The following is a 56419-nucleotide window of genomic DNA, read 5'->3' as shown; positions in this document are numbered from 1 at the left end:
CCCGGTGCGGCGCGCCTGCCGGTAAAAGCTCTGGGCTTCGGCGCTGAGGTAGCCCAGGGCATGGGCAGCAGCCGGGGAGGTATAGAGGCGGTGGCGCTGCTGCACCAGTTTCAGCCGGGGCCAGGCGGCGCTGTCCTGGCGCACGCGCGCTACTTCGGCGGTGGTCAGGCGCAGCTGTACCGCCTGCCCGCGCGTGCCGGGATAGGGCAGCGCCTCCCGGATGCGGCGGCGTACGGTGGTGGAATCCCAGCCCAGCAGCAGGCCCAGAGCCAGGGTATCGAGCGGGGGGCGTTGGGGCAGCTGCAGCAGAAACTGCGGGCGGGTGGCTACCAGCACCGAGTCGTGGCGGTCGAGGATGCGGCCCCGCTGCGGCAGCTGGGGCAGTACCACGCGGCGGGCGGTGTAGCGTACGCGCACGTCCTGGGCGGGGGGGAGGCTGGTTTGCTGGTCGGGAGAAGAGCAGGCGGCCAGGCCGGCCAGCAGTGCCAGCAGGCCGGTTTGCCACCGGAAGAGAGCAATGCGCATGGGGTAAAGCTAGCCAATTGCCGGGCTTCGAGGGTACAGTTCTCGGTGAAAGAGGCGGCCGGCCGGTTAAGCAACGGCCCCTCTGCCCCCACCACCATTCTTCCCCAAAAAGCACCGCCACCAAAACGCCACCCGAATTTCTCTCTGCGGCGTGGCATTGGCAGGCCGCAAACCTAAGGCTACTCGTCGGTAGCAGCCGGGGCCTGAGGGCCGCCCCCAAACATGAGGGCCATGGTTTTTACCCCGATCTGCATGGCGTCCTTGGTATAGTCGAGCACGGGTGCGGTGGTGGTTATTTTCAGCTCCTTGTCGGTAACGGGTCGGGCCTGCACCGTGGTAAACTCATAGCGCAACTGCTGCTTCCGCTCCTTATCGAAGTACACTACCAGCCGAGTAATGCCGTGCGCCTGGTTTAGGTAGACCGGATGAGCAAAATTCAGGCTCTGCGGTATCTGGCGGGACGTCCATACGTCCAGGGCTACGGGCTTCTCGGAGAGCTGGCCGGGGGCTGCCGGCTTGGTTTCCTCGGCACCGGGCTTGAGGGTGTACGTCGTTTTCTGACTAGGGTAACCAGCCACCAGCACCGTTTCGGGAGTGGTGCGCAGGGTGTAGTCAGTGTCCGTTACCACAATGCTCTGCCAGGTTTTTTCTACCGAGGCAGCATCGTAGGTGTAATTGATGCTTTGGGGTGCCGACTGTGACACGATACGCAGCAGACCTTTGTTGGTGGCCAGGTTGAAGTAGTTTTCGAGGTGGTAGGTAAGGGCGTCGGTGGTGGCGCGCGCCTCCCGGCCCCGGCAGTAGAGGGTGCCTTTGCGCGGCAGCATCATGGCCCCGATGGTCATGGCGGGGCTAAGGTCGGCGGCAGCGGCCTGAAACTGCTGCTGCTCCGCCGCCGTGAGCCGCCCGGCCAACTGTTGCATCTGCCCCTGGATGTTGCCTTTGGCCGGGTCAATCTGGCTGAGGAACTTGTCGTAGGGGTTGCCGGGCAATGACACGCGGGTGGTAATCACGCCCTGGGTAAAATCGGCCACGGCCACTGATGAGGCTACTGGTGCAGGAGCATAGCCCGCAGCGGCCAGCAGCACGCTAAGGGGCAGAACAGACCAGGCAAACGAACGGGAAAGGCGCATAGAGGGGAAAGTGTTTATTCGCTCAAATCTATATAGATAATTCAACTAGAAAACTCAGGGCCACTCAGGGCACCTCGCAACGACTGGCTCTTGGCTTACTCTGCGTAGCGGTGGCGGTACAGCAGCACCCAGGCGGCCAGAAAACTGCCGGTGGCCAGCAGCAGCGTCAGCCCAAACAAATCGAGCAGCAGCAAGCCGATAAACAGCCCGAACACCACCCGCAGGTACCGTTTCAGGTGGTGCCCCAGGTGGTAGAGCACGGCCCGGAACAGGAGCGTGACGCCCAGCATCAGCAGAAAGCCGGTGAGGGCTTTGGGCGGCGCGGCAACGAAGAACAGCCCCAGCGCCTCGGGTAGCAGCAGCAGGCTATACAGGGCCAGCTGCCGGCCGTATTGCCGCGCTTTGCTGTGCGGAAAGTTGCGGGCGAAGCGCAGGTACGTCAGCTCAAACTCGCTGGCCTGGAACACCAGTACCGCGTGAATGAGGGCCCCGCACAAGCCCACCAGCCCCAGCAGCCGCAAATCGGAACGGGAATCGGGGAATACGCCGAGTACCAGGGCCATGCTGATGAGGGAAGCCGCTTTGGTAACGGCGTAGGGCACGCGTTTGCGGAAAACGACTTCAAACAGGAACAGGCTGAACAGTGGCTTGGGCCAGGTGCGCAGCCACGTCAGCCCAACGGCCCGGGCCGGCTCGGCGGCCGGGTTGTTGGTGAGGTCCACGTACCGCCACGCACTGTACCCGATAAGGGCCAGCAGGTACATCGGAATGAGCAGCGGCACCAGCCAGTACCCATACGCCACGCCCACCAGCACGGCGTACCCGCCCAGCACCACCAGCGGCAAGGCCATGACGAGCTGCACCATCGCCCAGGCCCGCAGCTGCCGGGGGCGGCTCAGGGCGTTGAGGCTGTAAAATAGAAAAGCCGCATCCGGTGCTTTCAAACGCGCGCCAACGTATTGCCAGGTCTTAACGCTGTACACCAACAATACGCTCGCAAATAGCCCGACGCCCAGCGGCTCACTGACAGTGGAGATGACCAGCTTCAGCGCCGTTTCAATAATCTGCTCGGGCGTCAGGTGGGTTTGGTTGAGGACGTTGGTATAGAAAAAATTGGTGAAAATGAGGATGAACAGCGAGAGGAGTAAACCGGTGTGTTCCCGGTAAAATCCTTTCGCCAATAGTTTGGTCAGCACGCGGGTGTGGGCGCTGCTCATGCGAGGTGGTGCAGTGTCGCCTGGGCCACCAGAATTTCCCGCACGTTGGGCAGCAACTCCCCTTCAACTGGCTGGTGCGAGGATAACAGAAACGTGGTGCCTGCCTGCTGGTGCTGCCCCGCAATCCAGGCCGACAGAATGGGTAGGGATTCGGCGTCCAGCGTGGTCAGGGGCTCATCGAGCAGGATGCAGGCCGGCCGCCCCAGGAAGGCCAGCACCAGCGAGAGTTTCTTGAGCATCCCGCTGGAATAGGTGCTGATGCGGTCCGGCAGGTAGCCCGTCATGCCCATGCTTTCCACGTAAGGTTCCTCCTGCCAGGCCGGCGCGTTTTTAGCCGATTTGAACAGCCGGATCAGCTCCGTGCCCGTCAGGAAATCGGGAAACACGGGCTCGGCTTCGGCAAAGTTTACGGCGCTGCGGTAGGCCGTCGGGTGCTTTTTGAGCGATATAGCCGGGGGAATCGTCACATCGCCCTCGAAGGAAAGTATGCCGGCCAGGGCCTTCAGGAAGGTACTTTTGCCGGAGCCGTTGTGGCCGCGCAGCCAGTGAATGCCGGAGTCGATGGTGAACTCATCCAGGCGAAGAACGGTGTGGCCGTGGTAGGCTTTGTGGAAGTTGTGAATAGTGAGCATGAGGCACTAACGAATAGGTGGGTAAGCCGCCGCGCAACCCCAGCGTAGTCAATCAAGAGTAAACGGCTAGCAAACAGAACGTCATGCTGAGCGAAGCCGAAGCATCTCTACTGCTTTGTTGCAATAGTAACCCAACGAAGCGGGAGAGATGCTTCGATTACGCTCCGCTCCGCTCAGCATGACGATACGGTTACTGTTGGCTGACTATCTGAGTCGCCCGCTGCTTGTGGCTGCGTCCGCAACGTCGGCTTTGCTCGCTTGTTGCCGCAGCGCGCCATAAAAAGCCTTCGGGTTGCCTGCACATCCGGCGGGGCCGCTCAGCAAAACGCCACCCGGAGCAATCCGGGTGGCGTTGCCTACACCTGTATCGGTTTGGGAGTTGAGTTACTGGGCCGCCGGATACCAGTTGCGCAGCCGGACGTCGATTTTCTTGTTGGCTTGGTTCACAGTTTTCTTGAAGCTTTCCACATCGCTCAGGCCATTCTGGCCCCGGTAGTGATACGGATACACCATGCCCGGCTTGAAGGCCAATACGCCCTGGGCGGCTTGCTGCACGTCCATGGTGTAGGGTAGGTTCATGCACACGAAGGCCACGTCGATGTCCTTGAGGGCGCGCATTTCGGCAATGTCTTCGGTGTCGCCGGAGAGGTACACGTTTTTGCCGCCCAGGTTCAGCACGTAGCCGTTGCCGCGGCCTTTGGTGTGCGGCGCGTCGGGAGCTTCGGGCAGGTTGTACATCGGAATAGCGGCTACACTCATGCCCAGCGTATCGAGCTTCTGGCCGTTGCCCAGCACGCGGACCTGCGCCTTATACTCAGCGGGCAGCTTGTCGGCCACGGCCTGGGGCACGATCATCAGGGCCTTGCCCACGGAAAGGCCCGCCAGCGTTTTCGGGTCGAGGTGGTCGCCGTGAATGTCGGTGATGAGGATAACATCGGGCGCGGCCAGGCCGGCGTAGGCCGCGGCTCCGCCGTAGGGGTCCACGTAAATATTCTTGCCGCTCCAGGTAAATACCACGCTGCCGTGGGTGATGGGCTGCACCGTGAGCGGGCCTTTCTTGGTGGCAATCTGGTCGGCGGCGGCACGCGGGGCGGGGGCGGTTTGGGCCTGCGCCTGAGCGGTAAACGCCAGGGCTGCCGCGAGGATGAGGGTGGATTTCATGGGGTTGCTTGTTGGGGGGAGAAGGGGAACGGGTTGCTAACCCGGGGCGGGGGCGAAAGTTCTGGGGGCGCAGGAGTTGGCGCATAGAAAACGCCGCCCAGATTGCTCTTGGCGGCGTGGTTTGGGGTTTGACGTTTTGCGACAATGGGGGTGCAGCCTCCACATTATGCCTAGTTATGAGTTACTGCTGCGCCAAAATTCGCGTTAGATGGGAATAGCTATTATTTTATATGGTATCTAACTTCAAAGATAAGTATTCTATTCTCGCCATTTTCAATCATTGCTTGAGTTATATCGGAGTTTATAATAACTGTGTCATTACTAAGATCTATTGTTAGATAATCTTGGTATACTTCTTTTATAAGTGTTTGTGCCAGCTCCATAGTGAATCCGTTTCTTATGAAGCAGATGATGGTTTGATTGTCAGTGCCGTACTTTATTTGATTGTAAAAGTTATTTTCAACAAGACCTAGCTCTTTTATTATTTCAATATATTTAACTAGAGTATTATCTATATAGTCAAATTCTTCTTTGACTCTTACGATGGCAAGGTTGATGATTTGCTTGTAGGTCTTTTGAGTGAGATTTATATATCCTCTTGATCCTTGTTTTTGCTCGTGGTTGATATCACCCCATTTGTTGCCTACGTATATTAAAGCGTTGTCAGATAATATCCAATAATTTGCTAGATATACTACCATCTGGCTAAATGATAGAGCGTCCGCCTTCCACTGCAAAAGTATGGTGTAGTATCGCTGAACGCTAGGGGAAGTCATTCTTTTGAAATTATCATCCAATAAATCAATGTCTTTAGTAAAAAGCAATGTTATTGCTCTTACTAAATAAGAAGAAGTGTTTATATCAAATAATAAATTTTCTGCTAAATTTTTCTTTAGAGATTCTTCGTTTTTCTTTATGTCGAAATCATGTACGTTATTTTTGTAGCATAACTGCGCAATTGTTGATTGGGCATAGAATATAGAGTCACTTTTAACCGTATTAGGTTCGATGTTTTCAAGGTATTCTAACGACTCTGCTGCTTTAGACTTCTCGTCATAATCTTCTATATCGTCAAGTTCTTTTAGAAGTACATTGTCAATTTTGTCTGAGATTATCAGGTCTGATCTTAATGAACGTTCGATAAAACCATTGATGTTTGCCTTGCTGCTAACGTATTGTCCTTTGATAAAATATATTGATGGTTCTAGGCGCTGTAAACTGCCTGTTGAGGTATTGAAGATTTCACTAAATCTACATATCCTTCCTGCGAGATTTTTTAATTCTGATTTTGTGAAGTATCTATTGCCAATCTTAGGTGATAGAATAAATAATTTATCTGCTGGAATATTTACTCCTTCTAGTAAAGTTGAGTTTGTGACAATAAAATCGAAATGTTGTTGCTGAGAGAAAGCGCTTTCTATATACAACCTAATAATGTCGGGGACCGATCCATGGTGATATACTACGCCATTCTTAATGCAATCAATAAGGTAATATTCGGGGTGTACATACTCTGTAATTGATGCTATTAGTTCATTAATGAATTTGTTCAAGACATTATATGGCTCTATTTGTGATGCTTTTATTGAGAAATTTTCTATATCTCGTGGTTTATTTATATATACAATATTTTTAGTTGCTTTGTAAGTATTAACGAATTCTAAATCGCTGGTTTTATTGAATTTCGTTATTGAAATAAATTTATTTGTGAACTGGTCATAGAGTTCTAGATGTCCATTATTTTGAACGTCAATGGAGAAATATTTCTCTATCTTTATGAACTCTTCAGTCTTCTTGTAGGATAGTTGTTTAGATGAGTATGGGGATTCTAAGCTATGATTGTTTGCTATGAATGGGGAGAAAAAATTAATAATAGAATTCGGGTTTCTCTTCCTTGTAATTAATAAAACTTGGGCTAGCAAGATTGCTCTGTCATCTCCTTTTAATAAATTATGCGCTTCGTCTACGAGAAGAAGGTCGAGTGTGAAATCAGGAAATTTTTGTGTTAACCTCAATAACCTCTCCTGAGTAAGAATAGCAATAAAGCTTTCCTGATTATCTAAGTACATATCAGGATGAGTAATTATTTTGTTTATTTCATTGTGTAAATTATTATTGATTATACGTCGTTTGGTTTGCGCTAATAATGATTTTGTCGGAACGATTACGCAGACTTTTTTAGATTTATTCTTCTTTACCTTATCTATGATTATTTCTGATTTCCCGTAAGAGGTGGGTGCAACCAATACAAAGTCGCCTTCGGTTGAATCAACAAAGTCAACTAACTCTTGCTGACCTTCCGACAGGTAAACACCATTGCGAGAATAATTTTCTTTATAGGATGATAGAAGAGTATTGAAGAAGCTATTGTCAGATCTATCGGTTTTAAGAAAATTTAATTCAATATATTTAGCAACTGGTATGTATCCTTTGTTTAGAGCCACGTCATATAACGGTTTGTAATCATTGGATTGATTACAGTATGATAATATAATTCTGTATCCTAGCTTTTCTAAGCTCTCGTCGAGTGTATTAAGAAATATTATTGCGGATTTTAGTAAAAGTTTTTTTTCATTATTAATCAATTGTTCTATTTGATTTGATATTAATTTATTATAAGCTGTTTCAAAAATAGTGTTACTGATATTTCTTCGGATTCTTGCGATGTTAAGGGAATTAGTGTCCATCTGTGATACCTGCTTCTGATTTTAGGAAATCTTCTACTTTCTTCAATGTGCTTTTTTGTATTGAGAATATGATTGCACTGGCAATGCTAGGTCGACTACTTAGGTTTTTCCACAGCTTGTTAAGTGATTCTTGTGTCATTCTTTCCTTGACGTCATGATAAAGTACAGACACTAATATTGCATTTCTAGGCATATCATTTTCATTGTTGCTCATAGGCGAGTTTCCTGTTAAAAGATCTTGTACGCTAATTTGTGATTCTGAATCTATTGTCATATAAGCATCAATGATTGCGCTTTCCCATAAGGATTCTCTTTTGCTATCAAACATATCTGTGATGCCATTGATAGCCCTTGTGAGAAGTTCAAAATTGTAATTGTCAGCGCTAGCACCTGCACTATCTCCTGACTTTACTTCTGAATACCATAATGAATTTTTATTGTCAATATAGACAATGTCGAAACCTTTCTTGATGCTTCTCTCTTCTTTGTTTTTATAAATAGATATAGTTCGAAGGTTTGATAGTGTGTCGCTAATTAGTATATGTGCTAATAGCTCGCCTATCATTCCTTTCTTGGTTTCGTTGCTTTTATCCTTGTATCTATCGAAAAAGCATTTCAATGTATTTGTATACGTATGATAATTTGGTCTGTTTTTTACCGCTTCTGAGCCATGAAATATATTCTGTAGATTGGTCTTTATTTTTTCTTTAATACAGTCGCTGAACTCATCTACATGACATATGATGCGAGGATGATCATTCGTGATATTTATACCGTTTATGGGCATTTTACTTTGTTATTTTTAGGGTTTAACCATAAAAAAGAGGTGCTAGTCACTAACTGATGGCATAGTAACTAGCACCTCATAGGTTCCTAGGTGCAATATATTTGATATACTCTACATATTCCTTCTATACTGCCCCCCAACCTCAAACAGCGCATTCGTAATCTGCCCCAGGGAGCAGAACTTGGCGGTTTCCATGAGGGCCTCGAAGAGGTTGCCGTTGGCCACGGCCACTTGCTGCAGCTGCTTCAGGCGCTGCTCGGTGGTGGCGTGGTTGCGGGCGTGCAGGGCCTGGAGCATCGTAATCTGGTACTGCTTTTCCTCCTCCGTGGCGCGGATTACCTCGGCGGGTACCACCGTGGGGGAGCCGGAGGAAGAGAGGAAGGTGTTCACCCCGATGATGGGATACTCGCCCGTGTGCTTGAGCATCTCGTAGTGCATGCTTTCCTCCTGAATCTTGCCGCGCTGGTACATGGTTTCCATGGCCCCCAGCACGCCGCCGCGCTCCGTAATCCGGTCGAATTCGGTGAGGACGGCTTCTTCCACCAGGTCGGTCAGCTCCTCGATGATGAAGGAGCCTTGCAGCGGGTTTTCGTTTTTGGCCAGACCCAGTTCCCGGTTGATGATAAGCTGGATGGCCATGGCCCGACGCACCGAGGCCTCGGTGGGCGTGGTAATGGCCTCGTCGTAGGCGTTGGTGTGCAGGGAGTTGCAGTTGTCGTAGATGGCGTAGAGGGCCTGCAACGTGGTACGGATATCGTTGAAGTCGATTTCCTGCGCGTGCAGGCTCCGGCCGCTGGTCTGGATGTGGTACTTCAGCATCTGGCTCCGGGCGTCGGCGCCGTACTTGAGCTTCATGGCCTTGGCCCAGATGCGGCGCGCCACGCGGCCGATGACGGCGTACTCGGGGTCGATGCCGTTGGAGAAGAAGAACGAGAGGTTGGGGGCGAAGTCGTTCACGTTCATGCCCCGGCTCACGTAGTACTCCACAAACGTGAAGCCGTTGCTGAGCGTGAGGGCCAGCTGAGTAATGGGGTTGGCCCCGGCCTCGGCAATGTGGTACCCCGAAATGGAGACGGAGTAGAAGTTCCGCACCTTGTTGGTGATGAAGTACTGCTGCACGTCGCCCATCAGGCGCAGGCTGAACTCGGTGCTGAAGATGCAGGTGTTCTGGGCCTGGTCTTCCTTCAGGATATCGGCCTGCACGGTGCCGCGCACCTGGCTCAGGGTGCGGGTTTTGATGGCGAGGTACACGTCCTGGGGCAGCACTTGGTCGCCGGTTACGCCCAATAGCATGAGGCCCAGGCCGTCGTTGCCCTGGGGCAGCTCGCCCTGGTAACGGGGGCGGGGCTGGCCTAGCTCTTGGTAAATGGCCTCAATCTTCTGGCTAACCTCGTCTTCCAGTCCGTTTTCCTTGATGTACAGCTCGCACTGCTGGTCAATGGCCGCGTTCATGAAGAAGGCGGCAATGGTGGCGGCGGGGCCGTTGATGGTCATCGACACCGATGTCATCGGGTCGGCCAGGTTGAAGCCGGAGTAGAGCTTCTTGGCGTCGTCGAGGCTGCACACGCTCACGCCGCTGTTGCCAATTTTGCCGTAGATGTCGGGCCGGTGGTCGGGGTCTTCGCCGTAGAGCGTTACCGAATCGAAGGCCGTGCTCAGGCGCTTGGCGGGCAGGCCCATGCTCACGTAGTGGAAGCGGCGGTTGGTGCGCTCGGGGCCACCTTCGCCGGCAAACATGCGGGTGGGGTCTTCGCCCTCGCGCTTGAAGGGGAACACGCCGGCCGTGTAGGGGAACTCGCCGGGCACGTTTTCCTGGAGCTGCCACTTCAGCAAATCGCCCCAGGCGGTGTAGCGGGGCAGAGAAATCTTAGGAATCTGCTGCTGGGAGAGGCTGGTGGTGTGCGTCTGGATGCGGATTTCCTTGTCGCGCACCTTAAAGATGAACTCGGGGGCTTTGTAGGCGGCTACCTTCTGCGGCCAGGTCTCCAGGAGCTTCCAATTTTGCCCATCCAGACGGAGCTTGATTTCCTGGAAGGTGCTCTCCAGGCCGGCCACGAGGCTTCCTGCTCCGGGTGCGTGGCTGCCGTGCCCGCTGCCAGATCCGCCAGGGGCGGTGTTTCCGAGGCTTTCAACGGCTCCGACGGCTTGTCGGATTCCATAGAGCTGCTGAGCAACGTCAGCTTGTTTTTGAACCCACTGGTCATACTGGCGGTTGGTTTCGGCAATTTCAGACAAATACCGCGTGCGGTGCGGCGGAATGATGTAAATTTTCTCCGAATCCTCCTGGGAGGTTTCGAGGTGGGAGGCGAAGGGCACGCCGGTCCGGGCTTCTACGGTAGAAAGCACGGCGCGGTACAGGCGGTTCATGCCCGGGTCGTTGAACTGCGAGGCAATGGTCCCGAACACGGGCATCGAATCCAGCTGTTTATCCCAGTGGCCGTGGTTGCGCTGGTACTGCTTGCGCACGTCGCGGAGGGCGTCGAGGGCGCCGCGCTTGTCGAACTTGTTGAGGGCAATGACGTCGGCGAAATCGAGCATGTCGATTTTCTCCAGCTGGGTGGCCGCCCCGTACTCGGGCGTCATCACGTAGAGGCTGGCGTCGGAGTGCTCGATGATTTCGGTGTCGGACTGGCCGATGCCGGAGGTTTCGAGGATGATCAGGTCGAAGCCGGCGGCTTTTACCACGTCCACGGCGTCCTGCACGTACTTGCTCAGGGCCAGGTTGCTCTGGCGGGTGGCCAGGCTGCGCATGTACACCCGGGGGGAGTTGATGGCATTCATCCGGATACGGTCGCCGAGCAACGCCCCGCCGGTTTTGCGCTTACTGGGGTCAACGGAGATGATGGCAATGGTTTTCTCGGGGAAGTCCATCAGGAACCGCCGCACCAGCTCATCCACGAGGCTCGACTTACCCGCGCCGCCGGTGCCGGTGATACCGAGGATGGGAGTGGTGGTAGGGTGTGAGGGGGTGAGGGTAGGCGTTTGGGAGTTAGTGGTATCGGCTCCATTTTCGCTCTGCTGAAACTCCGCCACCAGCTGGCCTTTCACGCGCTCAAACTCCTCGGGGAAGTTTTCGGCGGCGGAAATGAGGCGGCCGATGCTGCGGGCGTCTTTGTCTTTCACGTGCTTCACCTCGCCGTTGAGGTGCTGGCCGGTGGGAAAGTCCGACTGCTGGAGCAAATCGTTGATCATGCCCTGGAGGCCGAGGGCGCGGCCGTCGTCGGGGGAGTAGATGCGGGTGATGCCGTAGCCTTGCAGCTCGGCAATTTCGGTGGGCAGAATGACGCCGCCGCCGCCGCCGAAGATTTTGACGTGCCCCGCGCCGCGCTCCTGGAGCAGGTCATACATGTACTTGAAGTACTCGTTGTGGCCGCCCTGGTAGGAGGTAATGGCAATGGCCTGGGCATCTTCCTGAATGGCGCAGTCCACGATTTCCTGCACCGAGCGGTTGTGGCCGAGGTGAATTACTTCGGCGCCGCTGCTCTGGATGATGCGGCGCATGATGTTGATGGCGGCGTCGTGCCCATCAAACAAGGCAGCGGCCGTGACGATGCGGACGTGGTTCTGAGGCTTATAGGGAGCTACGGGAGCTGGGTGCATACGCGCAGGGCAAAGTGGGTGGAATTGGAGGGGTGAAGGTACAAAAAAAGCCCCGGCGGGGTAGCGCGGGGCGGATTGTTGGGGAGTGCTCTATCTTTAATATTTGCTAGGCGCCTGCTGGCAATAAGTCAAGTGCTCTGGCCTGAATAATATTTATATGGACGATATAATTTCAAAAAGCCAACTGTTGGAGGCCTACCGTAACGGCCAACGCCACTTCGAGTTTATAGAACTGAGTACCGAAGAGGATTTTAGTAATGTCGTGCTCAGTGGAGCTGTCTTTAGGCGCTGTTGGATGGAAGTGCTGTTCGTTAGCTCTGACTTATCCAATTGTCAGTTTATTGAGTGTTGCTTGAAAACGGCAGATTTCAGATATGCCAACCTGACGAAGGCTGTCGTAACTGGCTGCACTATCGAAAGCACTCGATTTCAGCACGCAGTTGTTGATGGCTTCGTCTTCAGCCATAATTCAGCTTATGGGCAAGACAGTGGGCAGGAGGATTTCGATAACTGGATTCATTGCACCTAACAGACTTCGCCGGAGGGCCTGTTGCCCGAGTGTCATAAGCTGCTGACGGGTTGGCAAGGGCTGGTGGCCGGGTGGCAATGCGTTCTGACCGAGTGACATTGCGCTCTGACGGGGTGACAATGGGTACTGACCTAGTGGCAATGGGCACTGACGGGGTGGCAAGAGCTTCTGACCTAGTGGCAATGAACACTGGCGAGGTGGCAAAGCCTATTGACGAGGTGGCAATGGCCGCTGCCCGCGTGACAAGAGCCAATGAAGGGGGTGACAATGCCTCGTGACTTACGCGCAATGGCATCTGACCGGCTCACAATGGCTGCTATCGAGTTGAAAGAAGGGCGTTCCGGTCCGGCGGGCATAGCCCGTCGGGCCGGTTGCCGCGTGCTGACGTTGTTCCGTTGTCGGGCGGGTGTCAGCTACCTTCAACCGGCCCGACGGGCTACGCCCGCCGGACCGGAACGCTGAGCGTAAGTTCCTGCATAGGTTATCGTAATTCCGAGAGGCGCAGCCGGAAGCCGGGCAGTACCGGTTCGCCGGCTAGCTCGTTATCAAAGCCCTGCACAGTTTCGGGCTCTGACTGGCCGGGGCGGTAGAGGTAGGCCGTTTCGGTTTCGGGGTTGAGCAGCCAGGCCAGCTGTACGCCGTTGCGGAGGTAGTCCAGCATTTTGGCTTGTAAGGTCTTGAGCGAGTCGGTGGCCGATTTCAGCTCCACCACGAACTCCGGGCACACGGGCGCAAACTTATCCTGCTGCGCGGGCGTCAGGGCGTTCCATTTGGCGGCCGAAACCCAGGACGCATCCGGCGACAACACGGAGCCATCGGGGAGGGTGAAGCCGGTGTTGGAGTCGAACACTTCCCCCAGGTGCTCGTGCTGAGCAAACCAACTGTACAGTTGCCCGGTCAGGCGGGCGTTGCGTTTGCCGGAGCGGCTGCCAGTGGGTGACATAATTAAAATCTCGTGTTGGGCCGTCCGCTCGATGCGCAGGTCGGCGTTCAGCTGGCAGAAGTCGAAGAACTCGTCGTCCGACATATTCGCCAGCACCGGGCTGCGGAGCGTGATGACGTCTTCGGTGATGGTAGGGCGCATAGGACTGAGCGAGTTGTCTTCCGGAAGATACGTAAAACGCTTGCTGCCCGCCTACTCCGTGAGCACCGTGAAGTAGAGGCTGGGCTGCATGGCATGGATGGTCCAAGCGGCCTGGCTGTTCTCGCGCTCCACCATCACCTGCTTCCGCTCCCGGGTGACGGGGATGGAGAAGTACTTGTCCCAGGGGTTGGTTTTCTCGCTTTGCAGCCACTGAATGGTGGCCATCACGGGCTGGGCCTCCAGGGTGAGGGCATAGGGGCGCAGGTCCACCGTGAGCCAGCCCTGCTGCCGGTTGGTGGTCAGCAGCTGAATATCCCGGGACAGCAAAGCGCGGCCGGGGCGGCCGTTTTCCACGGTGTACAGGTTCAGCCGGAAGCGGAGCTGCTCGTAGTTGTTGGCGGCCAGGTACACGTGAAACTCCTCCAGGTAGGTGGGGCGGGTGGGGCGCAGCAGGGTGCCCAACTCCCAGCCCCACTCGTCGTCCACGGTTTCCTTGCCGCTGGAGCCGCCGGTCCAGTGGACGTCGCCCTTCTCCTTGTTGCGGCCCAGCAGCGCCGGATGCACGCGCGGGTGCTCCACTACTACGGTTCCAAGGGCCTGCTCCTGGGGCACTACCTTGAAGATACGCTGCCCGGCGGCCAGTGCCGCCGGGGCCACGGCCGTGCGCGAAAACCCCACGGAGGTAACCACCAGCGTATCGCTCAGGCCGGCGGGCAGGCGCAGCAGGTAGCGGCCCTGCTCGTCGGCCACCGTGCCGATGCCCCGGCCGGGTACGCCCAGGGTGGCAAAGGGCACCGGCTCGTTGGTGCGCTCATTGAGCACCTGACCTTCCAGAATAGCGGTCTGAGCGTACAGCGCCGCTGGCAGGGTACTTATGAACAGGCTAACAAACAGCCGACGAATCATGGGAGGGGGTAGTAACAGCGCGGATAACTACCCGAAGGTAAGCCGGGCCCGGGCAAATTCGATGAGGTATGCGGGCCGGTTCAGGCAGCCGCAAGGCTAACCCGTTGGCCTGATGAAATATGGTGTTTTTCGCTTATTAAACAGGAAGTTGGAAGCCGATGAACTGCCCGGACGGGTAGTGGCCGCAACGCATCTACGACCGCCTATTCGGTCCTGGATTCCGGCGCGAAAATTCGGGGCATTAGTCCGGCCGGTAACCACAACGGCCGGACCACCCCGTGGGGCAGCCCGGCCGTTAGTGCCGAGGGCAGGCCGCGCCGACGTTACGCCGGCTCCTTGTCCTTCTTCTTGGCTTTGGACTTGATGTCCGGAATCATGTTGTGCGGGTTGAGTACGAACTTCTTGGCCACGCCGCTGTCGAATTCCTCGTAGCCGCGCGGGGCATCGTCAAGGCTGATGACTTCCACGTTCACAGCTTTGGCAATCTGCACCTTGTCGTAGAGGATGGCCTGCATGAGCTGGCGGTTGTAGCTGAGCACGGGCGTCTGGCCGGTGTGCAGCGAGTGGCTCTTGGCCCAGCCCAATCCGAAGCGGATGGACAGGCTGCCTTTCTGCGCGGCTTCGTCTTTGGAGCCCGGGTCCTCGGTCACGTACAGGCCGGGAATGCCGATGGAGCCACCCGCCCGCGTGATTTCCATGAGCGAGTTGAGCACTGCCGCCGGTACTTCCGTCTTGGAGTCGGTGCCGTGGCCGCTGGCCTCAAAGCCCACGCAGTCGATGGCGCAGTCGATTTCCGGTACGCCCAGAATCTGGGTAATCTGCTCGGTGAGGGTGGCGTCCAGGGTCAGGTCCACGGTTTCGCAGCCGAAGGAGCGGGCGTGGGCCAAACGGGCCTTATTCATGTCGCCCACAATCACCACGGCCGCGCCCAGCAGCTGCGCCGAGGCGGCGGCGGCCAGCCCCACTGGGCCGGCCCCGGCCACGTACACCGTCGCGCCCGGACCCACACCAGCCTTCACGGCGCCGTGGAAACCGGTCGGGAAAATGTCGCTGAGCATGGTCAGGTCCCGGATTTTCTCCATGGCCTGGTCTTTATCAGGGAAGCGCAGCAGGTTGAAGTCGGCGTAGGGCACCATCACGTACTCGGCCTGCCCGCCAATCCAGCCGCCCATGTCCACGTAGCCGTAGGCGCCACCGGCGCGGCCCTCGTTCACGGTCAGGCAGATGCCGGTTTTCATCTCGCGGCAGGTGCGGCAGCGTCCACACGCCACGTTGAACGGCACCGATACCAGGTCGCCCTTCTTAAGGAACTCCACGTCGGCCCCCATTTCAATGACTTCGCCCGTGATTTCGTGGCCCAGCACCAGGCCCGAGGGGGCCGTGGTCCGGCCGCGCACCATGTGCTGGTCGGAACCACAGATGTTGGTGGACACCACCTTCAGCACCACGCCGTGCGTGATTTTCTTGCCTTTGGGGTTTTTCAGCTCCGGAAAGGCAATGTTCTGCACCTCGACTTTGCCGGGGCCGGTATAAACTACACCTCTGTTATCAGCCATAATAAAGTACGTGAAAGGGTGAGCAAAACAGAAATCCGGGCAGCCTAGCCGCGGGGCCAGCCATTGACAATGGCCTGCATGCCCGCTTCAGCTACGGTGTGGTCGTTTTCCACAGAGTCGCCGGATACGCCAATGGCCCCGATTACGCGGCCGTTGCTGTCTTTAATCGGAATGCCACCAGGGAAGGTGATGAGGCCCAGGTTGGAGTGCTCGATGCCGAAGAGCGAGCCGCCAGGCTGCGAAAGGCCGCCAATGGCCCCGGTGGGCATGTCGAAGAAGCGGGCAGTTTTGGCCTTCTTGATGGAGATGTCCAGCGAGCCGAGCCAGGCATCGTCCATGCGGGCAAAGGCCGTCAGGTTGGCGCCGGCATCCACCACGGCAATGTTCATCTTCACGCCCATTTCCAGGGATTTTTCGTGGGCGGCTTTGATGGCGGCCTGGGCTTGTTCGAGGGTGAGGCTCATAAATTGGTTGGGAAGGATTAAGTGAAAGAACAGTCCTCGCTACAACGCCAACCGGGCCGTGATGTTCGGACGCTACCGACCGGTTGCGACGATCCGTGCGCTTTTTGCGACGATATTGTACCGTTGAGCTGCTCGTGCTACTGTGGTTAGTCGGTTCGGCACGCGCAGGTTGGCCGGTAAGCCGGGGGTAGCGGGTCACCCGGCGCGAGGAATGAGGCCCATTTTAGCTTTTCCCGGGCCTTTGCCGTATCTTCGCCCTCGGAAAAAACCGCCTCTAGTGAAGAACATCCGCAATTTCTGCATCATCGCCCACATCGACCACGGTAAGAGCACGCTGGCCGACCGCCTGCTGGAATTCACCAGCACTGTCTCCAAGCGCGACATGCAAGCGCAGCTGCTCGACAACATGGACCTGGAGCGGGAGCGGGGCATTACCATCAAGAGCCACGCCATTCAGATGCAGTACCCCTACAAAGGGGAAATCTACACGCTCAACCTGATTGACACCCCCGGCCACGTCGATTTCAGCTACGAAGTGTCGCGCTCCATTGCGGCCTGCGAGGGTGCTTTGCTGATCGTGGATTCGTCGCAGGGCATCGAGGCCCAGACGATTTCCAACCTCTACCTGGCCATCGGTTCTGATCTGACCATCATCCCGGTCCTCAACAAAATCGACCTGCCCCACTCCATGCCGGAGGAGGTCAGCGACGAAATCGTGGACCTCATCGGCTGCGACCGGGACGAAATTATTCCCGCCTCGGGCAAGTCGGGCATCGGCATCGAAGCCATCCTGAACGCCATTTGCGAGCGGGTGCCCGCCCCCAAAGGCGACCCGGACGCGCCGCTGCAGGCTCTGATCTTCGACTCCGTTTTCAACTCCTACCGCGGTATCGAGGTTCTGTTCCGCATCAAGAACGGCACCATGAAAAAGGGCGACAAGCTCCGCTTTATGGCTACCGGCAAGGAATATGGCGCCGATGAAATCGGTATTCTGGGGCTGAACCAGGAGCCGCGCCTCGAAATCGGGGCTGGCAACGTGGGCTACCTCATTTCAGGCATCAAGGAAGCCCGCGAAGTGAAGGTGGGTGACACCATCACGCACGTCGCCCGGCCTACTTCCGAAGCCATTCAGGGTTTTGCGGATGTGAAGCCGATGGTATTCGCCGGTATCTACCCGGTAGAAACCACCGAGTACGAGGAGCTGCGCTCGTGCATGGAAAAGCTCCAGCTCAACGACGCCTCGCTGGTATGGGAACCCGAAACGTCGGTGGCCCTGGGCTTCGGCTTCCGCTGCGGATTCCTGGGCATGCTGCACATGGAAATCGTGCAGGAGCGCTTGGAGCGCGAGTTCAACATGACGGTGATTACCACCGTGCCCTCGGTACAGTTCCACGCCACCGGCACCAAGGATCAGCGCTTGGTTATCAACGCCCCGAGCGAGATGCCTGAGCCGAACATGATCAAGCTGATCGAGGAGCCTTACATCAAGGCCCAGATCATCACGGCCGCCGATTACGTGGGGCCTATCATCACGCTGTGCATGGAAAAGCGCGGTATCATCAAGGGACAGTCGTACCTGACTTCCGAGCGGGTGGAGCTGTCGTTTGAGCTGCCGCTGTCGGAAATCGTGTTCGACTTCTTCGACAAGCTTAAGACCATTTCGCGCGGTTACGCCTCGCTCGACTACGAGCTGATCGGCTTCCGCGAGTCGGACATGGTGAAGCTCGACATCATGCTGAACGGGGAGAAGGTCGATGCGCTGTCGGCCATCGTGCACCGCTCCAAGAGCTACGAGTGGGGCCGCCGCCTCTGCGAAAAGCTCCGCGAGCTACTCCCGCGCCAACAGTTCGAAATTGCCATCCAGGCCAGCATCGGGCAGAAAATCATTTCGCGGGAAACCGTGAAGGCCCTGCGCAAAAACGTAATTGCCAAGTGCTACGGCGGCGACATCAGCCGCAAGCGCAAGCTGCTCGAAAAGCAGAAGGAAGGCAAGAAGCGGATGCGTCAGGTCGGCTCCGTAGAAATTCCGCAGGAGGCCTTTTTGGCCGTCCTCAAAATCGACTAACCAAGTGGAACGCGCCCCATCGGGGCGCGTTTTTTTTGTGCGCACAAAACGTATTTCCCACCTCATACACTTCTTGACAGGGCGTGTTATGATTTACTCATCTTAAGACATGTCCTCAACCCTTCTCAAGAACTGTACGAGCCAGGAACAGCTGGAAAAGATCATCAAAGGCCAGGAACGCAAGTTCCGGTGGCGCGACGACTGGCCCGCGATGGAAGCCGCCCTGCAGGCTGCCGGCACCGCCGCCATCGCCGCTCACGAAAGCAAGAAAACCTCCGACCAACCCCAGGACCCTGCTTAACGACTAACCCCATGACCACTGCCCCCGACGCCACTACCTACCGCCTCATCGACGGCAAGCAAACCGCCGAGGCCATCAAGGAAGAAATTGCCGCCGAAGTAGCCCAGCGCAAGGCTGCCGGCCAGAAAAGCCCGCACCTGGCCGCCATCCTAGTGGGCCACGACGGCGGCTCGGAAACCTACGTGCGTAACAAGGTGCTGGCCTGCGAGCGGGTGGGCTTCGAGAGTACACTGCTGCGCTACGAAGACACCATCACGGAAGCCGAGCTGCTGGCCAAGGTGCAGGAGCTGAACGAAGACGACCGTATCGATGGCTTCATCGTGCAGCTGCCGCTCCCGCGCCACATCGACACCAACAAGGTGATTGAGGCGGTACGGCCGGAAAAGGACGTGGACGGTTTCCACCCGATGAACATCGGGCGGATGGTGGCCGGTCTGCCGGCCCTGCTGCCCGCCACGCCTTCGGGCATCGTGGAGCTGCTGCGTCGCTACGAGCTGCCGACGGATGGCAAGCACTGTGTAGTAATCGGGCGTAGTAATATTGTGGGTACGCCGGTTAGTATATTGCTTGCTAAGAACTTAGAGCCCGGTAACTGCACCGTGACTTTATGCCACTCCCGCACTCAGAACCTGGCCAATATCACCCGCACCGCCGACATCTTGGTGGCCGCCCTGGGCCGCCCGGAGTTCGTGACGGCCGATATGGTGAAGCCCGGTGCGGTAGTCATCGACGTGGGTACCACCCGCGTGGAGGATGCCGACAAGAAGTCGGGTTGGGCGCTGAAGGGCGACGTGAACTTTGCCGAAGTGGCCCCCTTGGCCTCCTATATCACGCCCGTACCGGGCGGGGTTGGGCCGATGACCATTGCCATGCTGTTGCTGAACACGCTGCGGGCCGCGAAGGGCGAGGTGTACCCAAAATAGCGTAAAACCGACAGGAGGGAAGCGCACTTGAACCCAACGTAGAATATACAGGGTTAAACCGGGACTTGGCCTCGTTAAATCCAATTAAAACCGCTCCCGGCTTTTAGAATTCCGGGCAGTGTACTACTTTTAAAGTCGGGCCGTTAGGGCGGAGGCCGGGTGCGCAGGCATTCGGAGCCGCCCAACGGCCCGGCTTGTCGTTTTCAGATTACCCACGTTTTGCTGCACGAACTTCCCGTTACGTCGGCGTCCCCGGCCCCCGGGGCGGCGGCTCCCGAACTGCCCGTCATGGAGCAGTTCTATACCATTCAGGGCGAAGGCTACAACACTGGCCGCGCCGCCTATTTCATCCGCCTGGGCGGCTGTGATGTGGGCTGCGTGTGGTGCGATGTGAAAGAATCATGGCCCATCGACGCGCACCCGCGCCAGTCCATTGCCCACCTCGTGGCGGCGGCTACCGCCGACGCGGGCCGCAACGTGGTCATTACCGGCGGCGAGCCGCTGATGCACGATCTGGCCCCGCTCACGGCCGCGCTGCACGAGGCCGGCTGCCGGAACTGGATTGAAACCAGCGGCGCGTATCCGCTCAGCGGCCAGTGGGACTGGATCTGCGTGTCGCCCAAGAAGTTCAAAGCGCCGCTGCCGTCGGTACTGGCCGCTGCCCACGAGCTGAAGATTATCGTCTTCAACAAGAGCGACTTCGCCTGGGCCGAGCAGCACGCCGCGCTGGTCGGCCCCGACTGCCGGTTGTACCTGCAGCCGGAGTGGAGCAAGGCCTCCGAAATGATGCCGCTCATCGTGGACTACGTGAAAGCGCAGCCTCGGTGGCAGGTGTCGCTGCAAACCCATAAGTTTCTCGACATTCCGTAGCGCCCTACTTTCTCCCCCTATGCGCCGTTCGTTCGTTGTGCCTATTGTCCTGCTGCTCGCAATGGGCAGCCTGTCACCCCTGCATGTTGCTGCTCAGGCCAAGCTGAGTACCACCAACACCAAAGCCCGCAACCTATGGGAAAAAGCGCAGGAGCAGGCCAAGGCCCGGGACTTCAATAAGGCCATTGAAACCCTGACGCAGCTGAACCAGAAATTCCCTTCGCTGGGCGAACCGTACGTGCTGAGAGGGTCGCTGCTGAAGGCTATGGGGGAAAACCAGCAGGCGTTTGAGGCGTATCGTGACGGGCTGGCCAAGCTGCCGGTCGAGGCCTCGCACTCCAACGATTATTTCACGCTGGGGGAGCTGGCCATGACATTCGGCGAATACGAGACGGCAGCCGAGAGCTATAAGAAATATCTTAAAACCGCCGCCAAAAGCCAGCGAAACGGCCCGCGCGCCCAGCGCCAGCTTCTGAACTGTGAGTTTGCCCGGAAGGCTATGGCCGCGCCGACCGGCATTCAGCCCGAGCGGCTGGCAGAGCCGCTGAATACGTTCCGGTTTCAGTATTTCCCAGCCCTTACCGCCGATAGCCGTTTCCTGTTATTCACGGGCCGGCCCACAGCGGAAAGCGGCGAGGATTTGTTTGTAAGCCGCCAGAACAAGGACGGTAGTATGGGCGACCCGGCCTCCATTTCGGCGGCCATCAACACGTCCTACAACGAAGGTGCCGGCTCTATTTCTGGTGATGGTAAAACATTGGTGTTTGCTTCCTGTGACCGGCCGAGTTCAGTAGGCAATTGTGACTTGTACATTTCCCGCCGGACCGGTAACGTGTGGAGCAAACCCCAGAACCTGGGCCGCAATGTAAACTCGCCGGAATGGGACTCGCAGCCGACTCTGTCGGCCGACGGCCGCACGCTGTACTTCACTAGTACCCGGCGCGGCGGTAAGGGCCAGGAGGACATTTACGTGACCACTCTGAACGCCGACGGCAACTGGGCTCCTGCCCGTAACCTGGGCGCGCCGGTGAACACCTCTGGGAAGGATATGGCCCCGTTCATTCACGCCAGCGGAACCACGCTATATTACGTGACTGATGGGCTGGTAGGCATGGGGGGGCTGGATGTGTACCGTTGCGAGCAGCTAGCCGCCGATAAGTGGAGCAGCCCCCAGAACCTGGGCTATCCGCTCAATACGTTCGAGAACGAAGCCTCCCTGTTCATTAGCTCCGATAACCGCCGGGGCTTCTGCTCCCGCTCCAAGACCACAGTGCCCGGCGTGAAGCAGGAGCGTGACCGGCCGGTGGAGCTGTTCGGCTTCGAGGTGCCCAAAGAAGTGCGGGCCCGCGAAACTAGTACCTACACCCAGGGCCGTGTATTCGATGCCTTCACCAAAAAGCCCATCCGGGCCGATGTGCAGCTCTACGATCTGAACACCGACGAGCTGGTGCAATACGTGGGCTCCGACGCCGAAAACGGCGAGTATACCGTGGTGCTCAACGAAGGCCGTCAGTACGCCATGTATGCTGCCGCCGATAAGTACCTGATGCGCAGCCTGAGCTTCGATTACAGCGACAAACGTAGCTTCGATCCGCTTACGCTCGATATCTACCTAGAGCCGGTGCGCTCGGGCCGTAGCATTGTACTCAATAACCTGTTCTTCGATTCCAAGGAGTTTGCGCTCAAGCCCAAGTCCCGAACTGAGCTGAACCGACTCGTGGCCTTTATGAAACAATATCCTGATATTCAGGTGGAAGTGTCAGGGCATACCGATGATGTAGGCTCCGATGATGATAACCAAGTATTGTCGCAGAACCGGGCCAAATCAGTTTATACCTACCTGCTCAGCCAGGGCGTGAAGGCTCAGCGGCTCCGGTTCAAGGGCTATGGCGAAACCAAACCCCTCAACCCCAATGACTCCGACGAACACCGCCAGCAGAACCGGCGGATTGAACTCCGTATTTTATAGGTTTCTTGTTCAGAATCAGAGAATTGAAAGTCCGGCTGCCTAGCAGCCGGACTTTTTTTGTTTGTATTTAACCTTTGTCATTGCATTCCTAAAAGACTGATAATGAGTGTTAGGATTGAGGGTAAAGAAAGCTTTTGATTAGAATAATTATAAAATTTATTTGTATTATTAAATTATAGTGTTCATATTTGGTCATGCCTACCTCCCCTACCGGGTTGGAGCAGTAAGTCTGAACGTGGGTTACGCACCCGCCCAGGCGCCGGGGCATTCCTCTTAAACACTTCATTTTCACACTTAAATCTTTCACTCTTTACCTCATGAAAAAGACTACTCTTTTCGCTTGCCTGCTGCTGGGAGTTCAGAGCATGGCATTGGCTGGTTCAGAAGGCGACGGCAACACCAGCATCCACGCCCGGGCCACCGCCCTCACGCGTTCCATTTCCGAGAAAGCCCGCCTGGATGAAGGGCAGTACCTGCGTGTAAAGCAGCTTAACGTACGTATGCTGGCCGAAATAGAAGACTTGAAAACCCGCTTCGCCGCCGACCAGAGTATTCTGGATCAGCGCCTGGCAGATGCCCAGGGCCGCTATGAGTCGGACCTTACCGCGCTGCTGCGGCCGGCCCAGCTGGCCCTATTCCAACAAAGCCGCGCCAGCATGACGGCCCTGGGACAGCACTAAAAAAACCACCGACTACCGAATTCTCTCCCTTGTTCTCTTTCCCAATTCATATGAAAAAGCTCACAGTACCCTTGTTGCTGGCTGTGCTGGCCTTTACATCTCACCGCTTGCTGGCGGCCCCCGGCCCCGGCAACCGCGACCTGCAGGCCCGCGCTACCGCCATGGCCCGTTCGTTGTCGCAGCAGGTGCGGCTGAACGAGGGCCAGTACGTGCAGGTACGCGCCCTCAATCTGCGGCTGCTGCAGGAAACCCTCTCAGCCAAAGCCTTATTCGTGCACGATGCGGAACTGCAAAACCGTGCCGTAGCTGATGCACATCTGCAATACGAAATGGAACTGTCATCCCTGCTACAGCCCAACCAGCTGGCCCTGTATCAGCAGAACCGCACCAGTATGACGGCGCTGGGCGCAACGCCTTATTAATAGTGCCGGAAAAGCCTGCCTGCCGTCTTGGGCAGGCTTTTTTCAGGTTTATTATTGTTTTTCATAGAATATATATAAAGTAAATATTGTTTATGTTATAATAATAGGATATATTCATCTTATAGTTAGTGCATTACGCCATCTTGCCCGTTTCACTCTTCCTCCAATCCAACTCACCACCGTTATGAAAAAAGTACTTTCCTTCCTTGTTTTTGCCACCGTAATAGCCGTTAGCCAGCCCGTACAGGCTGCGCCTGCCGATGGCAGCAACAAACTGGCAACCCGCGCCACCGAAATGACGCGCCAGATGTCCGAGCGTACTCGTCTCAGTGAAGGGCAGTACGTGAAAGTTCGGGCGCTGAACATGCGTCTGCTCACCGAAACGACGGAGTTACGCCGGCAATTCGCCACCGACACTGAAGCTACTGATAAGGCCCTGGCTGATGTGCAGATGCGCTACGAATGGGACTTGGCCGCTATCCTCGGCCCCAAGAAAATGGTGGCCTACGAAGAAATGAAAACGAATTTCACTGCTGCCAATATTCGCTGATTACTTGTGAGTTACCTGCTGCTGATTGCAGTAGTAATGGAAACGAAAAAAGCCCGCCGAAGCGGGCTTTTTTGTTGTTACAGGGTAACGAGCAGAGCTTACGAACGAGCGTCGATGCTCACGTAGTCCCGCTCGGTTTCGCCGGTGTAGATCTGACGCGGGCGGCCGATGGGCTCCTTGTTCTCGCGCATTTCTTTCCACTGGGCAATCCAGCCGGGCAGGCGGCCCAAGGCAAACATCACCGTGAACATCTCAGTGGGAATACCGATAGCGCGGTAAATGATGCCGGAGTAGAAGTCTACGTTCGGGTACAGCTTCCGCTCGATGAAGTACTCATCGGTGAGGGCGGCCTGCTCCAGTTCCTGGGCAATTTTCAGCAGCGGGTCATCAATACCGAGGGCTGCCAGCACGTCGTCGGCGGCTTTCTTGATGATTTTGGCGCGCGGGTCGAAGTTCTTGTAGACGCGGTGACCGAAGCCCATCAGACGGAATGAGTCGTTCTTATCCTTGGCCTTGGCAATGAACTTGCTGGTGTCGCCGCCGTCCTTCTGGATGGCCTGCAGCATCTCCAATACCTCTTGGTTGGCACCGCCGTGCAGCGGACCCCACAGGGCGTTGATACCCGCCGAAACAGAACCGTAGAGCGAGGCATTGGCCGAGCCTACGAGGCGTACGGTGGAGGTAGAGCAGTTCTGCTCGTGGTCGGCGTGCAGGATGAGCAGCTTGTTGAGGGCACTCACGATGCGCGGGTCGATGTCGTACTTCTCCGTGGGGAAGCTGAACATCATGTACAGGAAGTTGGAGCAGTAGTCGAGGTCGTTGCGCGGATAGTTCAGCGGGTGACCCATATTGTTCTTGTACGTCCAAGCCGCAATGGTCGAAATCTTGGCCATGAGACGAATCACGTTCAGGTCAGTATCTTCCTTGCTCAGGTCCGGCGATACGCTCTCGGGGTAGAAGGCCGTGAGCGAGCAGATGAGGCTGCTGAGAATGGCCATCGGGTGGGCCGCCGACGGGAAGCCGTCGAAAATCTTGCGCACATCTTCGTGCACCAAGGTATGTTTGGTAATCTGGTTGCTGAAGTTGTCAAGCTCGGCCTGGGTGGGCAGCTTGCCATAGATCAGCAGGTAGGCTACCTCAATAAATGAGGACTGCTCGGCCAGCTGCTCAATTGGATAGCCCCGGTAGCGCAGGATGCCTTCTTCGCCGTCGAGGAAGGTGATGGCGCTTTTGGTGGCGCCGGTGTTTTTGTAGCCCGAGTCGAGGGTTACGTAGCCCGTCTGGTCGCGCAGCTTGCCAATGTCAAAGGCTTTTTCGTGCTCGGTGCCTTCAATGACGGGGAGAGAGATGGATTTCCCGTCGAGGATCAGTTCAGCAGATTCTGCCATAAGGTTGGGTTGATGGGTGGGGTTATAAGGCGAAACTAAAGAATTGCCGGTGAGCCGGAAACCCCGTCAGTATTTGACGCCTATACTACAATCCGACCGCAGTGGTTGTTTGAGATGGGGAAAGCGCAAAGAAACGGCCCCCCGGTTGAAAGTGCGGCATGCAGCGCAAGGTTTTTCCAAAGCAGACCGCATTTTTCATCCCGGCAACGTTGCCGAGCTACGGGTAGCAGCTATTTTCCGATGCAGAACTGGGTAAAGATGCTGGTGAGCAGGTCGTCGTTGCTGATTTCACCGGTAATCTGGCCCAGTGCGGCCAGTGCATGGCGCAGGTCGGCGGCCAGCAACTCGGTGCCGGCCCCGATGCTCAGGCCCGTCAGCACGGCATCCAGGTGCTGATTGGCCTGCTCCAGACTTTGGGCGTGGCGCAGGTTGGTTACGATGGTGCTGGAGCCCGTTCGGTCAAGGCCATCGAGGCGGACACGGGCCAGCAGCTCCTGCCGCAGTTCATCAAGGCCGTCGCCCCGGGAAGCGGCAATAAGCACGGTGCCGATGCGCGTGAGGAAGGCTTCCTGGTCGGTATCCGGAGCCACATCCAGCTTGTTGCCCACGGCCAGTACGCCCACGCCCGCCGGTAGCTTCAGGGCCTCAATCTCCGCTTTAAGTTCAGTAGGTGTAGTAGTCGTTATATCAAATAGATATACCACTAATGCAGCCTGCTGCACCCGCTTCATCGTACGCTCAACACCCATGGCTTCTACCACGTCGGTCGTGTCGCGCAGGCCGGCCGTATCAACAAACCGGAACCGGATGCCTTCAATGCTGACTTCATCCTCAATCAGGTCGCGGGTGGTGCCGGCCACCTCCGAGACGATGGCGCGCTCCTCGTTGAGCAGGGCGTTGAGCAGGGTGCTTTTGCCGGCGTTGGGACGACCGGCAATAACGGTGGTTACCCCGTTCTTGATAACGTTGCCCAACTCAAAGGAGCGGAGCAGGCGGCGCACCAGTTGTTGTACTTCCTGCAAGAGCTGCACCAGACCGGTGCGGTCAGCAAACTCCACATCCTCTTCGCCGAAGTCCAGCTCCAACTCCAGCAGGGCTGCAAACTGTACCAGTCGCCCGCGCAGTTCTTTCAACTCCTGGGAAAAGCCGCCGCGCATCTGGCGCATGGCCACTTGGTGTGAAAGGGCCGAGTCGGCGGCAATCAGGTCGGCTACGGCTTCGGCCTGGGCCAGGTCGAAGGCTCCGTGCAGGAAGGCACGCTTGGTGAACTCGCCGGCTTCCGCCAGCCGGGCGCCATGGCGCAGCAGCAGCGCCAGCACTTCCTGCACAATGTAGTCGGAGCCGTGGGTGCTGATTTCCACCACGTCCTCGCGGGTGTAGGAGTGCGGCCCCCGAAACAACGACACAACTACCTCATCCAGAATCCGGGCCCCGTCGCGGATGGTGCCGACGTGTAGCGTATGGCTGGGCTGGTCGCGCAGACGTTTGCCGGCAAACACGGCGTCGGTGAGGGCAATGGCTGCCGGCCCCGAAAGGCGGACCAGGGCAATGGCGCCGGCCCCGGGCGGCGTGGACAGGGCAACGATGGTATCGGTAAGCGAAACGGGGAGGGCCACGGCGGCAAAACGAATGGTTCGGCCGCAAAGGTACGCGCTTCCCCCGGCAGCTTAATCCGTGACCAGCAGGTTCCGGCTGACCTCGGCTGATACCAGATATTTTATCTCGTTATTAATTCTGATTTCAAGGGAGTTATCAAATAATACTTTGTCTACTACTTCAATGTGAGTACCCAGGTTAACGCCAACCTTATCGAGGTATTGGAGAAAGGGCGCGGAAGTATTTCGCACGGCCACCACGCGGCCTCGGTCGCCGGGGCGCAGGTCAGAGAGCAAACGGTGCTGGGGGCGGTGCAGGATGCCGTCGGCAGTTGGAATTGGGTCGCCGTGGGGGTCGAACTGCGGGAAGCCCAGAAACTCATCTAGGCGGCGCACCAGCAGGTCGGAGTCGATGTGCTCCATCTGCTCGGCCACGTCATGCACCTCGTCCCAGTTAAAGCCGAAGTGCTGAACCAGGAAAACCTCCCACAGCCGGTGCTTGCGAATAGTCAGCAGGGCCAGCCGGCGGCCTTCCTGCGTGAGCGTGACGCCCCGGTAGCGCGTGTAGTGTAGCAGACCCTTCTCGCCGAGGCGGCGCAGCATATCCGTCACCGAAGCGGGACGCGTCTGCAGTTCCTCGGCCACGCTGTTGGTGCTGACTTCCGTGCCCGGCTGGGCTTCGCTCAGCTTGTGAATGGCCTTCAGGTAATTCTCCTCGGTGTAGCTGGGCATTCGGTTGAATTAAGAATTATGAATTAAGAAGTAAAAGTTGAGGTGACCAACACGGGCGATAAAGTCCGGTCAGTCACCCCATTTACTTCTCAATTTTTAATTAGCCAGCACCTACCAGCGGATCAGGGCGGAGGCCCAGGTGAAGCCGGAGCCGAAGGCGGCCAGGCACACCAAGTCACCACGCTTGATGCGGCCTTCCTGCACGGCTTCGCTCAGGGCGATGGGCACTGAGGCGGCCGTGGTGTTGCCGTAGCGCTGGATGTTGCTGAACACTTTATCGTCGGAGAGGCCCATTTTCTGCTGCACAAATTGCGTGATGCGCAGGTTGGCCTGGTGCGGGATGAGCATGTCGATGTCCTTCGACTCGTAGCCGTTGGCATCAAGGGCTTCCCGGATAACCTGGGGGAAGCGCACCACGGCGTGCTTAAACACGTTCTGGCCGTTCATGTAGGGGTACATTTCCAACTCGTTGGCCATCACGTACTCGAGGCGGTTCTTGCGGTTGGAGCCGGGCTCTCGCACAATAAGCTCCTCGGCGTGCTCGCCCTGGGAATGCAGGTGGGTGCTCAATACGCCATGACCCTCGCGGGTGCTGGGGCGCAGTACCACCGCGCCGGCGCCATCACCGAAAATAACCGACACGGCCCGGCCCCGGGTGCTGATATCGAGGCCCGAGGAATGGATTTCGGAGCCCACCACCAGCACGGTATCGTACATGCCGGTTTTGATGAACTGGTCGGCCATTGACAGCGCATATACGAAGCCGGAGCACTGGTTGCGCACGTCGAAAGCCGGAATGGGAGCCTGGATGCCCAACTCACGCTGTAGCAGCACGCCGGAACCGGGGAAGAAGTAGTCGGGCGACAGGGTGGCAAACACAATCAGTTGCACATCGTCGGGGGTGAGGCCGGCCATTTCCAGGGCTTTGCGGGCCGCATTGGCCCCCATGTTGGCCGTGGTGTCCTTGCCTTCCTCAAACCAGCGCCGCTCCCGGATGCCGGTACGTTCCTGAATCCACTCGTCGGTGGTGTCAATCAGTTGGGTCAGGTCGGCATTCGTGACCACGCGCTCGGGCACGTAATGGCCAACACCGGCAATTTCAGAGAGTCGGAGAGAGTTGTTCATCAGTAGGGGGGATTTGCGGAGCAGGACAGTCGGAAATAAGCACGCCGAAGGTAGAAAAATTCGGCACCAGCTCCGTAAACGGCCCGCAAAGGTCGGTAGTTACCGGATAGAATCCATCAGCCAGTGCAATTTTTCAGCTTCCGACTGCCAGAAGGCCCCGTCGGGTGGTCCGGCCGGGTAGTATACGGGGCTTCGCAGCCGGTGGGCAAGTGTTTCGGCCGGCGGATACTCCGGTTGCTGGAAGTCGAACCCGAAACCCGCCGCTGCTTCCTCGGCCAAGGGCAACCAGAGTGGGTTGGGCGGTAGTACCAGCGGCAGCGCGTGGGCCAGGTACTCGAACAGCTTGGTAGGAATGCAGCGGGCCGTGCTGGGGTGGGGCCGGTAGGGCAGCAGCCCCAGGTGGCTGCGCCGGATTTCGGCCGCTACCTGCGCGTGCGGTACCAAAGCAGCCCCGCCCACCAGCGTCACGGCCGCGCCGGCCGCCGCCACGGCGGCCTGCAGGCGCGGCAGCAGCCCCGGCTGCTGGCACGCCCCGATGATGGTCAGGTGGGCCAGGGGCCACGCCTGCCGTAAATGCTGCACAAACCGGATGGCCTCCCATACGCCATTCAGCTCCGAAATAGTGCCCGTGTACACTATCCGTAATGGCTCCGTAACCGGCGGCAGCCGGCGCGGGAACGGGGCGGGTTGCTCATCGTAGGGCTGGTACTTGTTTTCGATGAGCAGAGTAGGGCTATGCCGGGTGCCGGGGGGTAGCGGATTATTGGAAAGTTGGGCAAACGGCAGCTCGTCGGCGTAGCTGCGCTCGGCCAGCAGCACGGCGCGGGCCCGGCGGGCAGCCAGGGTTTCGAGGCGGCGCACCAGTGCGGCCAGTAAACTACGGGCCCAAGCCGGGTACACGGCCTGCGTCCGGATGTTGAGAGCGTAGTTCTCCCGCACATCATACACGAAATGCCGGCCCGGTCCGGCCGCCTGCCACAGTACCGTGAGAGGCAGCAGCTCGGGAGCGTGCACAAACACCACATCAGGGCTTGTGCGTTGCAAGAGCTGCCAGTAGCGCACCTGGGCCCGCAGCCGTTCCCAGCTCAGGCGGGAGCCTTGCAGCAAAGTATGCGTGTGCAGGTTGCCGGGCAGGCTGGGCGGGAGTGGGGCCAAGCGGCCCGCTACGTGCACCTGCGTGCCGGGCCGCCCGGCCAGGGTGCGCCCGAACTTGCCCAGCATCCGCGTGTCATCGAGGGGCTTAAGAACGGAGGCCAGCAAAATGGTGACAGGACGCGGCATATTGGGTGCGAAGATGGTACTTTTGGCCCGCTTGCTGTCTGTGTTGCCGGTTGCTGGTTATGAGTTGACAGTTCTCATAAAGCACGCAACTGGCAAGGAATAACACACAACACACAGCTGACAACTATTAACACACAACTTCTTTCGCATGTCTGAACTGCAAAACCTGATTGAGGCCGCCTGGGCCGACCGGAGCCTGCTCCAGCAAGCCGCCACTACCGAGGCCATCCAGCACGTCATTGAAGAGCTGGATAAAGGCCGACTGCGCGTGGCCCAGCCCGCCAACGACCAGGAAGGCGGCTGGCTGGTGAATGACTGGGTGAAGAAGGCCGTTATCCTGTACTTTCCCATCCGCCAGATGGAAACCATTGAAGTCGGCCCATTCGAGTTCCGCGACAAAATGCGGCTCAAAACCAACTACGAGCAGCAGGGCGTGCGCGTGGTACCGCCGGCCGTGGCACGCTACGGGGCCTACTTGGCTCCCGGCGTTATCCTGATGCCCAGCTATGTGAACATCGGGGCCTGGGTGGGTGAGGGGACGATGGTGGACACCTGGGCCACCGTGGGCTCCTGCGCTCAGATCGGGGCCGGAGTGCATTTGAGCGGGGGCGTAGGCATCGGGGGCGTGCTGGAGCCCGTGCAGGCGGCTCCGGTTATTATTGAGGATGGCGCCTTCGTGGGCTCGCGCAGCATTCTGGTGGAAGGCTGCTTCGTGGGCAAGGAAGCCGTTATTGGGGCGGGCGTGACCATCACGGGCAGCACCAAAATCATCGACGTGACGGGTGCTGAGCCTATCGAGTACAAAGGCACGGTGCCGGCCCGCTCGGTTGTCATTCCGGGCTCCTACACCAAGCACTTCCCGGCCGGCGACTACCAGGTGCCCTGCGCCCTCATCATTGGGCAGCGCAAGCCCAGCACCGACCTCAAAACCTCGCTCAACGACGCGCTGCGCGAGCACAACGTGGCCGTTTAAAGCAAGAACTCCGGACGGAGCCACCAGTTTTTACGAAGCAGGTGAAACCAGCTTTCCGCTAAGTACACGTCCGGCTGGCTGCCCGTAGCCGGCCGGGCGTTTTTTTGTGGGGAAAGGCCGCCGCCATCGGTAGCCGGGCCGCGCAGCCGGGCTGACCGAATCCGGGAAATCCGAAAAAACCGTTTAAATCCGTGATTAACTGCTTAACATTGTAGAGCCGCGCCCGCTACCGGTTGGGGCTGGGCCGGACGTCTATTCTTTCTCTTTGCTTGATGAGTACCCTGAAACCAGTTGTATCGGCCGCCCAGGCCCGCGACGAAGTGCGCGACTATATAGCCCAGGAACTGGGCGTTGAACCCGATACCATCCAGACCCGCGTGGCCTTTAACCGGGAACTGCCCTGGGTGGATGCCCGCATGCACCACTGCTTCCTGGTGGAGTGGGCCGATGCTACCGGCCGCGACGGTGTGGCCCTGGCTGGCCCGTATACCCACAATTTCTTCGAGTTTACCCGGGCCGATGCCTATCAGCTGGGCGCTCAGAACGCGTGGCGGCAGCAGCTCATCAACCTGTACGCCGGCTGCGAACTGGTGGTGCAGGCCCGCCTCACGCAGGCTTTCACCGATACGCCCGACCCCACGCGCCTGGCCATTATCAAACAAACCCTGGAGGAGCGTACCAACTGGCGTATCGGCGTAAACGTGTCGCTGCGCGAGTTCCTGCGCTTCGGGGTGGATGAGTACTACATTTTCAACGGCAGCTGGATCTGGAACCCGCACTACCGCTACTCGCACCTGAAAGGCTTCATTCCGTACGGGGAGAAAACCCTGATGGAACTGCCCAAAGGGGACTTTCTGCCGGTGAAGAACTTCTCACCCTTTGAGGCTATTCCACCGCTGGGCGAAGATGGCGCGTATCCGGGAGAGCTGGTAAGCTTCATCATGGTGAAGAACAACCAGATTCTCGAAACCCGCGCCCTTGACCTCTACGCCCGCACCCTGATGAACCAGGTGGCACTGTTCTATGCCCTCGGCCGCGAGCATGGCCCCTTCAAGATTGACCTGCCGGAACAGGCGTAGGGCCTTTAGCAGAAGTGAGATTATAAGAAGTGAGAGGTGAGACTTTCGTTCATTTGGCGCATTGCCTGAACGAAAGTCTCACCTCTCACTTCTTATAATCTCACTGCTCTTCTAAGCTTTCAGCTTGTCACCGAATACGGCTTTCACCTTATCCACTTTGCTTTTTACTACAAACTGGCAGTAAGGCTGGGAGCCGTTAAGGTTGTAATAGTTCTGGTGGTAGGCCTCGGCCGGGTAGAAAACCGTGAGGGGCAGAATTTCGGTGGTGATGGGGCCACCGTCGAAGGCGTTAGCGTCGGTGAGCTTCTGCTTGTATGCTTCTGCTGTGTGCTGCTGCTCCTCGTTGTGGGCATAAATGCCCGAGCGGTACTGGGTGCCGGCATCATTGCCCTGGCGGTTGAGGGTAGTGGGGTCGTGGGTTTTCCAGAACACCTCCAGCAACTCCTCGTAGCTGATGACGGCCGGGTCGAAGGTGATTTGAATTACCTCGTTGTGGCCCGTGAGGCCGCTACACACCTCTTTATACGTGGGGTTAGCAATACGCCCGCCGGTATAGCCCGATACTACTTTTTCTACGCCTTTCAGATTCTGAAATACGGCTTCGGTGCACCAGAAGCAGCCGCCGCCAAATGTTGCTTGTTCCATTAAAATACGAGTCAGGTGTCAGAGTCAAAAACTGAACCTGTATAAGCGAATTTCCGCCGCAAAAGTTTCGCTGAAGCCAGCTTGCCGTCCTCCTCCCGCGCCGCCAAAACGACTGGTAGCGCTACTACGCGCTACCGCCCGCCGGATTGCCCCAGGCAACACTGAGGGCTGTCTCAGCAGTTGCCAAAGTGCCTGCCGACTTGCTTAGGGCGGCTTCCAGAGTTGCGGTAGGGCCAGTTGCTAAGGCCGGGGCCGCTTCCGGGAAGCAAAAAGCCCCTCCCGGGTAGTCGGGAAGGGCTTCGTTATATACCGCAGGCACCGCGAATCAGCAGAACCTGAATCAACGTCATCCAGTTATCTGCAACATCTGTGATTTACTTGCGGAACCGCTCGGCTAGCACCAGGTCTTTGGTGCCGTGGGTCCAGGAGTAGAATCCTTCGCCCGACTTCACGCCCAGGCGGCCAGCCGTTACCATGTTTACTAGCAGGGGGCAGGGGGCGTATTTAGGGTTGCCCAGGCCATCGTGCAGCACCCGCAGGATAGCCAGGCACACATCCAGTCCGATAAAATCGGCCAGCTGCAGCGGCCCCATGGGGTGGGCCATGCCCAGCTTCATCACCGTGTCAATTTCCTCCACGCCGGCCACACCCTCGAACAGACTGTAGATGGCCTCGTTGATCATGGGCATCAGGATGCGGTTGGCCACGAAGCCGGGGTAGTCGTTTACCTCGGTGGGCGTTTTGCCCAGCTCCCGCGAGAGGTCCATCACGCGCCGCGTCACCTCATCGGAAGTAGCGTAGCCCCGGATAACCTCCACCAGCTTCATCACCGGCACCGGATTCATGAAGTGCATGCCAATAACCTGCGCGGGCCGCTGTGTGACGGCCGCAATGCGGGTGATGGAAATAGACGACGTGTTGGACGCCAGAATGGCCCCGGCCGGGGCGTGCTGGTCCAGCTCCCGAAAGATGTTGAGCTTCAGTTCCACGTTCTCGGTGGCGGCTTCTACTACTAAATCGGCGGTGCGGACGCCCTCGGCAATGCTGGTGAAGGAAGTGAGGCGGCCCAGGGTGGCCGTTTTGTCGTCGGCCGAGAGGCTGCCCTTGGTTACCTGGCGGTCCAGGTTCTTGCCGATGGTGGCGAGGCCTTTGTCGAGGGCGTTCTGGCTGACGTCAATCAGGGCAACGGAGAAACCGTGCTGGGCAAAAACGTGGGCAATGCCATTGCCCATCGTGCCCGAGCCAATTACGGCAACGTTCATATCGTGAAAAGAAAGAGTGGGTGGGAAATGGGCCGAAGCCCGGGAAAACTGCTGCAAAGCTAACCCGAAATCCGGGCTGCCTCAAGGCCGGTACTACCAGAATAGCGGTGGAGTACAAGCGGTTTTTTTGGCGTAACAAAACCGCTTGCACAGGGTTTAGCGGCGGTTTTAGCCGCTGCCGCCGTCCAAGTATGAAAAAAATACGACGGGTTTATAAACCTTTTGGCACGACCCCCGCGTACAAATCCGCAGAACGGCTTCCGAGGCAGACTTCACCCAGTACCTGCCGGAACCGCTCTATTCCTCTCTCCCTTTTCACCCTTTACGCTCTCCTTTCATCATGGGAAATCTACTGTATATCATCGCCGTCATCCTGATCATCATCTGGGCCCTGGGCTTCTTCGGTGTACTCGGTACCGGTATTGCCGGTAACGGTTTGATCCACATCCTGTTGGTTATTGCCATCATCGCCATTCTGCTGCGTGTTATTCGCGGCGGCCGGGTAGTCTAACTCCCCTCTGACTTCCACTTTGGTAGGTGGAATTTACCCTGTCCGAAAAACACAAAAAGCCCCGCTCAGCAATGAGCGGGGCTTTTTGTTGTGCCAGCGGGAAGGCTATTTCAGATCGAACAGGAAGCTGAAGCGGATAACCGGCTGCCCGTAAATATCCTCGAATCCGTCGTTGAAGTTGTAGAGTACCACAATGTCGGCGGCGGCCCGGTCGCTGAAGCGGGTACGGTAGCCAGCCCCGGCCAGGGGCGTGCGCACGTTGAGCTTGCGCTTGAAGAGCTGACCGGTATTCTGGTCCTGATACAGTACTTCTGCCTGGGTCACCTCGTATTCGGCGTGCAGAAAGAACTCCTTATAGGCAATGAACTGGGCAAAGCCTTTCACGCCCAAACTGCTGGTTTTGATGCCATCAGTCCCACGCAGAGAGTAGCTGTTGTAAGCGTAGGAAATGCCCGGCCCGGCGGCAAACCGCTCCGTAAACCGGTACCCGATGGCCGGGGCCAGGCTGGCGCTGAACTGGCTGAACCCGTACAGGCTACTGAATCCCAGGCCAAAGTTGGTGTACAGAAAATACTTGCGCAAGGGTGGGGGCGGTGGGGCCACGCCAGGCCGCTGGGGCAAATCCATGCCCGAGGGGCGGTTGGGGTCGAATGGCTGGTTAGAGGCCGGCATGTTCGGGTCGGGGGCAACGGGGGGCGTGGGCGCGGGCTGGTACACGGGAGCCGGCTGCCGGGGCGCGGGTGCCGGGGCGCCACCGGGCGGGGCCGTGTTCAACTGGGGCTTTACCGTGCGGGTAGTATCGGTGGTTTGGGCTGAAACGGTAGGGGCCAGCCCAACCAGGCCGGCCCCACTTATCAGCATCAGGAACAAGAGTCGTTTCATAATGCTTGTAGTAACGTACTTACGATACCAATTGATACATGCGCTGGCGCTGAGCCCGAATGTTTTCGTCAGCCAGATATTCCTCGTAGCTCATGCGCCGGTCGATGATGCCCGTGGGCGTCAGCTCAATGATGCGGTTGGCTACCGACTGAATTACCTGCAAATCATGGGAGGCGAACAGCAGCGTGCCGTTGAACTCGCGCAGGGAGTTATCCAGGGCCGTGATGCTCTCCAGGTCCAGGTGGTTCGTTGGGTCGTCGAGTACGAGTACGTTGCCGCCTTCCATCATCATTTTGGAAAGCATGCAGCGCACTTTCTCGCCCCCGCTCAGCACGTTGCTTTTTTTCTGCGACTCCTCACCCGAGAACAGCATACGGCCCAGGAAGCCCCGGATGAAGGATTCATCCTTCTCGGTGCTGTACTGGCGCAGCCAATCCACCAGGTTCAGGTTGGTATCGAAGAACTCGGTGTTTTCCTTGGGGAAGTAGCTGGGCGTGATGGTGGTGCCCCACTTGAAGTCGCCGGTTTCGGCCTTCACCTGCTCAAACAGCACGTCGAACAGGAGGGAAGCGGCCCGGTCGTCGCGGCCGATGATGGCCACTTTGTCCTTCTTGTCCAGCGCGAAGGACACGTTGCGGAAAACCACCTGCCCGTCCACCGACTTGCTCAGGTTGTCCACCGTCAGCAGCTGGTTGCCAGCCTCGCGCTCGGGCTTGAAGGCAATGTAAGGGTACTTGCGCGAGCTGGGCTTGATTTCTTCCAGCGTGAGCTTCTGGAGCAGTTTCTGCCGCGAGGTAGCCTGCTTGGACTTGGAAGCGTTAGCCGAGAAGCGGCGCACGAATTCTTCCAGTTCCTTGCGCTTGTCTTCGGTCTTCTTATTAATATCCTGGCGCTGGCGCAAAGCCAGCTGCGACGACTCGTACCAGAACGAGTAGTTGCCGGGGTACATGGTGATTTTCGAGAAGTCGAGGTCGGCCATGTAGTTACACACCGCGTCGAGGAAGTGTCGGTCGTGGCTTACTACAATTACCGTATTCTGGAACGAGTCGAGGAAGTTCTCCAGCCACAGCACGGTCTCGGCGTCGAGGCCGTTGGTTGGTTCGTCCAGCAGCAGCACGTCGGGGTTACCGAACAGGGCCTGGGCCAGCAGCACGCGCACCTTGTCGGAGGTACCCAGGTCGGCCATCAGGGTGTGGTGCTTGTCTTCGCCGATGCCGAGGCCCGAGAGCAACTCGGCGGCTTCGTACTCGGCGTTCCAGCCTTCGAGGTCGGCAAACTCGCCTTCCAGCTCAGCGGCCCGCTCGCCGTCGGCGTCCGAGAAGTCGGCCTTGGCGTAGAGGGCATCTTTTTCCTCCATCACCTTCCACAAGCGCGTGTGGCCCATAATCACGGTCTGGAGCACGGGGAAAGCATCGGCCGCAAACTGGTCCTGCTTCAAGACCGAGAGGCGGGCGCCCTTGGGCATATCCACCGAGCCGGTGTTGGGCTCAATCTCGCCCGAGAGAATTTTCAGAAACGTGGACTTACCCGCGCCGTTGGCCCCGATGAGGCCATACACGTTGCCGGGCATGAACTTGATGGTAACGTCTTCAAACAATACGCGCTTGCCGTAGCGCAGGCTTACGTTGGAGGTGCTGATCATAGGTGAAGTAAGGCGGAAAAATCCCGAAAATGGCCGGTAAAGAGCAGTGCAGCTGATTCCCGGCCCGCAAAAGTACGCAAAATGCCCCGCCTCCCCGGAATTGCCCGGAACAGAATAGCGCCGCGCCGAAAAAAAAGCCCGAAACACACAACAACCTACCGGTCAGGGCGGTATAAAAAAGGAAGCGGGCCAGGGCCGGGAGCAGAGCGGGAGGACGAAGTTGCAACAAGCAACTTCCCGCCGGTAGTTCCGGGCATAGTCGTCCGCCCGGTTTCTCTTCCAACTTCTTAATTCGATCAGCGTATGGCAACTCCCCACATTACCCCCGAAACCAATGGGGTGCGGTATGGCCTGTTCACGGCCGGCGGCATGATTATATACTTCATTATTGCCTCCCTGTTCGGCTTGGCCGAGCGGATTGAGCTGAGCTTCCTGAACGGCGTGATTCTGGCCGTGGGTATCTGTATGGCCATTGCGCACTATAAGCGGTTCCGGCACGGCCGGATGCCCTATCTGCACGGCTTTGCCACAGGTATTATCACGGCGGCTGTGGCCTCGGTGGCATTCAGCTTCTTCTTTATTCTGTACGCCGGGGTGCTGAACCGCCATATCATGGACGGCATCCGGGCGCAGGACCTGTTCGGCTTCGACCTCTCGGTAACCATTGCCTTCCTGGCCATTATCCTGCAGGGAGCCATGTCGGGCATGATTATCTCGCTGATTGCCATGCAGTACTACAAGAGCCCAGACCACAAGCCAATGACTGGACTCGAGTAGTTGTCCTCATTATGCCAACAATTGCCACCAGCCGGCCCCAAAGGCCGGCTGGTATGCATAAAAGGGGAAGGAGAATATGCGGTATAGAGTTATTTGTATTAATTATTTCAATAAATAATTGTCTTATTTTGTTTAAAAAGATTGTGATTATGCTTTAAACCACGTATTTTTGGATAGAAATAATAGGGATGAAGTGGAATCTTTTACGTTGCCGCTTGGTTGGTTGCCCACTACATACCTATGCTCTCAAACCTGCCCGCTTTCCACCGTTTTCCCATGAAAGCTCTTGTCCTGACCTGTTTACTGGCTGCCTTTGGCACCGCCGCGCATGCCCAGATGAAAGACCGATACGCTGAGCGTCCCGGCATTGCGGAGCCTTCTACCGCTCAGGTAGAGGAGCTGACGCGTTCCATGAGCCAGCAACTACAACTAAATGAAGCCCAGTTTATTCAGCTGCGAGCCGTCAATAAGATCAAGCTGGCCCGTACCGAAGAAATTCAGTGGCAATACCACGACGACCTTATGGAGCGAACCGCCAAACTGGCGGAACTGGAGTCGCAGTACGAAACGGAGTGTAGCCGCATCCTCACCCCCTCGCAGCTAAGCCTATTTCACAACGAGCAGCACCGTGATGTAATGCCCGCTCAGCCAACCAACTCTACCGATGGAGGGCTTGGGTAAGGCTGCATAAAGTAGTTTGTGTAAAGTAAAAACGGCCGCTTCTCTGACGAGAGAAGCGGCCGTTGCTGTATTACTGTACCAGCAGGAGCCGGGTAGTGTGACAGGTTAATAATGATAAATATTGTAATAGTTATATTTATTTGTCTTTGATTACCGGTAGAATAATTTCGGTAATGGTACCGGTTGCTCCGCTTCGCAGAAGCATTCTGTTGCTGCCGGAGCGCGGGTGGCCGGGGGCGCAGTGCAAGCCAGGGGTCACGTAGTAAATATATACTTTGTCGCTTTGCTCGCCGAGCTCCTCTTCGTCGGGGTGGCCCAGTAACGCGGTGATGTCATTGATTCGGGAGCCGTATAGGGCGTTTCGGTGCTTTTCGAGCACGGGCAGCAGCTGGCGGCGGCGGTTCTGGCAGCCGTAGGAATCGGCGCGCCAGGTGGCTGCATCGAAGCCGGGGAGTGCCGGCAGATCATGGCCACAGCTGGTGCAAGCCAGCGCCATCAGCCCCGTAAAAGCAGCACGAAGCAAAAGAGAAGGAACAGTTTTTTCGGTCAAGTGGTTGAGCATCTCAGGATTAATTGACGCAAAAGTGCTATTTTTGGCTAGCCCAAAGCAGAGCCGCTGTGCAAGCTACTTCCAATTTCTTCGCCCCGACTACTTTAGCCGATGCCGAATTTGCCGACTTTCACCGCCGGTCTTTTACTGACATGTCTTTCCCTGCTCATCCCCATGGGCAATGTACGGGCCGCCGCCTCGGTTGTGGTACCCGAAGAAGCCCCCGCCAGTTCCGTATTGAGTGCTTCGGCACGGATGGCATATACGGCTGCTTTCGAACAGCATGTGGCCCTGACGTACGCCCGTGCCGGCCTAACGGCGGCTGGCGTACCGTTGGATGTGTACCGCAAAGCTTTGGTGGGGTTTTATAATCTGCAGCAGCAGGGTACTATTAGTGCCAACTGCCACACGGTTACTATTGTCGATTTCAGCCGCTCCAGCACCCGGGAACGGTTATGGGTAGTGGACCTGGCCCAGGGCCGGCTATTGCACCATACGCTGGTAGCACACGGCAAGAACACCGGTGAGGAATACGCCCAGACGTTTTCGAACCGGGAGGGCTCCGAGATGAGCAGCCTGGGTTTTTACGTAACCGGCCAAACGTACCAGGGCAAGCACGGCCTTTCCCTGAAGTTGCATGGTGTGGACGAAGGCTACAATACGAATGCCCTGGGCCGGGCCGTGGTAGTACATGGGGCTGAGTACGTAAGCCAGGAATTTATCCGGCAGCATGGGCGGCTGGGGCGCAGCCAGGGCTGTCCGGCTTTGCCCGTAGCCCAGACGCCCGGCATCATTCGCTCTATCAAAGGCGGAACGGTGCTATTTGCCAACGGGCCGGCCAACTCGGCTTACCACTCTCAACTACTACTTTTGGACTCCGCGTTGCTGGCTTTTGCGCAGAGCAAAGGACTGATAGCTCGCGCCGGCTAGCTTCGCCTGCGTACCAATAGCAGCGGCCCGCTTCTCAACCTGAGAGGCGGGCCGCTGGCATTTTATATGGTGGAAACGTTAGGCCCGGTCACTGGTGGTACGAACCAGATTGATGCCGGCAAAAAAGAAAATCAAGCCTACCACAAACGGAACCAGAGAGTTCATCTTGCTGAGTCCCAGGCCACCAATTTGCAGGAAGGCCAACGCGGCTATAATGATGCCGATAATACCCAAAACGGTCAGGATGCTGCCGAAAGTGCGTTTTTGATTCATAGGGAAAGGGGAGTTGCAGTGGGGAGAAAGGCCCTCCGGGGAGAGAGTGACCGGGATAGGGCCTGATACGTGTACCACTGGATTTTAGGTTTCAACAGGGCAGGCAACCCTACCGAAAGCTGCGCGTTACAAGGCGCAAAGGACGTTTCGTCCGGTTTTCGCACTTTCCCTACTCCCCTTCCTTCCAACTAATCATGAGAGGCAACCTACGCTACATAATTGCCCTGGTAATGGCCGCCTTTGCGTTCATTCCCTACTACTGCAACACCCAGAAGAATGAAGTTACGGGCGAAGTTCAGCACGTAGATATGTCGGCCGACCAGGAAATTGCCCTGGGCCTGCAGGCTGCCCCCGAAATGGCGCAGCAATACGGCGGCATTCACCCCGACCAGAAGGCCGGAGCAGCTGTAGAGCGGATCGGCCAGGAAATTGTCCGGTCGACCAAGGCCGGCCAGTCGCCCTACAAATTCCAGTTTCACTTGCTGGCCGATGAAAATACAATCAACGCCTTTGCCTTGCCTGGTGGGCAGGTATTCATTACGGCGGGCCTGCTGAAAAACCTGAAAACCGAAGGACAGGTGGCCGGTGTGCTGGCCCATGAAATCGGGCACGTGGTGGGACGGCACTCGGCGGAGCAGATTGCCAAGTCGCGCCTCACCAGCGGCCTGACCGGGGCCGCCGCCATCGGCCTCTACGACCCCGAACGGCCCGGTACCGCCGCCAGTGCCGCCGCTGCCGCCATGGTGGGCAAGCTGCTCACGTTGCGCTACGGCCGCGAAGATGAACTGGAAGCCGACCGTCTGGCCGTTGATTTCACGCCGGCTGCCGGCTACGACCCCCGCTCCATGATTCAGGTGATGGAAGTGCTGCAGCAAGCCAACCAGGGCAGCAACCCGCCTGAGTTCCTGAGCACTCATCCTAACCCGGGTAACCGGATTCAGGAACTGCAGCAGGAAATCAACACCGACTATCCGCAAGGTTTGCCGGCTAACCTGAAGCCCTAGCCCTGACGCAATTTTTTCTGTTCCGGAGCCGGCCAAAAGCCGGCTCCATTCGTTTACGAAAGTGCCATATTTGTACGGTCTACCGCGTATCAGCTTCTCGCATGCTTCCCACTTCCCCTGCGCAGCTTCGGCGGCTCCTGTTCGTGCTCAATCCCGTTTCCGGCGACATCGATAAGTCGGAACTGGAAGGTTCTATTACTGCCTACTGTGCCGAAAGGGGCCGGACGGCAGCATTTTTTCATACCGATGGGGAGTCTGATCTGACCCGGTTGCGCCGGCACTTGCATGAGCAAACCTACGACGCCGTGTTTGCGGCCGGCGGTGATGGAACGGTAAGCCTGGTGGCCGAAGTAGTGAGCAACACGCATCTGCCGCTGGGGATTCTGCCCCTGGGTTCCGGCAACGGACTTTCGAAGGATTTGGGCATTCCGCAGGACCCGGCCGAGGCGCTCCGCCTTACCTGGGACTATCAGGTACGCACTCTGGACACGTTGCGCGTGGGCGGCAGGTTCTCGGCGCATCTGGCCGATATGGGTTTCAATGCCCTCATTGTGGAACGGTTTGATGCGGGCGACGTGCGCGGACCGGGGGCCTACGTGCGCATTGCCACCCAGGAATACGCCGCTTACCAGCCCGCCACCTACCGCATCGAAACGGACCAGGAAACCTGGGAAGGCGCGGCGTTTATGCTGACTATTGCCAATGCCAATACGTTCGGCAGCAACGTCATCATCAACCCCGATAGCCAGCTGGATGATGGGAAGTTTGAAATCTGCCTGATTGAGCCTTTCCCGAATACGGCGGCTCCAGGGCTGCTGTACCGCCTCTACACCAGTGACTTTGACGCTTCAGACTACACTCGTCGGCTATGTTGCAGTCGGGCCCGCGTAAGTGTGCCGGGAGCCACGCAGGTGTTGGTGCAGATTGATGGTGAGCCGTACTATCTGCCCACGCCGGTAGAGGTGACAATGTACCCGGCCAGCCTGCGGGTGCTGGTGCCCGCCACAGTCTAGCGGCTTAGCAGCTGGCCCAGCTGCTGCGGCAGAGGCACTACCGGAGGCGTAGTCGGCTGGGCTGGCTGTAGCCGCAGCCGGAAAACCTCCGAGGCAGCGCCCGGCTCCAGCGTCCGTAACCAGGTTTCCTGACCGGCGTAGAAATCGAGGCTGAAAAACCCGGTGTGCTCGTGCACAAACGTGGCACTGCCGCCTTTCTGCACGAAGGCCGTCTTGCTACCTGCGCCACTCACCAGGTAATGCCCGCCGTACCGCTGAAAATATTGCAGGTTGTGGTCGTGGCCGGCCGCGTAGATGACGTGCGGAAAGTCGTGCAGAACCCGCAGCAACCGGCGGCGCATTTTGCGGTAGCGGGGATGAGCCATATCCTCGGCCGCTCCGAACAGCTTGCGGTAGAGCGGGAGCAGAGACCCAATGAAAGGCAACGGCACGTAGGCCCGCTTATGCACCGTAGTGAGAGGAAATACGTGCTGTTTGGCTGTGAACTTGCCCCCGTGCAGCGCATTGGAATACAGCGGATGGTGTCCGGCCACTACTACTCGCTGATGCCGGTTGGCGTCCAGCAGCTGCCGGAGCTGCCGAAACGGCTCCTTGGCGTCGGCGGCCGGGCGCGGGCCACGCTGCACCCACCACTGCGTATTCAGCACGATGAGCAGGAGGCCATCGGCTAGTTGCAAGGTAACCGGCCCCGGTGCTCCATCGGTTGGTAGATAATGGGCAGTGGGCAGATGCTCCCGCACATACGCCTCCTGCCGCCGCAGATATTCCCAGCCATCCGGCCGGCCCTTGTTCCAGTCGTGGTTGCCGCTGAGCAGCACTACGTGGCCCTGAAACTGGCGTAGCGTAGATAGTAAGGCCTCAAAACGCGCCTCGGCAGCGGCCCGGCCCGGGTGTTCGGGGGCCGGCAGACCAGTGGGGTAAATGTTGTCGCCCAGGATAATGACTGTGCCGGCCGGGCCGGTTTCCTGCTGCCAATCGGCCAGCAGGTTTAGGATTGGGTCGGAACCGCTGGTAGCTACGGCACCCGGGTCGCCGAGCAGGGCTACGCGGTGCTGGGGGGCATCGGCGGGCAGTGGCAGCAGTGACCAATCGTTGTGCGCCGGAGCTACGTAGGGCCTGCGCCGGTAACGCCGCTCCTCCGCAAACCGGCGCAAGAGCCATAGCGTTAGGGCAACAGCCGTGGCGGCCAGTAGATACAGGAGCAGAGAAGTTACCGGCACGGGAAGAAGCGGAAGACCATACTAGCTCTACGAAACAACGCCCGCTATGGTAAAGCTATGTAAGCCTGCTGTGGGCAAATCGGCTCAGAAAGCCGGGGGCGTGAGGTTTTTAAAGTGGCCGTTGAGGCGTACCCGCTCCTTCAGATGCTCCGTTTCCTGCAGCACCGGCAGGATATGTTCCAAGTGGGCCAGCATCAGCTGCTGCCGCTCCAGTTCCGACGTAGCTTCCAGCAACTCGTACTCCTGCTCGGTATTCAGGCCCAGGTGGTGCGCCACGTCATAGGCCCGGAAGTTTTCCGGCAAATCCAGGAACAGCCGCCGCAAATTCAGAATATCGTAGAGCTGCTCAATCATCCTTCGGGTTTGCTGGTGCAGGGCCGGATCGGCAGCGGTATCATCGGGCAGCTCTTCCACGGTAGCTCCGGCGTAGAGCTTGCCCGGCAGCTCGTGGAAAAACTCCCGCACCCGAAACAGCCCCACGGCCCGCGTCCGGATATCCATTTCGCCCGAAGGATAGGTTTTTTCGATATTCAGCAGCCGCATTTCCGTGCCCAGCATGCTCACCCCGCCATTGATGTAGGGCGGAATGCCGAACGTGCTATTATCCTGCAGACAATCGTGTACCAGTTGGCGGTAGCGGGGTTCAAAAATGTGCAGATTGAGTTTCTCGCCGGGAAAAACCACCAGATTAAGCGGAAAAAGAGCCAGTTGGCGCATTGAGTGGGGTAGAATAGCAGAGTGGAAGCGTACTGTAGCTGACGGCTCAAGGTAAGGCTTTACCGGATTAGCTTGATGAGTGGTCAGCCTAGGGCAGGGGGACTTTTTTTGCCGCAGAGAAGCCCCGGTGACCAGCCCGACGGATAATAACCGGCGAGAGACCAATAAGTGCTGAAACAGCCGCTATTTTTGCGCCGGGCTCCGGGTTGGGGTCGTGTTCAAGGCTAGGCAGCAATTTTGTGAAGGATTACAGACAAATGGCCCGCCGTGCGGGGCGGCTCACGCTTCAGGTGGTAGTAGCTCTTTTTCTGACTTCGGTGGCGTGGGTGCTGGTGTACCGCTGGGTGAGTCCACCCGCCACCTGGCTTATGCTGGACCGGCGCGCTCATGCTCCGGTGGGTAAAGGCTACCACGGCATCCGGGAAGACGACCGGCGCGTCCGGTACGCATTCAAACCGCTGGAGGAAGTGTCGCCGCAGCTGCCGCTGGCCCTGGTAGCGGCCGAGGACCAACGGTTTCTGCTGCACCACGGCTTCGATGGCGACGCGCTGCTGAAGGCGGCCAAGTCCAACATGAGCGGTAAAAAGCAACTGCGCGGCGGTAGTACTATTTCGCAGCAGGTGGCCAAGAACGTGTTTCTGTGGCACGGCCGCAGCTACGTGCGCAAGGCCGCCGAGGCCTATTTCACGCTGCTCATCGAACTGCTCTGGAACAAGCGCCGCATTATGGAGATGTACCTGAACGTGGCTGAAATGGGCGACTGTATTTTTGGGGCGGAGGCCGCTTCGCAGCAATATTTTCACAAATCGGCCGGTAAGCTCACGCCCCAGGAAGCCGCGCTGCTGGCGGGGGTGTTGCCCAACCCGTTGCGCTTTCGGGCCAGCAACCCCGGCCCCCAGGCCCGCCTCAAGCAGCGTCGGGTGCTACGCCGGATGCGCCAGCTGCGCGGCTCGGTGTACGTGCGGGAATTGATGGAGGAATAGCCCACTGCCTGCCACTGCCATACAAAATGCCCGCTTCCGGTTCGGCCGAAAGCGGGCATTTGCGTTTCTTCGCGTGGTATGCTGACTACTTCTATGAAACGTCTTCTTTTGCCATTACCCGCGCTGGCGCTGGTGACGGGCTGCGCTACCACTGCTCCGCAAACCACGGCACCAACCGCCGCGCAAACGGGCGCGGCCCGGCAGGCCATCTTGCAGGTGCTCACCACCCAGACGGCCGCCTGGAACCGGGGCGACGTGGCCGGTTTCATGCAGGGCTACTGGCAGAACGACTCCCTGGTATTCATCGGTAAAAGCGGCCTGACGTACGGCTGGCAGCGCACCCTCGACAACTACCGCCGCAGCTACCCCGATGCCGCCGCCATGGGCCAGCTCGATTTCTCCAACCTGCGCATCCAGCCCCTCAGCCCCGAGGCGGCCCAGGTTATCGGCCGCTGGCACCTGGCCCGCCCCGCTGCCGGCGACCTGCAGGGCCACTTCTTGCTGGTATTCCGCCGCATCAACGGCCAGTGGGTAGTGGTAGCGGACCATTCGAGCTGAATTGCTGGATTGTTGAATGGCTGGCTGGATGATGGTTTACCCATCTACCCATTCATCCAGCCATTCAACTCATCACCGGCTGGCCGGTACCTTCACCATCAAGGCCGTCTTCTTCAGGGGCAGTTTCGTCTTTTTGCTTTTCCTGCTCCACTGCGGGCACTGCTTCCTGGAAGACCAAGCCAGAGCTGGCGGCGTGTTGGGCGGCCGAAACCGTGTCCTTTACCAACAACATCTCTACCTGCTCACCGCGTAGCTCCTCTGCTACTTTCGTCACCAATGCCGAGCGTTCCGGCAGGTTTACGTCGCGGATATAGATGGCCAGCACGCGGCCGGGGTGGCGGCGCACTACTTCCCGGTAGATATTGGCATCTTCCTGGCCCGAGTCGCCGATGAGCACAAAAGGTAGCTTGGGATACGTGAGCAGCAGGTTGTCGATTTCCTTAAGCTTGTGGCCGTGATGCTCGGATGCTGAGCCGGCCTGCTTGCGTTTCAAGGCCATGTCGCGCAACAAAAGCGGCCCGGGCGGAATATCGTTCAACTCCAAAAAGTCCTCCAGCAGGTCATACAGGTTCCAGGGCGAGCTGCTGACGTAGAAAAACGGGTTGTTGCGCTTCCCGTTACGGCCCAGCTGCAACTGGCGGTAGAACTCGGCCACGCCTTTGAAAGGCAGGCGGGAGCGGGCATTGCGTAGCAGCACAGTGCGGGCCATGCGCAGCAAATCGGTGGCCGAAGTCTGAATGACGGTATCATCCAGGTCGGAAATAATGCCGTATTCCGCGTCAGGTGGCGGAATCAGAACCATATTGCGGGTGCGCAGGCCGGGCGGCGTGGGGAACGGATGCGGGGACTGGCGCAATAACACCTCCACCGGATACCACAGGAAATCAACCGGCTCGGGCAGCACTTTCGGCTCCAGGTTCAGCGTGTAGTATCCTTCCTCATCTGAAATGACCGGATGCTCGGAGCCATCGGCGGGCAACACGCTGAGCTGCGCGCCGCTGATTTCGTTGCTGTCGAAGCGGCGGTACATGTTCAGTAGGTTGTGCCAGCGGGAGTCGTTGGGGTCCGGCTCACTGATGCCCTTATCGGTGAGTAGCCGGCCCTTCACGTAGAGGCGCTCGGGCGTGCCATAGCTGCGGTAGGAAACCAGCTGGAGTGGGTGCAAGAGGCCCAGGCGGGCACGGGTGCGGGTCAGCGCCTCATCGGCCCGTTCGGCCCAGCCGTTGAGTTTGTCGAGTAAAGCCATAGGGCGTAAAGAAAGCGGGTTGGCGGAATTATCCGTACGCAAGCGGCCCGGCCGGGTGTTACGACCAATCTGCTGCAAGCCTCAGCCTCAGCCACAAAAAAAGCTCCCGACGCCAATCGGGAGCTTTTTCGACGTACACCTGCCGGGCCGCAAAAGCCGCGCAGGGTCACTGACTAGAGGCTGCTTTTCAGCTCATTGAAGTCGGAGGAAGCAGCCGTGCGGTTACGACAGTTCAGCTGGTCGGCCTTGGTCTGAATGTTCTGGATGCGGGAGCCGGGGTCGGGGTGGGTGCTCAGGAATTCGGGCGGATTCTGCTGACCATCGTTCTGGGCCTTGATAAAGAAGCCCGCCGCGCCGTCGCAGGCGTAGTAATTGGTGCCGTTGAGGTATTCCACCGAGTAGGCATCGGCCTCGTTTTCGTAGTCGCGGCTGAATTTGAGCTGGCCCAGCCCGTTGGCTACTTCCACCAACGTGTTCTGGTTGTCGCCCAGCACCAGGCTCAGCAGCGTGCTGATGCCATATTGGGTCTGGAGCTGGCGGGAGGTGTGGCGCCGGTCGGCATGGGCAATTTCATGGCCCAGCACGCCGGCCAGCTGGGTTTCGTTATCGAGATACTTAATCAGACCCGAGTACACATAAATGTGCCCACCGGGCGTGGCAAAGGCGTTTTGCGTAGCGTCATCCTTGATGATTTTTACGTCCCACGGAAACTCGTTGCGGTATTGCAGCTTGCCGCTGTCCAGCACCCGGTTCACAATGCGGCCCAGGGCGGCGTAGGCGCGGGGGTTGCTGCCGGGTTCCACCAGCTGCCCCTTGGCGCGGAAGGTGGAATCGGTTTGGGCGGCTACCTGTTCGCCCAGGGCTTTATCGTCTTCGATGGAGAACAGCAGCACGCCGTCGCCGTCTTTGGAGCAGGAGGCGGCACCGCCAAGAGTAAGTGCAAGGCCGGCCAGCAGCCCGGTTTTTTGCAGAAGAGTACGCATCGTACGCCGGAAGTTGAGGTGGTGAAGAAAGGAGAGCAATGCCGGCGCCCTAGAAAAAACAGTGCCAGAGCCGGCGGCCTCCTAACGGCCCCGGGGCCGCCCGTGTTGCATCAGCCGTTGTATGGGGCCCGCCCGCCAGTACCAACCGTCGGGAAATCAGCCGGAAAAATCAGGTGATGCACGGTTGTCCACCCATTTTTCCGGTTTCCCCGTTCAACACTCCACCTATCCACCCGCTTTCCGCTTGCTATTCATGACGACTACTGCCACCACTCCCCGCCCCAAAACCAAAAAAAAGCGCCTGAATCCGTTGGAAGAGGCACACCTGCTGTACAAAGACCCCGCCCGCCAGGCCGAGCTGGCCGGTCTGCGCTACCTCACCGATACCAAGCCCGGCCTCACCCGGCAGGCTACGAAGAGCGGCAGCTTCCACTACCTAACGGCCAAAGGCGAGCCGGTAGCCGACGATAAAACACTGACCCGTATTCAGGGCTTTGTGATTCCGCCGGCCTGGACCGATGTGTGGATTTCGCCCTCGGCCACCACCCATTTGCAGGTAACCGGCCGCGACGCCAAGGGCCGTAAGCAGTACCTCTACCACCCGGCCTGGGACCAGGCCCGCGCCCTCACCAAGTTCAGCCGCCTGCGGGCCTTCGGGGAGAAACTGGCCGAACTGCGGGGGCAGATGACCAAAGATCTGGCCCGCCCCCAGCTGGACAAGCGCAAGGTGGTAGCGTTGGTGCTCACGCTCATGGACCAGTCGTTTATTCGGGTGGGCAACAAGGAATACGCCAAAAAGAACAAGACCTACGGCCTCACTACGTTGCGTGACAAGCATGTAGCCGTGAGCGGCGCGGATGTGCGCTTTAGCTTCGTGGGTAAGAAAGGCGTGCCCCACAACCTGACCATACACGACCGGAAACTGGCCCGGCTGGTGCAGAAATGCAAGGAAATTCCCGGCCAGCACCTGTTCCAGTACTACGCTTCTGATGGTCACCGCCAGGAGCTGGAATCGGACGACGTGAACGACTACCTGCACGAGGTAACCGGCCTGAGCCTATCAGCCAAGGATTTTCGTACCTGGGGGGGAACCGTGAAAATGGTGGAATGCCTGGAGCGCGTGCTGGATGAGGAGCCCGACTTCCCGAAGCCCAAAACCCTGAAGCGCGCGGTAAAGGAAGTGGCCGAAAACCTGGGCAACACGCCCAGCGTGTGCTCCAAATACTACATTCACCCGCAGGTCATCGAGCTGTTCAACTCCGATAAGCTCATCGACTACCTGCGCCGCCACGACGCCGACCCCGCCGAAAACGACCAGCTAACTCCCACCGAGCACATGGTGCTGGATATGCTGGCGGAGCTGGAAAAGGCGAAATAGTGAGCTGGTGAAATGGTGAGTTTGATGTTGAAGTGGCGCGGGTAGCGCAAACAGAACGTCAAACTCACCATTTCCCCAGCTCACTATTTCATCACTTACCGCCCCGAGCCGTCCCGGTCGAAGGCGTGGGAGAGGACGCTGTGAGCGGTGCGGTCCTTGGTTTCGGGGCCGGGTTCCAGCACGTTGTTGCGGCGGGTATCGAAGAAGCGGGTGCGCTTGCGCAGGCCGGCTACGCGGGAAGAATCCTGCAGCAGGTCTTCGCCCGGGCCGCCGTACACCTCCACGAAGGGTGAGCGGCGCACCTGGCCTGACACCAGAAACTCATCTTTCCCGCCCAGTCCGTGTAGCCGGACGGTGTGGGTGTGGGCCGGGTTGAAGCTGCGCTGATACACCAGTGAGGCGGCCGGGGCCTTTTTGCGCACCGGCAGCGTGTACACCGATACCACCGTGGCCGTATCGTTCAAGCGCTCCACCACAAACCGCTCGGCGGCATCGGTGCCGGCTACCAGCACCTCGCGGGCCTTGAGGCGGTAGAACTCCTCGGTGGCCTGGGGTAGCGCGGCCCGGCGGGCTTTGAGCGTGGCTATCATGCGGGGGCCTTCCAGCTGATATACTTCCTTAGGCAACCCCTGGCGCACGGCCTGCTCAATAACGGTATCGGTAAGGCGCAGCTGCAACTCGTGGGCGGTGCGCAGGTACGTGGCGTGGGGCACGGCCGCCAGCGCCCGCTCGTCCACGAACGAGGCGTTGCGAGTGTAGCCCTCAATGCTTTCGTAGTGGGGGCGGAAGGTGCGGAACTTGCCCGCCAGCTTGCTCACTAGCCACGATAACGCGCCGTCATCAAAGCGGAAGAAAACCTGGTCCCGGTCCTGGGGCACGGGTTTCCAGAGCGTGCGGCCGTCGGGCTGGGCGTAGGCGGCCCAGCTCCACTGGCCCTCGTGCCGGTCCCAGTCGCCCAGCCACAAATCGAGCAGGCGCGCCCGCACGTAGGCTTCGCCATCCAGCCGGTGGCCCGGGGCGGCGTACCGGTCTTCCAGCACGTCCTCGGTTTCTTCCAGATCCAGGGCACCGGCCACGGGGCCGGCAATGTTCTGCTTGCCTTCGAATTTCTCTTCCAACAACACTATTTTGCCGCGAAACCGCTCGGATGCTTCTTCCAGGCCGGTTTCATCGGCCCGAACGTAAAATGCGCGGGGCGTGGTGTGGGGCAAGCCGGCAGCCTCGGCTAAGAGTGGCACTACGAAGGCCCCGTAGGGCATGCCCGCCGAGGTGGCGTCGCGCACGGTGGTCAGAATGAAGCCCTGCCGGAGCACTTTGGGCAGAGTGCGGTAAGGGTCCTTGTCGATGCTGCGCAGGGCGTAGCTGCGGCCATCGGCTCCCACCACAGTCATGCTGATGGTCTGGAAGCCGCCCCCGATTTTGCCAAATTTCAGACCGCCCGGCACGGCCGTTTGTAGGTTGAGGACCGGCAGCGTAACCGGTTCGGCCCAGGCCCGGCGGTAGTGCGGCCCCAGAAAGAAACGGCCCGAGGGGCCGCGCCGGTAATGGCGTCCGGCCGTAACGCGGGCACTGTCGGCGTTGGCGGGCAGGGGAGAGGCAAAATCCACCCGGGCATCGGGCTGGAAATACGTGTCACGGCTGCACGAGGCGGCCGTGAGGAGCAGAAAAGCGAAAGGGTAGCGTGGATTCATGCGGGGCGGGAAAGCGCGGCTTCGGGTCCTTCAACGCAACTTCGGCAGAAAAGTCAATGCCACTGCGTACAACCGTGGAGGGCGGCTTTGCGCTATAAGGGGCAGCCGCTCCGTCCGGGGCGGGTTTGCCTCCCGCCGAAACGCCTGCTCATTCGTGTTGTTTTCCTCCTCTGCATCTTGGCTGGCCGCAGGCTTATGCAGTGCTCTGGTTCTGAGTTCCTGCGCGGCCCCGGCCCAAACGCCCCCGGCTACCGCGCTACCTGCTATTCGCCCTGACTCGACGGTCCTGATAGCCGCCGGGCCGCAGTATGACCGGGGCGCGGTACACCGCTTCTTCTGGGGCACGCACTACCGAGCCCTGTGGGGGTTGCCCGTAACGGTACCGGTTTTTAACCTGCGTACGGCCGTCCCCGGGGGGCTTACGCCCATTCGGGAAGGCGGCTCGTTTCAGACCAAAAACCTGCGGCTCGTGGACCGCAGCGGCGTGCAGTATGTGCTGCGCTCCGTGGATAAGGATGCTACCAAAGCCTTGCCGGAAGGTTTACAGGATGGCCCCATCGGGCGGTTGATGAAGGACCAGACCAGCGTGATTCACCCGTATGGGGCCTACATCGTGGCCCCGCTGGCCCAGGCTGCCGGTCTGTATCACACCAATCCCCGGCTCGTGTACATTGCCGATGACCCGGCCCTGGGGGAGTTTCGGGAGAGTTTCGGGCAGGCCCTGTACCTGTTCGAGGAGCGGCCCGAGGGCGACCAGCGCACTGTGGGTAGTTTCGGCAACTCGGCGGCCGTGGAAAGCTCCCGCAAGGTGTTCACCAATCTGGTTGCCAGCTCCCGCTTTCAGATTGATGCCCGCCAGTACCTGCGCAGCCGGCTGTTCGATATGTGGCTGGGCGACTGGAGCCGCCGTGAGGACCAGTGGCGCTGGGCCAGCTTTCCAGCGGCCGGCGGCGGCACTACCTACCGCGCTATTCCGCGCGACCGGGACCATGCCTTTTTCAAGTTCGATGACGGCCTGCTGACGCACATGATTGGCTGGGTGAAATCGAACTACCAGAGTTTTCATGAAAAAATCCGGCTGGCCGATGTGGAGGGCCTCAACCGGGCCGCACGGCCCATGGATAAGTCGTTGCTGGCCTACCTGAGCCGGGAGGACTTTCGCCAGATTGCCGATTCGTTGCGCAACTCCTTGTCGGACCCGGCCATTGCCCGGGCGCTGGCCGTGTGGCCCGCCGAAGTGCAGCGCATGAGTACCGCCGATTTTACCCATAAGCTCCGGAGTCGCCGCGAGCAGCTGCCGGCCGTAGCCGATAAATTCTACGCGCTGCTGAACCGCGACGTGGAGCTGCCCGGCACCGATGAGGCCGAGCGGTTTGTGCTGGAGGCTACCGGCCCCGGCCAGGTGCGGGTGCAGCTGTTTCGCCTTTCGCCCCAGGGCAGCGAGCTGCTGCACGAGCGCACATTCTCTGCCACGGAAACCCGCTCACTCAAACTGTTCGGGCTGGGCGGCAACGACGCGTTTGAGCTGCGCGGCCTGCCCGATGCGCGCCTGCAGATTGGGGTGTACGACGGGGCGGGACAGGACCTGCTGGAGGCCGTACCCGCCCCGCCCAAACGCCCCGGCAGCCGCCTCACCATCTACGACAGCGGCGACGGTAACACGCTCCGCCTGGGCCAGTTGAAACAGGAGAAGTACCAGCCTCGGGCCGAGGAATTCGACGCGGCCGGCTGGTTGCTGCGGCATCGGCTGTTTTAGGGGGCGGTAGTTTAGCAGCTAGCCTGCAACCACTGCATAGCCGTTCCTTCGTCGCCAAAAAGCTGGACGTGATAGGAATAAGCGGCCTGGCTAGGCCGCTGGGCCAGTACGGCCAGGGGCGTGGCAGGGGCTTCGGCGGGTTGCCAGGTAGCCGCTACCAGGCAGGCTAGGCGAATGAGCTGGTTGCCCAGCTGCGCGCTAAGCGTGGGCAGGTAATCGTTGGCCAGCCACTGTACCATTGCCTCATCTGACTGCACCCGGCGGCGGGAATCTACCAGCCAGCAGGTGGCATTGTGCTGCTGGGCAGCCTGCAGGACTTCCGAGTAGCCCTGCTTCAGCTCGGCCTGTGTTACGTCGCGCAGCCAGCGCATGATGAGCAGGTGCAGGTCGGGTCGGAAAGAAATCTGCAGGAAGGAGGCACTGTTTGTCATATGAAACGGGCTGAAGCCAGCCGCCACGAAGGTACGATTACGCCGCTGACAATCGGAATCCTTGAACTAGCTGGCTTGGAGCCGGTACTAGGCACCCGCATAACGGGCTGCTGGTCATCGTGGCGTATATTGGCGGCCACTACACTCCTGCATGCACATTTTCGCCGCCCCCGACTTTCTTTCGCTCACCTACCGTCCTGACCTCAATTTTCTGGTGGCCCGCTGGTTGCGGCCAGTATCGGGGGCGGAGACCCAGTGGGGATACCAACTGATTCTGGAGGCCGCGCAACAGTGTCAGTGTGCTTATTGGCTGCTGGATGGCCGCCGCCGCCAGCCCGCCGATGCCGATACTACCCGCTGGGGACTGGAAGAATTTTTCCCCCAACTGGCCAGCAAAATGGGACAGCCCGTCTTCATGAGCCAGCTTTTGTCGCCCGACTACCAGCAGCTGACCGAGGCACTACCCGCGTTCCAGGTCGCCGACCACGACCCCGCCCGTACCTACCAGATGCGCCGCTTCAACGATGAAACCCGCGCCGTGCAGTGGCTGCAGCAAGCCCAGGCCGGGAAGTGAGGCGTCAGACCCTTTAGAAGTGAGAAGCAAGCGTTTCGTTCCGCCAACGCGCTTCTTACCTCTCACTTCTATACTCTCTCATCTCACTTGAACACCTTCACTTTATCCTTGTGTGGGGTGCGCAGGTACTGGCGGATGATCTGCTGCACGTCCTTGTTATCGTTGTAGCGCGTAATAGCGTCCCGGAAATCGGCGAAGCGGCGGGCGGAGAATGTTTCGTCGATGTAGCTGAAGCCCAGATAGCGGCCGTTTTCCACTACCACCAGGCTCTTTTCATCCTCCCGCCGACCCTGCCCGATGACCACGAACGAGCCGTGCTCGTAGGTAAACGACTCGATGGCAGCTTCCACGCGCTGATTGTATTCCTCGGCCGGCTCCAAGCCCAGGCACGCGCCCTTGCAGCGGTGCACCTGATAGTCAAAGCACGCGCCCTGGGTTTTGTACAGGTCGCAGAGCTTCTGGCAGAGGTTGAACTTGGCTACCTTATGAAATAGGAAGCCCTTGGCTTTGTACTGGTTGCCCAGCGCAATGAGCGGGTGCGACTCGGCGTGGTCGTCGGCGCGGCCGTAGTAGAGGTGCTTGTAGCCGTTCTCGTCGGTGCGCAGGAAGATGCCGGCCGGAAACACTGAGCGGCGCTGTGCCCGGTTGTACAACGGCTTGAGGCGCTTGATTTCGTGCGACTCAAACAGCAGCGCTACCAACTCCGAACCCGTCAGCTCCCAGGTGATTTCCGAAATCGAGTTCTTGAACTCAATGCTCTTGCGCGACTTATAATCGACGGCGAAGTGCTGCTGAATCCGCTTGTAGATGTTGATGCTTTTGCCCACGTAAATCACCTCGCCGGCCTCGTTGTGGAAGTAGTACACGCCCGCCTCGTGGGGCAGTGCCGCTACTTTCTCGGGGGTGATGTTAGGCGGGAGCAGAGCCGTTTTGATAGCCTCCTGCACGGCCTTGATTTTCCGGGCCGAGGGCTGCTTGGTAGCCGGAGCCGCCGCAGTGCCGGGCTTGCGACCGGCCGGAGCGGCGGCATCCACGGCCGCTAGGGTATCGGCAGGCGTCAGGCCGGTGGCCTCCGGATCCTCCTGCTGCTGACTGATAGTGAGCAACCGCCCAAATAGAATGGCCGTGGCCGCCGCGTCGCCGGCGGCGCGGTGACGGCCGTTGAGCGGAATCCCGATGTTCTGGCACAGCTTGCCCAAGCTGTAGCTCGGCTGGCCCGGCATCAGGGAGCGGCTCAGGCGTACTGTGCACAGCGTTTTACGGGAGTAATTGTAGCCCAGGTCGGCAAATTCCTTTTTCAGGAAAGAGTAATCGAAGCGCACGTTGTGGGCCACGAACACGCACCCCTCGGTCATTTCCACCACCTTGCGCGCCACCTCGTGGAACTTGGGCGCCTCCCGCACCATATCGTCGGTGATGCCCGTGAGTTGGGTGATGAAAAACGGAATGGCCCGTCCGGGGTTGAGTAAAGTGCTGAACTCATCCACCACTTTCTCGCCATCGTGAATGTAAATGGCAATTTCGGTGATGCGGTCCTGCGCGGGCTGGCCCCCGGTGGTTTCAAGGTCGATGATGGCGTACAAAAGCGGCGGGGCTAATAGAACTGGATTCCGGCTAAGCTGATTTGTAACAAAGATACCGGGTCGGAAGGTTGCAACGGTGCTGCGGGCTGAGGTTCCTTCTTCACAGTTCAACGCACAAAAAAAGACCCGCCGGAAGGGCAGGTCTTTTTTTAGCTGGTAGGAGCCGCTTAGCGGGTACCTTTCTGCTGAGTAATCCAGTTTTTGGCCGACAGAATTTCGCCGTGCTGCTTCTGAATCACGCTGCGGGCATCTACGGGCAGCTCCGTTGACTTCAGCGCGGTTTCGTACGAGCTCAGCGCCGTAGCGTCGCCGGTTTCGCACTCGCCCAGAATAGCCGAATCGTCCTGACCCGTAACCACCGATTTGAGGTTGATCCAGCCCCGGTGTACGGCGGCGGCGGCATCCGCTACCACGCCTTCAATGGTTGATTCGTTTTCGGGCGAGATGCCGTACTGGCTGGCGTGCTGGTTCAGCTCTGCCGCGAATTTGGCGCGCTGCTGGCTCAGTTCGCTCAGCTTCGATTTCAGGTCGGGGCTGCTTACGCCTTCGGCGGCTTCCTGGTAGCCTTTGGCGGCAGTTTTATTGATTTCTACGAGGTCGTTGTAAGCGCGGGCGGTTTCGCCGGTGATAGTAGCCATGATGGAAAGAAATAGGGTGGAGGAATTCAGTGCAAGGCCCCGCCGGAAGCGGCAGCCTGTGCTGTATACCGCAGCCAAGCGGGGTGGGGTTGCGTGTAAAATTCCGGTCCAATACCTCAGCAGGTAGATATTAGAGCGAATTCCAGGTTTGTGTACAGGTTTTAGTGTAGATTCCGTTGATGAAAGCCTACTCCACCGACTTGCGTGAACGTGTGGTGGCCGCTTGTCAGCAAGGCGGCCGCACAATTGGCGAAGTG

General features: G+C 58.4%; 53 protein-coding genes (1 of these 53 cut by a window edge). 22 read left to right on the top strand and 31 right to left on the bottom strand.

The window, feature by feature from the left end; translation table 11 throughout:
- The 8 genes from EI293_RS16920 to EI293_RS16885 form a co-directional block, all read right to left on the bottom strand.
- A protein-coding gene (locus EI293_RS16920) for a peptidoglycan D,D-transpeptidase FtsI family protein (RefSeq protein ID WP_125439733.1) crosses the window boundary here: on the bottom strand, positions 1-525 show its start. Its footprint begins 1293 nt before the window's first position; only the first 525 of its 1818 coding nucleotides appear in the window; its start codon is at positions 523-525; its stop codon lies off the left edge, out of view.
- Positions 526-704: 179 nt separating this feature from the next.
- Positions 705-1658 carry a hypothetical protein gene (locus EI293_RS16915; protein ID WP_125439732.1) on the bottom strand — a complete coding sequence of 318 codons (954 nt, stop codon included), beginning with the start codon at positions 1656-1658 and terminating at the stop codon, positions 705-707.
- A 95-nt stretch (positions 1659-1753) separates the two neighbouring features.
- Complete coding sequence (locus EI293_RS16910; protein WP_125439731.1) at positions 1754-2875, bottom strand: hypothetical protein; 1122 nt, start codon at positions 2873-2875, stop codon at positions 1754-1756.
- Positions 2872-3507, bottom strand: a complete 636-nt coding sequence (locus EI293_RS16905; protein ID WP_125439730.1) for an ABC transporter ATP-binding protein — start codon at positions 3505-3507, stop codon at positions 2872-2874. The genes EI293_RS16910 and EI293_RS16905 overlap by 4 nt, the downstream gene beginning before the upstream one ends.
- A 384-nt stretch (positions 3508-3891) precedes the next feature.
- Positions 3892-4668, bottom strand: coding sequence for an MBL fold metallo-hydrolase (locus EI293_RS16900; RefSeq protein WP_125439729.1), 777 nt, complete (start codon positions 4666-4668; stop codon positions 3892-3894).
- Between the two features lie 221 nt (positions 4669-4889).
- Positions 4890-7355 carry a DEAD/DEAH box helicase gene (locus EI293_RS16895; protein WP_125439728.1) on the bottom strand — a complete coding sequence of 822 codons (2466 nt, stop codon included), beginning with the start codon at positions 7353-7355 and terminating at the stop codon, positions 4890-4892.
- The gene (locus EI293_RS16890; protein WP_125439727.1) at positions 7345-8142 is read right to left on the bottom strand and encodes a Hachiman antiphage defense system protein HamA; all 798 of its coding nucleotides are present in this window, start codon (positions 8140-8142) and stop codon (positions 7345-7347) included. The genes EI293_RS16895 and EI293_RS16890 overlap by 11 nt, the downstream gene beginning before the upstream one ends.
- A gap of 111 nt (positions 8143-8253) precedes the next feature.
- The gene (locus EI293_RS16885; RefSeq protein ID WP_125439726.1) at positions 8254-11742 is read right to left on the bottom strand and encodes a methylmalonyl-CoA mutase family protein; all 3489 of its coding nucleotides are present in this window, start codon (positions 11740-11742) and stop codon (positions 8254-8256) included.
- Between the two features lie 157 nt (positions 11743-11899).
- Between EI293_RS16885 and EI293_RS22655 the strand changes: the two genes are divergently transcribed.
- Positions 11900-12271, top strand: coding sequence for a pentapeptide repeat-containing protein (locus EI293_RS22655; RefSeq protein WP_125439725.1), 372 nt, complete (start codon positions 11900-11902; stop codon positions 12269-12271).
- A 481-nt stretch (positions 12272-12752) separates the two neighbouring features.
- Here the strand turns inward: EI293_RS22655 and EI293_RS16875 are convergent, their stop codons facing one another.
- From EI293_RS16875 to EI293_RS16860, 4 genes are all read right to left on the bottom strand, one after another.
- A complete protein-coding gene (locus tag EI293_RS16875; protein ID WP_246010704.1) occupies positions 12753-13355 on the bottom strand; it encodes a Uma2 family endonuclease in 603 nt (200 codons plus the stop codon).
- A gap of 51 nt (positions 13356-13406) precedes the next feature.
- Complete coding sequence (locus EI293_RS16870) at positions 13407-14261, bottom strand: carboxypeptidase-like regulatory domain-containing protein (RefSeq protein WP_125439724.1); 855 nt, start codon at positions 14259-14261, stop codon at positions 13407-13409.
- Between the two features lie 323 nt (positions 14262-14584).
- Entirely contained in the window at positions 14585-15817 is a 1233-nt protein-coding gene (gene fdhA, locus EI293_RS16865; protein WP_125439723.1) for a formaldehyde dehydrogenase, glutathione-independent, read from the bottom strand.
- Between the two features lie 44 nt (positions 15818-15861).
- Positions 15862-16281, bottom strand: a complete 420-nt coding sequence (locus EI293_RS16860) for a GlcG/HbpS family heme-binding protein (RefSeq protein WP_125439722.1) — start codon at positions 16279-16281, stop codon at positions 15862-15864.
- Between the two features lie 277 nt (positions 16282-16558).
- On the opposite strand from EI293_RS16860, the gene lepA reads away from it, so the two are divergent.
- The 8 genes from lepA to EI293_RS16820 all read left to right on the top strand — a co-directional run bounded on the left by lepA (position 16559) and on the right by EI293_RS16820 (position 24061).
- Positions 16559-18346, top strand: a complete 1788-nt coding sequence (gene lepA, locus EI293_RS16855) for a translation elongation factor 4 (RefSeq protein ID WP_125439721.1) — start codon at positions 16559-16561, stop codon at positions 18344-18346.
- Between the two features lie 109 nt (positions 18347-18455).
- A complete protein-coding gene (locus EI293_RS16850) occupies positions 18456-18647 on the top strand; it encodes a hypothetical protein (protein ID WP_125439720.1) in 192 nt (63 codons plus the stop codon).
- An 11-nt stretch (positions 18648-18658) separates the two neighbouring features.
- Entirely contained in the window at positions 18659-19570 is a 912-nt protein-coding gene (folD, locus tag EI293_RS16845) for a bifunctional methylenetetrahydrofolate dehydrogenase/methenyltetrahydrofolate cyclohydrolase FolD (protein WP_125439719.1), read from the top strand.
- 288 nt (positions 19571-19858) lie between these two features.
- Positions 19859-20440, top strand: a complete 582-nt coding sequence (locus EI293_RS16840; RefSeq protein ID WP_125439899.1) for a 7-carboxy-7-deazaguanine synthase QueE — start codon at positions 19859-19861, stop codon at positions 20438-20440.
- 19 nt (positions 20441-20459) lie between these two features.
- On the top strand, positions 20460-22409 hold the full coding sequence (locus EI293_RS16835; protein WP_246010702.1) for an OmpA family protein: 1950 nt from the start codon (positions 20460-20462) through the stop codon (positions 22407-22409).
- A gap of 317 nt (positions 22410-22726) precedes the next feature.
- Entirely contained in the window at positions 22727-23089 is a 363-nt protein-coding gene (locus EI293_RS16830) for a hypothetical protein (protein WP_044002017.1), read from the top strand.
- Positions 23090-23139: 50 nt separating this feature from the next.
- Positions 23140-23511: a hypothetical protein gene (locus EI293_RS16825; protein WP_125439718.1), complete on the top strand. Its 372-nt coding sequence runs from the start codon at positions 23140-23142 to the stop codon at positions 23509-23511.
- Between the two features lie 184 nt (positions 23512-23695).
- Positions 23696-24061, top strand: coding sequence for a hypothetical protein (locus tag EI293_RS16820; RefSeq protein WP_125439717.1), 366 nt, complete (start codon positions 23696-23698; stop codon positions 24059-24061).
- Between the two features lie 98 nt (positions 24062-24159).
- Here the strand turns inward: EI293_RS16820 and EI293_RS16815 are convergent, their stop codons facing one another.
- The 5 genes from EI293_RS16815 to EI293_RS16795 all read right to left on the bottom strand — a co-directional run bounded on the left by EI293_RS16815 (position 24160) and on the right by EI293_RS16795 (position 30182).
- Positions 24160-25449, bottom strand: a complete 1290-nt coding sequence (locus tag EI293_RS16815; RefSeq protein ID WP_125439716.1) for a citrate synthase — start codon at positions 25447-25449, stop codon at positions 24160-24162.
- A gap of 230 nt (positions 25450-25679) precedes the next feature.
- Entirely contained in the window at positions 25680-27065 is a 1386-nt protein-coding gene (gene mnmE, locus EI293_RS16810; RefSeq protein WP_125439715.1) for a tRNA uridine-5-carboxymethylaminomethyl(34) synthesis GTPase MnmE, read from the bottom strand.
- Positions 27066-27116: 51 nt separating this feature from the next.
- Positions 27117-27776 (bottom strand): metal-dependent transcriptional regulator, encoded by a 660-nt coding sequence (locus EI293_RS16805; protein ID WP_125439714.1) that lies wholly within the window; start codon positions 27774-27776, stop codon positions 27117-27119.
- Positions 27777-27887: 111 nt separating this feature from the next.
- Positions 27888-28901 (bottom strand): 3-oxoacyl-ACP synthase III family protein, encoded by a 1014-nt coding sequence (locus EI293_RS16800; RefSeq protein WP_125439713.1) that lies wholly within the window; start codon positions 28899-28901, stop codon positions 27888-27890.
- 99 nt (positions 28902-29000) lie between these two features.
- Positions 29001-30182: a glycosyltransferase family protein gene (locus tag EI293_RS16795; RefSeq protein ID WP_125439712.1), complete on the bottom strand. Its 1182-nt coding sequence runs from the start codon at positions 30180-30182 to the stop codon at positions 29001-29003.
- A 148-nt stretch (positions 30183-30330) separates the two neighbouring features.
- Here EI293_RS16795 and EI293_RS16790 point away from each other — a divergent pair, with 148 nt between their 5' ends.
- Positions 30331-31155, top strand: coding sequence for a 2,3,4,5-tetrahydropyridine-2,6-dicarboxylate N-succinyltransferase (locus tag EI293_RS16790; RefSeq protein ID WP_125439711.1), 825 nt, complete (start codon positions 30331-30333; stop codon positions 31153-31155).
- 272 nt (positions 31156-31427) lie between these two features.
- Positions 31428-32234, top strand: coding sequence for a hypothetical protein (locus tag EI293_RS16785; RefSeq protein WP_125439710.1), 807 nt, complete (start codon positions 31428-31430; stop codon positions 32232-32234).
- A 111-nt stretch (positions 32235-32345) separates the two neighbouring features.
- Here the strand turns inward: EI293_RS16785 and msrA are convergent, their stop codons facing one another.
- Complete coding sequence (msrA, locus tag EI293_RS16780; RefSeq protein WP_125439709.1) at positions 32346-32879, bottom strand: peptide-methionine (S)-S-oxide reductase MsrA; 534 nt, start codon at positions 32877-32879, stop codon at positions 32346-32348.
- A 374-nt stretch (positions 32880-33253) separates the two neighbouring features.
- Positions 33254-34141 (bottom strand): 3-hydroxyacyl-CoA dehydrogenase family protein, encoded by an 888-nt coding sequence (locus EI293_RS16775; RefSeq protein ID WP_125439708.1) that lies wholly within the window; start codon positions 34139-34141, stop codon positions 33254-33256.
- A 340-nt stretch (positions 34142-34481) separates the two neighbouring features.
- On the opposite strand from EI293_RS16775, the gene EI293_RS16770 reads away from it, so the two are divergent.
- Positions 34482-34652 carry a lmo0937 family membrane protein gene (locus EI293_RS16770; RefSeq protein ID WP_125439707.1) on the top strand — a complete coding sequence of 57 codons (171 nt, stop codon included), beginning with the start codon at positions 34482-34484 and terminating at the stop codon, positions 34650-34652.
- A gap of 105 nt (positions 34653-34757) precedes the next feature.
- On the opposite strand, the gene EI293_RS16765 is transcribed toward EI293_RS16770, so the two are convergent.
- Positions 34758-35534, bottom strand: a complete 777-nt coding sequence (locus tag EI293_RS16765) for a hypothetical protein (protein WP_125439706.1) — start codon at positions 35532-35534, stop codon at positions 34758-34760.
- Positions 35535-35553: 19 nt separating this feature from the next.
- A complete protein-coding gene (locus EI293_RS16760; RefSeq protein WP_125439705.1) occupies positions 35554-37176 on the bottom strand; it encodes an ABC-F family ATP-binding cassette domain-containing protein in 1623 nt (540 codons plus the stop codon).
- A gap of 303 nt (positions 37177-37479) precedes the next feature.
- Between EI293_RS16760 and EI293_RS16755 the strand changes: the two genes are divergently transcribed.
- On the top strand, positions 37480-37953 hold the full coding sequence (locus EI293_RS16755) for a DUF4199 domain-containing protein (protein ID WP_125439704.1): 474 nt from the start codon (positions 37480-37482) through the stop codon (positions 37951-37953).
- A 276-nt stretch (positions 37954-38229) separates the two neighbouring features.
- Complete coding sequence (locus tag EI293_RS16750) at positions 38230-38634, top strand: hypothetical protein (RefSeq protein WP_125439703.1); 405 nt, start codon at positions 38230-38232, stop codon at positions 38632-38634.
- Between the two features lie 136 nt (positions 38635-38770).
- Here the strand turns inward: EI293_RS16750 and EI293_RS16745 are convergent, their stop codons facing one another.
- Positions 38771-39157, bottom strand: coding sequence for a hypothetical protein (locus EI293_RS16745; RefSeq protein WP_125439702.1), 387 nt, complete (start codon positions 39155-39157; stop codon positions 38771-38773).
- Positions 39158-39295: 138 nt separating this feature from the next.
- Between EI293_RS16745 and EI293_RS16740 the strand changes: the two genes are divergently transcribed.
- Positions 39296-40114 carry a murein L,D-transpeptidase catalytic domain family protein gene (locus EI293_RS16740; protein WP_125439701.1) on the top strand — a complete coding sequence of 273 codons (819 nt, stop codon included), beginning with the start codon at positions 39296-39298 and terminating at the stop codon, positions 40112-40114.
- Positions 40115-40192: 78 nt separating this feature from the next.
- Here EI293_RS16740 and EI293_RS16735 read toward each other — a convergent pair whose 3' ends face one another.
- A complete protein-coding gene (locus EI293_RS16735) occupies positions 40193-40387 on the bottom strand; it encodes a hypothetical protein (RefSeq protein ID WP_125439700.1) in 195 nt (64 codons plus the stop codon).
- 194 nt (positions 40388-40581) lie between these two features.
- Here EI293_RS16735 and EI293_RS16730 point away from each other — a divergent pair, with 194 nt between their 5' ends.
- Together EI293_RS16730 and EI293_RS16725 are read left to right on the top strand one after the other, a co-directional pair.
- Positions 40582-41391 carry a M48 family metallopeptidase gene (locus EI293_RS16730; protein WP_125439699.1) on the top strand — a complete coding sequence of 270 codons (810 nt, stop codon included), beginning with the start codon at positions 40582-40584 and terminating at the stop codon, positions 41389-41391.
- Between the two features lie 101 nt (positions 41392-41492).
- Positions 41493-42404 (top strand): diacylglycerol/lipid kinase family protein, encoded by a 912-nt coding sequence (locus EI293_RS16725; RefSeq protein WP_125439698.1) that lies wholly within the window; start codon positions 41493-41495, stop codon positions 42402-42404.
- Here the strand turns inward: EI293_RS16725 and EI293_RS16720 are convergent.
- A complete protein-coding gene (locus EI293_RS16720) occupies positions 42401-43624 on the bottom strand; it encodes a metallophosphoesterase (RefSeq protein WP_246010700.1) in 1224 nt (407 codons plus the stop codon). The genes EI293_RS16725 and EI293_RS16720 overlap by 4 nt on opposite strands.
- An 84-nt stretch (positions 43625-43708) precedes the next feature.
- Positions 43709-44341 carry an LON peptidase substrate-binding domain-containing protein gene (locus EI293_RS16715; RefSeq protein WP_125439697.1) on the bottom strand — a complete coding sequence of 211 codons (633 nt, stop codon included), beginning with the start codon at positions 44339-44341 and terminating at the stop codon, positions 43709-43711.
- 257 nt (positions 44342-44598) lie between these two features.
- On the opposite strand from EI293_RS16715, the gene mtgA reads away from it, so the two are divergent.
- Positions 44599-45324: a monofunctional biosynthetic peptidoglycan transglycosylase gene (gene mtgA / locus EI293_RS16710; protein WP_246010699.1), complete on the top strand. Its 726-nt coding sequence runs from the start codon at positions 44599-44601 to the stop codon at positions 45322-45324.
- A gap of 93 nt (positions 45325-45417) precedes the next feature.
- The gene (locus tag EI293_RS16705) at positions 45418-45882 is read left to right on the top strand and encodes a YybH family protein (RefSeq protein WP_125439695.1); all 465 of its coding nucleotides are present in this window, start codon (positions 45418-45420) and stop codon (positions 45880-45882) included.
- 64 nt (positions 45883-45946) lie between these two features.
- On the opposite strand, the gene EI293_RS16700 is transcribed toward EI293_RS16705, so the two are convergent.
- Positions 45947-47128: an App1 family protein gene (locus EI293_RS16700; protein WP_125439694.1), complete on the bottom strand. Its 1182-nt coding sequence runs from the start codon at positions 47126-47128 to the stop codon at positions 45947-45949.
- A 173-nt stretch (positions 47129-47301) separates the two neighbouring features.
- Positions 47302-48111 carry a M48 family metalloprotease gene (locus EI293_RS16695; protein WP_125439693.1) on the bottom strand — a complete coding sequence of 270 codons (810 nt, stop codon included), beginning with the start codon at positions 48109-48111 and terminating at the stop codon, positions 47302-47304.
- A 253-nt stretch (positions 48112-48364) separates the two neighbouring features.
- Here EI293_RS16695 and EI293_RS16690 point away from each other — a divergent pair, with 253 nt between their 5' ends.
- Positions 48365-49489, top strand: coding sequence for a DNA topoisomerase IB (locus EI293_RS16690; protein WP_125439692.1), 1125 nt, complete (start codon positions 48365-48367; stop codon positions 49487-49489).
- A 95-nt stretch (positions 49490-49584) separates the two neighbouring features.
- Here EI293_RS16690 and EI293_RS16685 read toward each other — a convergent pair whose 3' ends face one another.
- Entirely contained in the window at positions 49585-51180 is a 1596-nt protein-coding gene (locus EI293_RS16685; protein WP_125439691.1) for a hypothetical protein, read from the bottom strand.
- A 157-nt stretch (positions 51181-51337) separates the two neighbouring features.
- Between EI293_RS16685 and EI293_RS16680 the strand changes: the two genes are divergently transcribed.
- Positions 51338-52936 carry a hypothetical protein gene (locus tag EI293_RS16680; RefSeq protein ID WP_125439690.1) on the top strand — a complete coding sequence of 533 codons (1599 nt, stop codon included), beginning with the start codon at positions 51338-51340 and terminating at the stop codon, positions 52934-52936.
- Between the two features lie 11 nt (positions 52937-52947).
- On the opposite strand, the gene EI293_RS16675 is transcribed toward EI293_RS16680, so the two are convergent.
- Positions 52948-53367 carry a hypothetical protein gene (locus tag EI293_RS16675; RefSeq protein WP_125439689.1) on the bottom strand — a complete coding sequence of 140 codons (420 nt, stop codon included), beginning with the start codon at positions 53365-53367 and terminating at the stop codon, positions 52948-52950.
- A 151-nt stretch (positions 53368-53518) separates the two neighbouring features.
- Here EI293_RS16675 and EI293_RS16670 point away from each other — a divergent pair, with 151 nt between their 5' ends.
- The gene (locus tag EI293_RS16670) at positions 53519-53941 is read left to right on the top strand and encodes a hypothetical protein (RefSeq protein WP_125439688.1); all 423 of its coding nucleotides are present in this window, start codon (positions 53519-53521) and stop codon (positions 53939-53941) included.
- An 83-nt stretch (positions 53942-54024) separates the two neighbouring features.
- Here EI293_RS16670 and EI293_RS16665 read toward each other — a convergent pair whose 3' ends face one another.
- Positions 54025-55524, bottom strand: coding sequence for an exonuclease domain-containing protein (locus tag EI293_RS16665; RefSeq protein WP_125439687.1), 1500 nt, complete (start codon positions 55522-55524; stop codon positions 54025-54027).
- A 167-nt stretch (positions 55525-55691) separates the two neighbouring features.
- Positions 55692-56162, bottom strand: a complete 471-nt coding sequence (locus EI293_RS16660; protein ID WP_125439686.1) for a ferritin-like domain-containing protein — start codon at positions 56160-56162, stop codon at positions 55692-55694.
- Positions 56163-56419 lie beyond the last annotated feature (257 nt).

The sequence above is a fragment of the Hymenobacter perfusus genome (genome assembly GCF_003944765.1).
Lineage (GTDB): Bacteria > Bacteroidota > Bacteroidia > Cytophagales > Hymenobacteraceae > Hymenobacter > Hymenobacter perfusus.
The sequence above is the reverse complement of the archived record's forward strand: the minus strand, read 5'-3'. Positions and strand labels throughout refer to the sequence as shown.

Excerpts from the sequence above, each read along its gene's own strand:
- EI293_RS16915 (WP_125439732.1), bottom strand. The coding sequence starts at position 1,658 with ATGCGCCTTTCCCGTTCGTTTGCCTGGTCTGTTCTGCCCCTTAGCGTG.
- EI293_RS16910 (WP_125439731.1), bottom strand. The coding sequence starts at position 2,875 with ATGAGCAGCGCCCACACCCGCGTGCTGACCAAACTATTGGCGAAAGGA.
- EI293_RS16905 (WP_125439730.1), bottom strand. The coding sequence starts at position 3,507 with ATGCTCACTATTCACAACTTCCACAAAGCCTACCACGGCCACACCGTT.
- EI293_RS16900 (WP_125439729.1), bottom strand. The coding sequence starts at position 4,668 with ATGAAATCCACCCTCATCCTCGCGGCAGCCCTGGCGTTTACCGCTCAG.
- EI293_RS16895 (WP_125439728.1), bottom strand. The coding sequence starts at position 7,355 with ATGGACACTAATTCCCTTAACATCGCAAGAATCCGAAGAAATATCAGT.
- EI293_RS16890 (WP_125439727.1), bottom strand. The coding sequence starts at position 8,142 with ATGCCCATAAACGGTATAAATATCACGAATGATCATCCTCGCATCATA.
- EI293_RS16885 (WP_125439726.1), bottom strand. The coding sequence starts at position 11,742 with ATGCACCCAGCTCCCGTAGCTCCCTATAAGCCTCAGAACCACGTCCGC.
- EI293_RS22655 (WP_125439725.1), top strand. The coding sequence starts at position 11,900 with ATGGACGATATAATTTCAAAAAGCCAACTGTTGGAGGCCTACCGTAAC.
- EI293_RS16875 (WP_246010704.1), bottom strand. The coding sequence starts at position 13,355 with ATGCGCCCTACCATCACCGAAGACGTCATCACGCTCCGCAGCCCGGTG.
- EI293_RS16870 (WP_125439724.1), bottom strand. The coding sequence starts at position 14,261 with ATGATTCGTCGGCTGTTTGTTAGCCTGTTCATAAGTACCCTGCCAGCG.
- fdhA (WP_125439723.1), bottom strand. The coding sequence starts at position 15,817 with ATGGCTGATAACAGAGGTGTAGTTTATACCGGCCCCGGCAAAGTCGAG.
- EI293_RS16860 (WP_125439722.1), bottom strand. The coding sequence starts at position 16,281 with ATGAGCCTCACCCTCGAACAAGCCCAGGCCGCCATCAAAGCCGCCCAC.
- EI293_RS16850 (WP_125439720.1), top strand. The coding sequence starts at position 18,456 with ATGTCCTCAACCCTTCTCAAGAACTGTACGAGCCAGGAACAGCTGGAA.
- folD (WP_125439719.1), top strand. The coding sequence starts at position 18,659 with ATGACCACTGCCCCCGACGCCACTACCTACCGCCTCATCGACGGCAAG.
- EI293_RS16840 (WP_125439899.1), top strand. The coding sequence starts at position 19,859 with ATGGAGCAGTTCTATACCATTCAGGGCGAAGGCTACAACACTGGCCGC.
- EI293_RS16835 (WP_246010702.1), top strand. The coding sequence starts at position 20,460 with ATGCGCCGTTCGTTCGTTGTGCCTATTGTCCTGCTGCTCGCAATGGGC.
- EI293_RS16830 (WP_044002017.1), top strand. The coding sequence starts at position 22,727 with ATGAAAAAGACTACTCTTTTCGCTTGCCTGCTGCTGGGAGTTCAGAGC.
- EI293_RS16825 (WP_125439718.1), top strand. The coding sequence starts at position 23,140 with ATGAAAAAGCTCACAGTACCCTTGTTGCTGGCTGTGCTGGCCTTTACA.
- EI293_RS16820 (WP_125439717.1), top strand. The coding sequence starts at position 23,696 with ATGAAAAAAGTACTTTCCTTCCTTGTTTTTGCCACCGTAATAGCCGTT.
- EI293_RS16815 (WP_125439716.1), bottom strand. The coding sequence starts at position 25,449 with ATGGCAGAATCTGCTGAACTGATCCTCGACGGGAAATCCATCTCTCTC.
- EI293_RS16805 (WP_125439714.1), bottom strand. The coding sequence starts at position 27,776 with ATGCCCAGCTACACCGAGGAGAATTACCTGAAGGCCATTCACAAGCTG.
- EI293_RS16800 (WP_125439713.1), bottom strand. The coding sequence starts at position 28,901 with ATGAACAACTCTCTCCGACTCTCTGAAATTGCCGGTGTTGGCCATTAC.
- EI293_RS16795 (WP_125439712.1), bottom strand. The coding sequence starts at position 30,182 with ATGCCGCGTCCTGTCACCATTTTGCTGGCCTCCGTTCTTAAGCCCCTC.
- EI293_RS16790 (WP_125439711.1), top strand. The coding sequence starts at position 30,331 with ATGTCTGAACTGCAAAACCTGATTGAGGCCGCCTGGGCCGACCGGAGC.
- EI293_RS16785 (WP_125439710.1), top strand. The coding sequence starts at position 31,428 with ATGAGTACCCTGAAACCAGTTGTATCGGCCGCCCAGGCCCGCGACGAA.
- msrA (WP_125439709.1), bottom strand. The coding sequence starts at position 32,879 with ATGGAACAAGCAACATTTGGCGGCGGCTGCTTCTGGTGCACCGAAGCC.
- EI293_RS16775 (WP_125439708.1), bottom strand. The coding sequence starts at position 34,141 with ATGAACGTTGCCGTAATTGGCTCGGGCACGATGGGCAATGGCATTGCC.
- EI293_RS16770 (WP_125439707.1), top strand. The coding sequence starts at position 34,482 with ATGGGAAATCTACTGTATATCATCGCCGTCATCCTGATCATCATCTGG.
- EI293_RS16765 (WP_125439706.1), bottom strand. The coding sequence starts at position 35,534 with ATGAAACGACTCTTGTTCCTGATGCTGATAAGTGGGGCCGGCCTGGTT.
- EI293_RS16760 (WP_125439705.1), bottom strand. The coding sequence starts at position 37,176 with ATGATCAGCACCTCCAACGTAAGCCTGCGCTACGGCAAGCGCGTATTG.
- EI293_RS16755 (WP_125439704.1), top strand. The coding sequence starts at position 37,480 with ATGGCAACTCCCCACATTACCCCCGAAACCAATGGGGTGCGGTATGGC.
- EI293_RS16750 (WP_125439703.1), top strand. The coding sequence starts at position 38,230 with ATGAAAGCTCTTGTCCTGACCTGTTTACTGGCTGCCTTTGGCACCGCC.
- EI293_RS16740 (WP_125439701.1), top strand. The coding sequence starts at position 39,296 with ATGCCGAATTTGCCGACTTTCACCGCCGGTCTTTTACTGACATGTCTT.
- EI293_RS16735 (WP_125439700.1), bottom strand. The coding sequence starts at position 40,387 with ATGAATCAAAAACGCACTTTCGGCAGCATCCTGACCGTTTTGGGTATT.
- EI293_RS16730 (WP_125439699.1), top strand. The coding sequence starts at position 40,582 with ATGAGAGGCAACCTACGCTACATAATTGCCCTGGTAATGGCCGCCTTT.
- EI293_RS16725 (WP_125439698.1), top strand. The coding sequence starts at position 41,493 with ATGCTTCCCACTTCCCCTGCGCAGCTTCGGCGGCTCCTGTTCGTGCTC.
- EI293_RS16715 (WP_125439697.1), bottom strand. The coding sequence starts at position 44,341 with ATGCGCCAACTGGCTCTTTTTCCGCTTAATCTGGTGGTTTTTCCCGGC.
- mtgA (WP_246010699.1), top strand. The coding sequence starts at position 44,599 with ATGGCCCGCCGTGCGGGGCGGCTCACGCTTCAGGTGGTAGTAGCTCTT.
- EI293_RS16705 (WP_125439695.1), top strand. The coding sequence starts at position 45,418 with ATGAAACGTCTTCTTTTGCCATTACCCGCGCTGGCGCTGGTGACGGGC.
- EI293_RS16700 (WP_125439694.1), bottom strand. The coding sequence starts at position 47,128 with ATGGCTTTACTCGACAAACTCAACGGCTGGGCCGAACGGGCCGATGAG.
- EI293_RS16695 (WP_125439693.1), bottom strand. The coding sequence starts at position 48,111 with ATGCGTACTCTTCTGCAAAAAACCGGGCTGCTGGCCGGCCTTGCACTT.
- EI293_RS16690 (WP_125439692.1), top strand. The coding sequence starts at position 48,365 with ATGACGACTACTGCCACCACTCCCCGCCCCAAAACCAAAAAAAAGCGC.
- EI293_RS16685 (WP_125439691.1), bottom strand. The coding sequence starts at position 51,180 with ATGAATCCACGCTACCCTTTCGCTTTTCTGCTCCTCACGGCCGCCTCG.
- EI293_RS16675 (WP_125439689.1), bottom strand. The coding sequence starts at position 53,367 with ATGACAAACAGTGCCTCCTTCCTGCAGATTTCTTTCCGACCCGACCTG.
- EI293_RS16670 (WP_125439688.1), top strand. The coding sequence starts at position 53,519 with ATGCACATTTTCGCCGCCCCCGACTTTCTTTCGCTCACCTACCGTCCT.
- EI293_RS16660 (WP_125439686.1), bottom strand. The coding sequence starts at position 56,162 with ATGGCTACTATCACCGGCGAAACCGCCCGCGCTTACAACGACCTCGTA.